The 55,048-nt window shown below is 61.7% G+C and carries 61 protein-coding genes (1 of these 61 cut by a window edge); 20 read left to right on the plus strand and 41 right to left on the minus strand.

Translation table 11 applies throughout. The features are described 5' to 3' along the window. The 10 genes from KBB36_RS02870 to KBB36_RS02915 all read right to left on the minus strand — a co-directional run. A partial coding sequence (locus KBB36_RS02870; protein WP_290976611.1) for a sigma 54-interacting transcriptional regulator occupies positions 1-466 on the minus strand: 466 nt, incomplete at its 3' end. Positions 467-494: 28 nt separating this feature from the next. Continuing rightward, positions 495-830 (minus strand): flagellar motor switch protein FliN, encoded by a 336-nt coding sequence (gene fliN, locus KBB36_RS02875; protein WP_290976614.1) that lies wholly within the window; start codon positions 828-830, stop codon positions 495-497. 6 nt (positions 831-836) lie between these two features. Beyond that, on the minus strand, positions 837-1,493 hold the full coding sequence (locus KBB36_RS02880) for a FliH/SctL family protein (RefSeq protein ID WP_290976617.1): 657 nt from the start codon (positions 1,491-1,493) through the stop codon (positions 837-839). A gap of 29 nt (positions 1,494-1,522) precedes the next feature. After that, positions 1,523-2,536, minus strand: coding sequence for a flagellar motor switch protein FliG (gene fliG, locus KBB36_RS02885; RefSeq protein ID WP_290976620.1), 1,014 nt, complete (start codon positions 2,534-2,536; stop codon positions 1,523-1,525). 19 nt (positions 2,537-2,555) lie between these two features. Further along, a complete protein-coding gene (fliF, locus tag KBB36_RS02890; protein ID WP_290976623.1) occupies positions 2,556-4,214 on the minus strand; it encodes a flagellar basal-body MS-ring/collar protein FliF in 1,659 nt (552 codons plus the stop codon). Between the two features lie 159 nt (positions 4,215-4,373). Then, positions 4,374-4,688, minus strand: a complete 315-nt coding sequence (locus KBB36_RS02895; protein ID WP_290976627.1) for a DUF1153 domain-containing protein — start codon at positions 4,686-4,688, stop codon at positions 4,374-4,376. Between the two features lie 96 nt (positions 4,689-4,784). Further along, positions 4,785-5,486, minus strand: coding sequence for a flagellar hook assembly protein FlgD (locus KBB36_RS02900; RefSeq protein WP_290976630.1), 702 nt, complete (start codon positions 5,484-5,486; stop codon positions 4,785-4,787). Between the two features lie 21 nt (positions 5,487-5,507). Continuing rightward, positions 5,508-7,028: a flagellar hook-length control protein FliK gene (locus KBB36_RS02905; protein WP_290976632.1), complete on the minus strand. Its 1,521-nt coding sequence runs from the start codon at positions 7,026-7,028 to the stop codon at positions 5,508-5,510. 178 nt (positions 7,029-7,206) lie between these two features. Further along, a complete protein-coding gene (locus KBB36_RS02910) occupies positions 7,207-10,005 on the minus strand; it encodes a [protein-PII] uridylyltransferase (RefSeq protein WP_290976635.1) in 2,799 nt (932 codons plus the stop codon). A gap of 29 nt (positions 10,006-10,034) precedes the next feature. Next, positions 10,035-10,814, minus strand: a complete 780-nt coding sequence (locus KBB36_RS02915; RefSeq protein ID WP_290976638.1) for a glucose 1-dehydrogenase — start codon at positions 10,812-10,814, stop codon at positions 10,035-10,037. Here KBB36_RS02915 and KBB36_RS02920 point away from each other — a divergent pair. Continuing rightward, positions 10,813-11,373 (plus strand): hypothetical protein, encoded by a 561-nt coding sequence (locus KBB36_RS02920; protein WP_290976640.1) that lies wholly within the window; start codon positions 10,813-10,815, stop codon positions 11,371-11,373. The genes KBB36_RS02915 and KBB36_RS02920 overlap by 2 nt on opposite strands. Before the next feature lie 106 nt (positions 11,374-11,479). Further along, positions 11,480-11,944, plus strand: a complete 465-nt coding sequence (locus tag KBB36_RS02925) for a hypothetical protein (protein WP_290976643.1) — start codon at positions 11,480-11,482, stop codon at positions 11,942-11,944. Between the two features lie 3 nt (positions 11,945-11,947). On the opposite strand, the gene KBB36_RS02930 is transcribed toward KBB36_RS02925, so the two are convergent. From KBB36_RS02930 to KBB36_RS02940, 3 genes are read right to left on the minus strand one after another with little or no spacing between them, the layout of a single operon-like run. Beyond that, positions 11,948-12,577 (minus strand): LysE family translocator, encoded by a 630-nt coding sequence (locus tag KBB36_RS02930; protein WP_290976645.1) that lies wholly within the window; start codon positions 12,575-12,577, stop codon positions 11,948-11,950. A gap of 3 nt (positions 12,578-12,580) precedes the next feature. Beyond that, positions 12,581-13,210, minus strand: a complete 630-nt coding sequence (locus KBB36_RS02935) for a LysE family translocator (RefSeq protein ID WP_290976648.1) — start codon at positions 13,208-13,210, stop codon at positions 12,581-12,583. Between the two features lie 37 nt (positions 13,211-13,247). Then, entirely contained in the window at positions 13,248-13,805 is a 558-nt protein-coding gene (locus tag KBB36_RS02940) for an intradiol ring-cleavage dioxygenase (RefSeq protein WP_290976651.1), read from the minus strand. A gap of 103 nt (positions 13,806-13,908) precedes the next feature. On the opposite strand from KBB36_RS02940, the gene KBB36_RS02945 reads away from it, so the two are divergent. The 6 genes from KBB36_RS02945 to KBB36_RS02970 all read left to right on the plus strand — a co-directional run bounded on the left by KBB36_RS02945 (position 13,909) and on the right by KBB36_RS02970 (position 19,320). Then, the gene (locus KBB36_RS02945; RefSeq protein ID WP_290976653.1) at positions 13,909-14,532 is read left to right on the plus strand and encodes a TetR/AcrR family transcriptional regulator; all 624 of its coding nucleotides are present in this window, start codon (positions 13,909-13,911) and stop codon (positions 14,530-14,532) included. A gap of 49 nt (positions 14,533-14,581) precedes the next feature. Next, the gene (locus KBB36_RS02950; protein WP_290976655.1) at positions 14,582-14,923 is read left to right on the plus strand and encodes a DUF1127 domain-containing protein; all 342 of its coding nucleotides are present in this window, start codon (positions 14,582-14,584) and stop codon (positions 14,921-14,923) included. Positions 14,924-15,019: 96 nt separating this feature from the next. Beyond that, on the plus strand, positions 15,020-17,065 hold the full coding sequence (locus KBB36_RS02955) for a TRAP transporter fused permease subunit (protein ID WP_290976658.1): 2,046 nt from the start codon (positions 15,020-15,022) through the stop codon (positions 17,063-17,065). 30 nt (positions 17,066-17,095) lie between these two features. After that, positions 17,096-18,262 carry a TAXI family TRAP transporter solute-binding subunit gene (locus KBB36_RS02960; protein WP_290976660.1) on the plus strand — a complete coding sequence of 389 codons (1,167 nt, stop codon included), beginning with the start codon at positions 17,096-17,098 and terminating at the stop codon, positions 18,260-18,262. Between the two features lie 80 nt (positions 18,263-18,342). Continuing rightward, complete coding sequence (locus KBB36_RS02965) at positions 18,343-18,732, plus strand: VOC family protein (protein ID WP_290976663.1); 390 nt, start codon at positions 18,343-18,345, stop codon at positions 18,730-18,732. A gap of 69 nt (positions 18,733-18,801) precedes the next feature. Then, a complete protein-coding gene (locus KBB36_RS02970) occupies positions 18,802-19,320 on the plus strand; it encodes a DinB family protein (protein WP_290976666.1) in 519 nt (172 codons plus the stop codon). 3 nt (positions 19,321-19,323) lie between these two features. Here KBB36_RS02970 and KBB36_RS02975 read toward each other — a convergent pair whose 3' ends face one another. The 4 genes from KBB36_RS02975 to KBB36_RS02990 are packed head-to-tail and all read right to left on the minus strand — an operon-like array spanning position 19,324 to position 23,298. Beyond that, complete coding sequence (locus KBB36_RS02975) at positions 19,324-19,869, minus strand: PAS domain-containing protein (RefSeq protein ID WP_290976669.1); 546 nt, start codon at positions 19,867-19,869, stop codon at positions 19,324-19,326. A gap of 51 nt (positions 19,870-19,920) precedes the next feature. Beyond that, on the minus strand, positions 19,921-21,150 hold the full coding sequence (locus KBB36_RS02980) for a threonine synthase (RefSeq protein ID WP_290976672.1): 1,230 nt from the start codon (positions 21,148-21,150) through the stop codon (positions 19,921-19,923). An 11-nt stretch (positions 21,151-21,161) separates the two neighbouring features. Then, on the minus strand, positions 21,162-22,193 hold the full coding sequence (locus KBB36_RS02985) for a WD40 repeat domain-containing protein (protein ID WP_290976675.1): 1,032 nt from the start codon (positions 22,191-22,193) through the stop codon (positions 21,162-21,164). Next, positions 22,186-23,298: a GTP-binding protein gene (locus KBB36_RS02990; RefSeq protein WP_290976678.1), complete on the minus strand. Its 1,113-nt coding sequence runs from the start codon at positions 23,296-23,298 to the stop codon at positions 22,186-22,188. The genes KBB36_RS02985 and KBB36_RS02990 overlap by 8 nt, the downstream gene beginning before the upstream one ends. 129 nt (positions 23,299-23,427) lie before the next feature. On the opposite strand from KBB36_RS02990, the gene KBB36_RS02995 reads away from it, so the two are divergent. From KBB36_RS02995 to KBB36_RS03030, 8 genes are all read left to right on the plus strand, one after another. Continuing rightward, a complete protein-coding gene (locus KBB36_RS02995) occupies positions 23,428-23,658 on the plus strand; it encodes an AbrB/MazE/SpoVT family DNA-binding domain-containing protein (protein ID WP_290976681.1) in 231 nt (76 codons plus the stop codon). Beyond that, positions 23,648-24,052 (plus strand): PIN domain-containing protein, encoded by a 405-nt coding sequence (locus tag KBB36_RS03000; RefSeq protein ID WP_290976684.1) that lies wholly within the window; start codon positions 23,648-23,650, stop codon positions 24,050-24,052. Before KBB36_RS02995 ends, KBB36_RS03000 begins: the two co-directional genes overlap by 11 nt. A 59-nt stretch (positions 24,053-24,111) precedes the next feature. Continuing rightward, positions 24,112-24,639 (plus strand): methylated-DNA--[protein]-cysteine S-methyltransferase, encoded by a 528-nt coding sequence (locus tag KBB36_RS03005; RefSeq protein WP_290976686.1) that lies wholly within the window; start codon positions 24,112-24,114, stop codon positions 24,637-24,639. 76 nt (positions 24,640-24,715) lie between these two features. Next, complete coding sequence (locus tag KBB36_RS03010; RefSeq protein WP_290976688.1) at positions 24,716-25,414, plus strand: dienelactone hydrolase family protein; 699 nt, start codon at positions 24,716-24,718, stop codon at positions 25,412-25,414. Between the two features lie 76 nt (positions 25,415-25,490). Next, complete coding sequence (locus tag KBB36_RS03015) at positions 25,491-26,462, plus strand: quinone oxidoreductase (protein ID WP_290976690.1); 972 nt, start codon at positions 25,491-25,493, stop codon at positions 26,460-26,462. 124 nt (positions 26,463-26,586) lie between these two features. Further along, complete coding sequence (locus tag KBB36_RS03020) at positions 26,587-27,573, plus strand: sodium-dependent bicarbonate transport family permease (protein ID WP_290976692.1); 987 nt, start codon at positions 26,587-26,589, stop codon at positions 27,571-27,573. Between the two features lies 1 nt (position 27,574). Beyond that, a complete protein-coding gene (locus KBB36_RS03025) occupies positions 27,575-27,889 on the plus strand; it encodes a hypothetical protein (protein WP_290976693.1) in 315 nt (104 codons plus the stop codon). A 129-nt stretch (positions 27,890-28,018) separates the two neighbouring features. Then, a complete protein-coding gene (locus tag KBB36_RS03030; protein WP_290976695.1) occupies positions 28,019-28,768 on the plus strand; it encodes a DUF2470 domain-containing protein in 750 nt (249 codons plus the stop codon). 48 nt (positions 28,769-28,816) lie between these two features. On the opposite strand, the gene KBB36_RS03035 is transcribed toward KBB36_RS03030, so the two are convergent. From KBB36_RS03035 to KBB36_RS03050, 4 genes are all read right to left on the minus strand, one after another. After that, complete coding sequence (locus tag KBB36_RS03035) at positions 28,817-29,608, minus strand: MetQ/NlpA family ABC transporter substrate-binding protein (protein ID WP_290976696.1); 792 nt, start codon at positions 29,606-29,608, stop codon at positions 28,817-28,819. Positions 29,609-29,668: 60 nt separating this feature from the next. Next, entirely contained in the window at positions 29,669-30,322 is a 654-nt protein-coding gene (locus KBB36_RS03040) for a methionine ABC transporter permease (protein ID WP_290976698.1), read from the minus strand. Continuing rightward, positions 30,291-31,376, minus strand: coding sequence for a methionine ABC transporter ATP-binding protein (locus KBB36_RS03045; RefSeq protein ID WP_290976700.1), 1,086 nt, complete (start codon positions 31,374-31,376; stop codon positions 30,291-30,293). The genes KBB36_RS03040 and KBB36_RS03045 overlap by 32 nt, the downstream gene beginning before the upstream one ends. 76 nt (positions 31,377-31,452) lie before the next feature. Continuing rightward, on the minus strand, positions 31,453-31,776 hold the full coding sequence (locus KBB36_RS03050) for a hypothetical protein (RefSeq protein WP_290976702.1): 324 nt from the start codon (positions 31,774-31,776) through the stop codon (positions 31,453-31,455). 792 nt (positions 31,777-32,568) lie between these two features. Between KBB36_RS03050 and KBB36_RS03055 the strand changes: the two genes are divergently transcribed. Both KBB36_RS03055 and KBB36_RS03060 read left to right on the plus strand, forming a co-directional pair. Next, a complete protein-coding gene (locus KBB36_RS03055; protein WP_290976705.1) occupies positions 32,569-33,888 on the plus strand; it encodes an adenylate/guanylate cyclase domain-containing protein in 1,320 nt (439 codons plus the stop codon). 103 nt (positions 33,889-33,991) lie between these two features. Further along, positions 33,992-34,672 (plus strand): 4'-phosphopantetheinyl transferase superfamily protein, encoded by a 681-nt coding sequence (locus KBB36_RS03060; RefSeq protein WP_290976708.1) that lies wholly within the window; start codon positions 33,992-33,994, stop codon positions 34,670-34,672. Here the strand turns inward: KBB36_RS03060 and KBB36_RS03065 are convergent. The 17 genes from KBB36_RS03065 to KBB36_RS03145 all read right to left on the minus strand — a co-directional run bounded on the left by KBB36_RS03065 (position 34,635) and on the right by KBB36_RS03145 (position 48,846). Continuing rightward, positions 34,635-35,864: a beta-ketoacyl-ACP synthase gene (locus KBB36_RS03065; protein ID WP_290976711.1), complete on the minus strand. Its 1,230-nt coding sequence runs from the start codon at positions 35,862-35,864 to the stop codon at positions 34,635-34,637. The two genes, KBB36_RS03060 and KBB36_RS03065, sit on opposite strands and share 38 nt — an antisense overlap. Next, a complete protein-coding gene (locus KBB36_RS03070; RefSeq protein ID WP_290976713.1) occupies positions 35,864-36,589 on the minus strand; it encodes a 3-ketoacyl-ACP reductase FabG2 in 726 nt (241 codons plus the stop codon). Before KBB36_RS03070 ends, KBB36_RS03065 begins: the two co-directional genes overlap by 1 nt. A 3-nt stretch (positions 36,590-36,592) precedes the next feature. After that, positions 36,593-37,066: a hypothetical protein gene (locus tag KBB36_RS03075; RefSeq protein ID WP_290976716.1), complete on the minus strand. Its 474-nt coding sequence runs from the start codon at positions 37,064-37,066 to the stop codon at positions 36,593-36,595. Further along, the gene (locus KBB36_RS03080; protein WP_290976719.1) at positions 37,063-38,247 is read right to left on the minus strand and encodes a beta-ketoacyl-[acyl-carrier-protein] synthase family protein; all 1,185 of its coding nucleotides are present in this window, start codon (positions 38,245-38,247) and stop codon (positions 37,063-37,065) included. The genes KBB36_RS03075 and KBB36_RS03080 overlap by 4 nt, the downstream gene beginning before the upstream one ends. Positions 38,248-38,261: 14 nt before the next feature. Further along, positions 38,262-38,852: a DUF3261 domain-containing protein gene (locus KBB36_RS03085; RefSeq protein ID WP_290976722.1), complete on the minus strand. Its 591-nt coding sequence runs from the start codon at positions 38,850-38,852 to the stop codon at positions 38,262-38,264. Beyond that, a complete protein-coding gene (locus KBB36_RS03090) occupies positions 38,849-41,152 on the minus strand; it encodes a hypothetical protein (protein WP_290976724.1) in 2,304 nt (767 codons plus the stop codon). Before KBB36_RS03090 ends, KBB36_RS03085 begins: the two co-directional genes overlap by 4 nt. 2 nt (positions 41,153-41,154) lie before the next feature. Continuing rightward, a complete protein-coding gene (locus KBB36_RS03095; RefSeq protein WP_290976727.1) occupies positions 41,155-41,760 on the minus strand; it encodes an outer membrane lipoprotein carrier protein LolA in 606 nt (201 codons plus the stop codon). Further along, on the minus strand, positions 41,760-42,167 hold the full coding sequence (locus tag KBB36_RS03100) for a thioesterase family protein (RefSeq protein WP_290976730.1): 408 nt from the start codon (positions 42,165-42,167) through the stop codon (positions 41,760-41,762). The genes KBB36_RS03095 and KBB36_RS03100 overlap by 1 nt, the downstream gene beginning before the upstream one ends. Beyond that, positions 42,149-43,846, minus strand: a complete 1,698-nt coding sequence (locus tag KBB36_RS03105; RefSeq protein WP_290976734.1) for a glycosyltransferase family 2 protein — start codon at positions 43,844-43,846, stop codon at positions 42,149-42,151. Before KBB36_RS03105 ends, KBB36_RS03100 begins: the two co-directional genes overlap by 19 nt. After that, the gene (locus KBB36_RS03110) at positions 43,843-45,405 is read right to left on the minus strand and encodes an AMP-binding protein (RefSeq protein ID WP_290976738.1); all 1,563 of its coding nucleotides are present in this window, start codon (positions 45,403-45,405) and stop codon (positions 43,843-43,845) included. The genes KBB36_RS03105 and KBB36_RS03110 overlap by 4 nt, the downstream gene beginning before the upstream one ends. Before the next feature lie 92 nt (positions 45,406-45,497). Next, positions 45,498-46,022, minus strand: coding sequence for a hypothetical protein (locus KBB36_RS03115; RefSeq protein WP_290976742.1), 525 nt, complete (start codon positions 46,020-46,022; stop codon positions 45,498-45,500). 34 nt (positions 46,023-46,056) lie between these two features. Beyond that, positions 46,057-46,305: an acyl carrier protein gene (locus tag KBB36_RS03120; RefSeq protein ID WP_290976744.1), complete on the minus strand. Its 249-nt coding sequence runs from the start codon at positions 46,303-46,305 to the stop codon at positions 46,057-46,059. A gap of 10 nt (positions 46,306-46,315) precedes the next feature. Beyond that, entirely contained in the window at positions 46,316-46,576 is a 261-nt protein-coding gene (locus KBB36_RS03125; protein WP_290976747.1) for a phosphopantetheine-binding protein, read from the minus strand. Then, positions 46,569-47,342: a 1-acyl-sn-glycerol-3-phosphate acyltransferase gene (locus tag KBB36_RS03130; RefSeq protein WP_290976749.1), complete on the minus strand. Its 774-nt coding sequence runs from the start codon at positions 47,340-47,342 to the stop codon at positions 46,569-46,571. The genes KBB36_RS03125 and KBB36_RS03130 overlap by 8 nt, the downstream gene beginning before the upstream one ends. Next, the gene (locus KBB36_RS03135; protein ID WP_366933164.1) at positions 47,335-48,009 is read right to left on the minus strand and encodes a beta-ketoacyl synthase chain length factor; all 675 of its coding nucleotides are present in this window, start codon (positions 48,007-48,009) and stop codon (positions 47,335-47,337) included. Before KBB36_RS03135 ends, KBB36_RS03130 begins: the two co-directional genes overlap by 8 nt. Positions 48,010-48,018: 9 nt before the next feature. Further along, positions 48,019-48,408 (minus strand): hypothetical protein, encoded by a 390-nt coding sequence (locus KBB36_RS03140; RefSeq protein ID WP_290976751.1) that lies wholly within the window; start codon positions 48,406-48,408, stop codon positions 48,019-48,021. 48 nt (positions 48,409-48,456) lie between these two features. Further along, positions 48,457-48,846: a hypothetical protein gene (locus KBB36_RS03145; RefSeq protein WP_290976754.1), complete on the minus strand. Its 390-nt coding sequence runs from the start codon at positions 48,844-48,846 to the stop codon at positions 48,457-48,459. A 652-nt stretch (positions 48,847-49,498) separates the two neighbouring features. Between KBB36_RS03145 and KBB36_RS03150 the strand changes: the two genes are divergently transcribed. Further along, the gene (locus tag KBB36_RS03150; RefSeq protein WP_290976757.1) at positions 49,499-50,611 is read left to right on the plus strand and encodes an S-(hydroxymethyl)glutathione dehydrogenase/class III alcohol dehydrogenase; all 1,113 of its coding nucleotides are present in this window, start codon (positions 49,499-49,501) and stop codon (positions 50,609-50,611) included. Beyond that, positions 50,611-51,462, plus strand: a complete 852-nt coding sequence (fghA, locus tag KBB36_RS03155; RefSeq protein WP_290976760.1) for an S-formylglutathione hydrolase — start codon at positions 50,611-50,613, stop codon at positions 51,460-51,462. The genes KBB36_RS03150 and fghA overlap by 1 nt, the downstream gene beginning before the upstream one ends. Before the next feature lie 185 nt (positions 51,463-51,647). Here fghA and KBB36_RS03160 read toward each other — a convergent pair whose 3' ends face one another. The 3 genes from KBB36_RS03160 to KBB36_RS03170 form a co-directional block, all read right to left on the minus strand. Beyond that, positions 51,648-53,126, minus strand: coding sequence for a catalase (locus KBB36_RS03160; RefSeq protein ID WP_290976763.1), 1,479 nt, complete (start codon positions 53,124-53,126; stop codon positions 51,648-51,650). A gap of 117 nt (positions 53,127-53,243) precedes the next feature. Then, positions 53,244-54,080 carry an alpha/beta hydrolase gene (locus KBB36_RS03165; protein ID WP_290977157.1) on the minus strand — a complete coding sequence of 279 codons (837 nt, stop codon included), beginning with the start codon at positions 54,078-54,080 and terminating at the stop codon, positions 53,244-53,246. A gap of 805 nt (positions 54,081-54,885) precedes the next feature. Beyond that, positions 54,886-55,048, minus strand: partial view of a tetratricopeptide repeat protein gene (locus KBB36_RS03170; protein ID WP_290976766.1) — the end only. Its footprint extends 791 nt past the window's final position; 163 of the gene's 954 nt are visible here — the last part of the coding sequence; the start codon falls outside the window, past its right edge; the stop codon is at positions 54,886-54,888.

The following is a 55,048-nucleotide window of genomic DNA, read 5'->3' on the forward strand; positions in this document are numbered from 1 at the left end:
CTTCCTTGCCGGTGCCGCTTTCGCCGGTGATCAGCACACTGGCGGAAGACGGCGCAATCTGCTCGGCCAGCTTCACCACGCCACCCATCGCCGGGTCGCGGAACAGCATCTGGTAGCTTTCCTCCGCCACCGCTTCCAGCACGGCGGCAATCAGATCGGCATCCGGCGGCAGCGGCAGATATTCCTTGGCGCCGGCGCGGATCGCTGCCACGGCGGCACGCGCATCATTGCCGATGCCGCAGGCCACCACGGGCAGATTGATACGCTCGTTTTTCAGCGCATCCACCAGTCGCTTCACATCCAGTGCCACATCCACCATGGCAAGTTCGGCGCCACGGCCGCCACGCAGCAGGGTGAGGGCCGCGTCGATATCCTCCACCTGCGACACCTTGGCCCCGCGCTGCAACGCGATGCGCGTGGCGGCGCCGATCTGTCCGTTCAATGTGCCGATGATGATCAACCGCATCTATCTGGTCCTCGTCTCGTCCGCCGCCTCAACCGCCGCGACCGCCCTTGATGATTTCCGTCATGGTCACGCCCAGCCGGTCTTCCACAACCACGACCTCGCCGCGCGCCACCAGGCGGTTATTCACATAGATGTCGATGGCCTCGCCCACCTTGCGATCCAGTTCAATCACCGCACCGCGGCCAAGCTTGAGCAGCTGGCTGACCTGCATATTTGCCTTGCCCAGCACGGCCGAGACATGCACCGGGATGTCAAACACCGCCTGTAGGTCGGCAGCGGTGCGGGCTGCATTGGGATCATCTTCCTCGGGCAGCCCGCTGCCACTGATATCCTTCAGTTCAAGATCGTCGCCGGTATCAGCCATGATCGATCATCCTTCCGTCGCGATTGCTTCAGACCGCAGCGCGGCGAGATAACGCTGCACCGCTTGGTCCACATCCTGCTCGATCTGTGCCTGGTTGCGCTCGGCCGAGCCATCGGCCCAATCGACGCGGCAATCGGTGGCAGCCAGGCTGTTATCCGGCACCAGCATCACCTTGCCGCCAAAACCGGATTGCGCCACCAGAATATCGATCCGGTCATCCAGCAGCCGGATCACCGGATCAGCCGCGCGCAACACCAGGCGCGGTTCGTCACGCATATCATCCATGCAGCGCAGCACCAGCGCCTCGATCTCGCGCAACGGCTCGCGCGCCATCAGTTGCGATGCTAGTTTGCGCGCGATGGCGGCAGCCAGGGTCACAGCTTCAGACCGCGCCCGTGCCTCGCTCTGGTTCAGATTCTCGCCCAGCTGCGCCATGCGCGCCTCGATGGCGGCCAGACCATGCTCGATGGCGGCCTGCTGCTCGGCTTCGGCGGCCGCGCGGCCCGCCTGCTCGCCGGCGGCAAAAGCCTGTGCCTTGGCCGCCTCCATCTCATCGAGATTGAATTTCGGCGGCGGCGCCTTGGAACGGAACATCGGCGCATCCGTGCGCGGCTTGGAGCCATCGAACGGCTGGTCGAACAGGAATTTGGCCTTACCCGCCATGAAAAACGATCATCCCCCGTGTTATCGGATCAATAGATAAGCTCGTCGTCGCCCTTGTTGTCGGCCAGCATGATATCACCCTTGGCCGCCAGTTCCTTGGCCATGTTGACCATCGCCATCTGCGCCTCGTCGACATCCTTGAGCCGCACCGGGCCCATGCTTTCCATTTCCTCACGCAGCAGCTTGGATGCGCGTTCGGACATGTTGGAGAAAAACAGGTCGCGCAGGGTTTCGGAGGCGCCCTTCAGCGCCAGCCCGAGCTTGTCCTTGTCGACCGACTTCATCAATGTCTGCACACCGCTCGGATCGAGCTTGATAAGGTCTTCGAAGGTGAACATCAGCGCCTTGATACGCTCGGCGGCATCGCGGCTGCGCTCTTCCAGCGCGGCAAGGAAACGCGCCTCGGTGTTGCGATCCAGGCTGTTGAAGATTTCCGCCATCATCTCGTGGCTGTCGCGGCGATTGGTGCGCGCCAGATTCGACATGAATTCGGTGCGCAACGTCTGCTCCACCTTGTCGAGCACTTCCTTCTGCACCGATTCCATACGCAGCATGCGCATGACCACTTCCATCGAGAATTCCTCGGGCAGCGCAGCCAGCACGCGCGCAGCATGTTCGGGGCGGATTTTCGATAGCACCACGGCCACGGTCTGCGGATACTCGTTCTTGAGATAGTTGGCCAGCACCGACTCATTCACATTGGCCAGCTTGTCCCACATGGTACGACCCGCCGGGCCGCGGATTTCCTCCATGATCTGGGTGACACGATCCGCCGGCAGTGCCTTCATCAGCAACCGTTCGGTGCTGTCGAAGGTACCGGAGAGCGAACCGGTGGAAGAGAAATTATTGACGAATTCTAGGAACAGCTTTTCCACCGTCTCGGAATTCACCGAGCCGAGATTAGCCATGTTCTGCGAGATTTCCTTGATCTCTTCGTCGTCGAGCAACGGCCAGATTTTGGACGAATGCTCCTCGCCGAGCGCCAGCATCAGAATGGCGGCCTTGTCTGGCCCCTTGAGCTGGCGGAAATCCTTCTCTGCCATGGTCCTTGCTCCTGCCGGCTTAGCTGGTCTGGTAGAGCCAGTTGCGGATGATCGAAATTGCTTCTTCCGGATGCTTGTCGACGATCTCGCCGATCTTCTTCAAGCTGGATGCCTTCACCTGGCCCTCGATGCGCGCAATGTCGATCATCGATTCGATGCCGGGCGTCGCCATCGGCGCCATGCCATCGGGCGCGGCGGGCAATTCAGCAATCGGCGCCGAGCCTACCACGACCGGCACACCCATGCCGCTCGGGGTCAACATGCCCGGGGGCACGTCATCCGGATTCTGTGACGCCTCGATAATGCGCTTGACGATCGGGCGCACCACCAGCAGCAAGGCCAGCAGGGCAGCCAGCAGATAGCCGGCCAGTTCACCAATGCGGAACAGGTCGCGCTTGTTCAGGCCAAGGAAAATCGGCACGCTGTCGGGATCAACTTCCTCGGGGATGTCGCCCGGCTCGGCGAAGCGCATCGACACCACTTCGACATTATCGCCGCGCTGCTGGTCGAAGCCGATGGCGTTGCGCACCAGGGCATTGAGCTGCTGCAATTCCTCCGGGCTGCGCGGCTGGTAGCCGCGCTGGCCTTCGGCATTCACCGTGGTGATCTGGTTCACCAGCACGGCGGCGGAAACCCGCTTGACGATGCCGCCTTCGCGCACCTGGGTGCGGATGGTCTTGGAAATCTCGTAATTGATCACTTCTTCCGAGCGCTGACCGCGCGCCGTGGCCTGATTGGCGCCCTGGCCCTGGGCTTCCGGCAGGTTGTTCTGCACGGTGACGGCCTGCTGGCCTTCCTGGCTCTGATTCTGCTCGTTGATGGTCTGGGTCGAGCGGATCACCTGCTGATCCGGATCAAACAATTCCTGATTGGTGGTGACCCGATCAAAATCCATATCAACGGCCACTTCGGCGCGCACATTGCCAACACCCACCGAGCGTTCCAGCAAGGCCTCAATCGACTTGCGCAGCTTGTCCTCGGCCTGGCGCCGCATCTCGGTCATCTTGCTGGCGGTGGCTGCGAGCGGATCGGCCTTCTCGTCGCTGGTGCCCGCCAGCAGGTTGCCGCGATCATCCACCACGGCGATACGGCTCGGTTTCAGGTCGGGCACGGCAGCGGCAACGATATTCTGGATGGCGCGGACCTGCGGCTGGTCGATGCGGCCGCCGCGCGTCTTGATCACGATGGAAGCGGATGGCTCGCGTTGTTCGCGGCTGAACACTTCGCGCCGCGGCAGCACCAGATGCACCCGCGCCGACTGCACCTGGTCAATGGCGCGGATGGTGCGCGCCAATTCGCCTTCCAGCGCCCGCAGATGGTTCAGATTCTGCATGAAATTGGTCGCCGACAGGGCATTGGCCTTGTCAAACAATTCATAGCCCATCGAGCCGCCGCCCGAAGGCACGCCGCTTTCGGCCAGTTGCATGCGCAGCCGCAGCACACGATCCTCAGGCACCAGCACCTGGGCGCCGTTGGCGGCGATCTGGTACGGCACCTTTTGCTGCTCCAGCCGCGTCACGATGGCGGCCGAGTCGGTGAGGTCGAGGTTGCCGTAGAGCAACGCCATTTTCGGCTGTGTCACCTTCATACCGATGAAGATGAAAAAACCGATCAGGGCAGCCGCCGTCATGCCTAGCATGGCCAGGCGGGCAGGCCCCAGATTACGCAACATTTGCATCAGACCATTCACGGCATCACCCCATGCGCTTCCACGCACCCGGACATTATGGTGTCAGGGTAGGCAGCTGGGATGAAGAAGAGGTTAACACCCCGGCAAATTTTGCCTAGCGGTTTGTTAACCTTTATGGCCGGAAACGGCGGTCTGTCTGTGGCAAGCTCAGGCCCGGGCGCCGGATTTGGCCGGCAGCGGCTTCAGGCTGCCGGGGCGGTATTCCTGCAACCGGGTGGTGCGCAGGCCGGGCAGGCCATGCTGCTCGATGGCGCGCTGCCAGGAGAGGAATTCCTCCACCGTCAGACTATAGCGCTCACAGGCTTCATCCAGGGTCAGCAAACCGCCACGCACCGCCGCCACAACCTCGGCTTTGCGCCGGATCACCCAGCGCTTGGTGCCGGGCGCAGGCAGGCTGTCGCGGGTCAGCAACTGGCCCTCGGGTCCGACAATACTGGCGATGGGGCTCTCGCGGCTGAACATTCGCGTTTCTGGCTTCACAATCTGGCTGCGATACATGCTAGACCTCGCCATTTAACAAAGGACTAAACGCGCTGGTTAATGCGCGGTGAATCGGGCTTAGCTGCCGCTGCTGGTGCTGGTATTGGTCGGCATGCGGACGGCCACCACATCGGCGGCATCCATGCGCATGCCATTGACCACCAGGAATTGCGCGCCTTCCTCAAATTCGACGCTTTGCACCACACCGGAGGTATAGGTCTTGGGCGAGGTCATCGCCGCGCCATTGGCATCCTTGGCCACCACTTCCAGGGTGTAGTTGCCAGGCTTCGATATGGTGCCAACATCGGTGGTGCCGTCCCAGTTCACCGTGGTGCGGCCGGCCGTCTTGTCCAGATTCTGGCTCGCCACCAATTTGCCGGTGGAATCGTAGATATTGGCCTTCACCACGGCAGCACCGGCGGGAATATCTGTCAGCCAGTTGATTTCGCCATCCTTGGCCAACGCCGCCTTGTTGCCTTCCACCACCACTTCCTTGCCGATATAGCCAACATTGGTGTTGGTGGTCTGGGCTTCAAACAGGCCGATCAGCGTTTCGAGATTCTTGTTCTGATTGATCTGCTGCTCAACCTGCGAGAATTGCACCAGCTGATTGGTGAATTCCTTGGTATCCATCGGCGAGGTCGGGTCCTGATTGCGCAACTGCGTCGTCAGCAGTTTCAGAAAGGTGTCAAAATTCTTTGCCAGCGAAACGCCGGCGGTGCCGGCAGCCGTGGTGCTGGTAGTGGTGGTATTGGTGGTCGTGCCAACTGAGGTAACCATGGCTTGGGCTCCTTCCCAGGCTTAAATTCGGATATCAAGGCCGCCGCGCGCTGCTGCGCGCTGCGCATCGGCAGCAGCGGCCAGGCTGCGCATGTCGCCGCCTGTCACACCGGCATCGCCGTATTCATCGCCGCCCCGGCCATAGCCGCGCCGGCTGCCGCCTTCATTGCCGGCAAAGCCACGATTATCCTGGCCCTGGTCGCGCAACTGAAAACTCAGCGAATCCTGATTGGTCTTGAGGCCGCCATCGCGCAGCGATTGCTCCAAGGCTGCGGCATCCTTCTGCAACATTTGCAGGGTTTCCGGCTTGTCGGCGGCAATCACCGCCAGCAGGCGGCCATCCTGGCTCACTTCCAGCGTCACCTCGACGCGGCCGAGATTGCCGGGATCAAGCTTGATCGAAATTGTGTCGCTGCCCTCGGCAATGGCCTTTTTGACATGCACCGCCACCTGCTCGCCCGGCGGCACCAAAGCCGAGGCATGGCGCGCTGCCTGGGCCTGCGCGTGGTTGACCGCCTGGCCCTGCTGGCTGGCCTGGCTCTGACCAAGACCGGCCACGGCGCCGAGGCCGTTCTTGGCCGCATCGGCGGCCGGGCTGGCAGCCGGTGGGGTTTCAAGGCTGAAGACGACCTGCGCGGTGTTGAGCTGCGCCAGCGCATCCTGCTTGAGCAATTGCTGCTCGGCGCCCGGCAGACCCTGGCCATCCAGTGTCTCGCCCTCGGCGCCCTGCTGCGCCAGCATGTCGGCAAACAGCGCTGCCGGATCAATCAGCGGCTTCGGCGCCACGCCGTCGGCACTGGTCTGCACCTCGATCTTGCCCTTGCCGCTGCCGCCCTGCGCCTGGCGCATCGCATCAACGATCTGGGATTGCGCTTCGGGTGATAAAACCGAAGCCTGAATCTGCTGTAGGGCCGCATCCACCGGATTGGCCGCACCCTGATTTGCATCCACCGCAACGCCAGCTTGGGCGCCAGTCTGTGTCCCGTTCTGGGACGCGGTGCCGGCCTGCGCCGACACGGCCGCCTGGGCGGCGGGGATGAACAGGTTGAGGATCAGGTTCGGATCAATCGCCGCTTCTGCGGCCTGCTTGTCCTTGCCCTCGGCCTCGTCTTGTGCCGGTTCTTCACCGGCCTGCGCAGCCGCTTCTGCGGCCTGGCTTTCTGCCGGTGCCGCGCTTTGTGCGGCACCTTCCTCCTTGGGAGCGGCATCCGACGCCTGCTGCGCCGCATTGTCGCTCTTGTGGATTTCCTTCTGCCTCGGCTTGTCGGCAGGCTGTTTCTCGCCCACATCGGCCGCTTGGCGTTCCGGGCGGTTTTCCGCCCGGCTGTCATAATCCTGCTTCGGTTCCGGCTGACGGCTGCGCTCAACGGCGCTGGCAGCTTCCGGACCCTTCATCTCGGGGCGCTGCTTGGCGCCGCCGCTGAAGGCATTGGCCAGCACATTGGCAAAGGCGGTGGCGGCCTTGAATTCGTCGGACGCGGCTCCGCTCTCGGCCTGGCCGGCGGTGTAGGAAGACGAAGTGGAAACCGAACCGATCTGCATGGCGAAACCCCTGAAGGCTGGCTGGCCCTTTCTGGGCCGGACTTGCGCTAGTAGATAGCAAGCCCGATGCCAACTCGGATTTTCGCCTTAAGTCATTGATTTATAATAATGCGGGGCCGTGGCCCTGCCCGGCAGGATTGTCCACCCGGAATCTTTTGCCGGGGTCGGCCAGGCTGATTCAGGCTGCATCCTTGCGGGCGGCCGGCTTGGCTGCGGCGGCCTTGGCCGGTTTTTCCTCGGCCTGGGTCAACAATTTGAGCAGGTGCTGTTCGATCTGCTTGAGGCGCGTGGCATCCACAATCTTCTGCCCGGTCAGGTCCTGCACATAGAAAACGTCCACCGCGCGCTCGCCATAGGTGGCGATATGGGCCGAACGGATCGACAGGTTGAGATCATAAAGCCCGCGCGTCACCTCATAGAGGAAGCCGGGCCGATCACGGCCATTCACTTCCACCACGGTATGGCGGTTGGAGGCATTGTTGTCGATCAGCACCACCGGCGCCACCTTGAACACCCGGGTGCGGCTGGGCAGGCCGGGCTTGTCGCCGGCCAGCACCAGGCGCGGCCGCAGATCGCCCGACAATGTGCGCTGGATGGTGGTGGAAAGCCGCGCCAGCTTGTCCGGCCGGTCAAACGCCTTGCCCTCCATGTCCTGCACAAAGAAGGTGTCCAGCGCCATGCCGTCGGTGGTGGTGAAGATCTTGGCATCGACAATATTGCCGCCGGTGGCGGCAATGGCGCCGGCAACACGGGCGAACAGGCCGGGATGATCCGGCGCATAGAGTGTGATTTCGGTGACGGCGCGGAAACCATCCACCCGGGTTTCCAGGGTCAGGCCGCGCTTTTCCTTGTCCGCCACACGCATCAGCCGGGCATGGCGCAGGATGGTTTCGGCATCATTGGAGAACCAGTAATTCTCATACTGGCGCTTGAGCAAGGCTTCCTGCTCCTTGACCGGCCAATCCGGCAACCGGGCGCGCACCGCCGCCTTGGTTTCGGCAATACGCTGCTCGCGGCCCCGGGTGGCGAAGCCGCCGGAGAGATATTCCTCGCCGCGATAATACAGCTCGCGCAATAACTGGCCCTTCCAGCCATTCCACACATTCGGCCCCACGGCGCGGATATCGGCCACCGTGAGCACCAGCAACAGCCGCAGGCGTTCCGGGCTTTGCACATGCTTGGCAAAATCCACCACGGTCTTGGGATCGGCAATATCGCGTTTGAAGGCGGTGGCCGACATGGCGAGATGCCAGCGTACCAGCCAGGCCACGGTTTCGGTTTCCGCCGGTGTGAGGCCGAAGCGCGGCCCCAGCTTGAGCGCCACCTTCTCGCCGAGCACGGAATGGTCGCCACCGCGCCCCTTGGCGATATCATGCAGCAGCAGCGCAACATAAAGCGCGCGGCGCGACACAATCTGCTGGATAACCTGCACCGCCAGCGGATGCTCCTCGGCCAGCGCGCCGTTTTCAATACGCGACAGCAGTCCGATGGCACGGATGGTATGCTCGTCGACGGTATAGACGTGATACATGTCATGCTGCATCTGCGCCACAACACGGCCAAAATCCGGCACAAAACGCCCCAGCACGCCGGCTTCATTCAGCCGCCGCAGGGTGGTTTCCGGATCGTGTTTCGAGGTCAGCATCTCGATGAACAGGCGATTGGCCTCGGCATCGCCACGCAGCTCGGCGCCGATCAGCTTGAGATGCTGCCGCACCAGGCGCAAGGCATCAGGATGGATATCCAGCCCATGCTCCTGCGCCAGATGGAACAGCCGCAAAAGCTTCACCGGCTCACGCTCAAACAGCTGCGGGTCACGCAGATTGAGCCGGCCACCTTCGTTATCGAAGCCATCCAGAGTCTTCGGCCGGCGGATTTTTGATTTCAGCACCGCCAGCGGCTTCTTTTTCTTGTGCCGCTCTTCCAATGCTGCCGCGAAGATACGGGTCAGGTCGCCCACTTCCTTGGCCGCCAGATAGTAGCGTTTCATGAAACGCTCCACATCCTTGCGGCCCGGCCGGTCGGCATAACCCATCGCCTTGGCGATTTCGGTCTGCATGTCGAAGGTCAGCCGCTCCTCGGGCCGGCCGGCCAGGTAATGCAGGTGGCAGCGCACGGTCCAGAGGAATTCATTGGCCTGGGCGTAGCGCTTGTATTCATCGGCAGCCAGCAGGCCGCGTTCGATCAGGCCATCCAGGTCATCCACCTGGTAAACATATTTGGCGATCCACAGCAGGGTGTGCAGATCACGCAGGCCGCCCTTGCCTTCCTTGATATTGGGTTCCACCAGATAGCGTGAATCACCCATACGCTGGTGCCGGTCGTCGCGCTCGGCAAGCTTCTTCTCGATGAAATCCGGCCCGGTCTTGGCCATCACTTCGTTGGCGAAACGCTGCCGCAGGGTCTTGGCCAGATCCTGCTCGCCCCAGATCCAGCGCATTTCCAGCAAGGCGGTGCGGATCGTCAGGTCGCCCATGGAAAGCCTGAGGCATTCCTCCACCGAGCGGGTGGAATGCCCCACCTTCAGGCCCATATCCCAGAACAGGTAGAGCATGAATTCCACCACCTGCTCACCCCAGGGGGTTTGCTTGTAGGGAAACAGGAACAGCAGATCGACATCCGAAAATGGCGCCATCTCGCCGCGGCCATAGCCGCCCACGGCAACGATGGAAAGTTTTTCGGCCGCCGTGGGATTGGGCAGCCGGTAGACCTTCTGCGTGGTGAAATCAAAGGTCAGGCGGATGATCTGGTCGGTCAGGAAAGCGATGGCGCGCCGCGTTACCAGCGCGGTATCCCCGGCCTCAAAACGGCTGCGGATTGCTGCGCGGCCCTGGTTCAGCGCCGCTTTCAGCAGGGTAAGCGCCTGGTTGCGCTGCTCCTGCGCACCATTCTTGCCCTCGGCCTGCAAAGCTTCAAGCTGCAAGGTCAGGCTCTTGCGGTCGATAATGGCGCGGCGGTCGGGAATCGCGTTCAACATGGGGTGACTATATAATGCCTGGGCCGGGTTTATACACTCTGCATGTTGATCATGCCGCCGCCATCCACCACCAGGGTCTGGCCGGTGAGGAAACTGCCGGCATCGGACGCCAGCATCACCACCACGCCGGCAATTTCATCCGGCTCGCCGATCCGCTTCAGCGCATAGCCCTTGGTGGCCTGTTTGGCGATATCGGGGTTTTCCCACAAGGCGCGGGCAAAATCGGTCTTGATCAGGCCGGGCGCGATGCAGTTGGCGCGAATCTGGCTTTCACCCCATTCCACCGCCAGATTGCGCGCCAGCGCCATATCCGCCGCCTTGGAAATGCCATAGGCGCCCAGCATGCTGGAACCGATCAGGCCGCCAACGGAGGAAATGATGATGATCGAACCGCCCGCGCCACGCGCGCTCATGCCCGGCGCCACCATGTTGCAGAGCCAGTGATTGCTCTTGATGTTGCACTGCATGATCTTGTCGAAGGCGTCATCCGGGATGCCGGCAGAGGGGCCGAAATAGGGATTGACCGCCGCATTGCAGACCAGGATGTCGATACGGCCAAAGGCTTGCTGCGTGGCATCCACCAGCGCCTGGAGCTGCGCCTTGTCGGAAATATTGCACGGCACCACCAGGGCTTCGCCGCCATTTTCCCGGATTTCGGCTGCCACCTTTTCGCAGGCTTCGGCCTTGCGGCTGGAAACCACCACCTTGGCGCCATGCTGGGCCAGGCGCAGGGCGATGGCGCGGCCGATGCCACGGCTGGAACCGGTGACAAGCGCAACCTTGCCCGACAGATCAAAGAGGTTTTGCATGGCGTTTTCTCCCGTGATTTTGCCGCATAGTTTAGACGCCGGCAGGCCGCGCGCCTATAGTGCTGCGATGATGAAAACATCGGCCTTGCTGTCTCTGCTGCTGCCCCTGTTGCTGGCTGGCTGCGCCGCACCGCCACCACCACCGGTGAGCGCAGCAGCGCGGCAGATTGATGCCACGCGGCTGGAAATCCGCGTCAGTGCGCCGGCACCGCTGGACGCCGCAGAATTGACCGCACCGGATGGCCGGGTTTTTGCCGCCGGGCGCATCACCACGCCGGGCCAGAGCCAGGAAGCGCCGCTGGTCGGGCGGCCCAGCGTGGTGCTGGGCGGTTCGGGCGGCTCATCCAGCGGGCTGGATGCCGGCATCGGCCTCAGCCTGCCGATCCGCAACCCGTTCAGCAGCGGCGAACGGGCACGCGCCTATGCCAGCCAGGCCGAATTCAGCTTGCCGGCCGAGGCACTGGCGCGCTACCGCGACCAGCGGGCGTTGGGCTGGAGCCTGTATCTGCTCTACGGCAATTCCAGCCGCAGCCTGGCTGCTCCAGCCCCGGAGCAATAGGCAGCTTCTGCCGAGTTAACCAATTCGAATCCTGGAAAACAGGCAAAAATACTTCTGGCACGGCGCCTGCATTTACCCTGCTTGACTGATTTCAAGGAGGATGACCATGGCCATTGCTTTGCTCTCACTGCGTCAGGCCCAGCGGGCCGAGCCGCAATTGAAGGCAGCGCTCAACCTGGATGGCGACCGGCTGGAACCGGGCCTGACGGCGCGCGAGCGTATGGAAAAACGCGAAGGCATCACGCCTGGGCCGATGACGGCGCGGCAATATGTGCAGAAACTGTCGAACCGGCTGCGTGAGCAGAGCCGCGAACAGATGGCCTGGGCTTTGGGCCGGGTGGAAACCCAGGAACTGGACCGGCTGGTGCATCAGATGGCCAAGCTGAAAGGCCGCTATGCCACGCTGCTGCTGGAATATGCCCAGGGCGACCGGCCGATGCGGCCCAACGCCGTGGCGGAATTGAAGGGCCTGCGCGAACAGATCGCCGAAATGGAGCATGGCTTCGAGATGCTGAAGGAAGCCATTCTGGAAGGTACCGCCGAAGTGATCGGGGTGCGGGCGGCCGACTGACGGTCAGCGCCGGATATCAAAGGCCAGGCGCAGCGCCAGACCGGCCATGATGGTGGCCATGGCGCGCTGCTGCCACAGGATTACCCGCGGATGGCGTGCCAGCCATTCGCCGATACGGCCGGCAGCCTGCACCAGAAGGAGCAGGATGCCGGCCGCTATGATGCTGTAGATGGTGGCCAGCAGCAGAATCTGCGCCATCACATTGCCCTGTTCCGGGGCAACGAATTGCGGCAGCAAGGCCAGGAAAAACAGTGCGGTCTTCGGATTGGTCAGATTGGTGATCAGGGCATCGAAGCCGATGCGCCACAGCTTGGCGCCGCCCTGGCGCGACGGATCAAGCGCAAAGGCGCCATTGCCGCGCCAGGCCTGCCAAGCCAGCCAGAGCAGATAGGCGGCACCGATGCCGCGCACCACGTCGTAGCTCCATGGCACCTCGCGCACCAGCGTTGCCAGGCCGATGGCAGTGGCGAAAGCATGCGCATACCAGCCCAGGATCAGCCCCAGCACCGAGGCCACGCCTGCCCGGCGCCCCTGCGCCACCGCGCGCGACAGCACAAACAGCACATTCGGGCCGGGGGTGACGGCAAAAACCGCCACAGCAGCGGCGAAGGTGAGCAGCGCGGCCAGGCTCATGGCCTATTTGCGCGCATCAAAGGCCAGCCGCAATGCAAAGCCGGCGAATACCAGGCCAAGCAGGCGGTTCTGCCATTTCAGGAAGCCCGGCCGGTGCCGCAGCCAGTCGCCAAAACGCCCGGCCAGCAAAGCCACCGGCACCAGAACCAGGCTGCCGGCCACATTCAGCACGCTGGCCAGCACAATAGCCTGGGCCAAGGCGGTATCCGGATTGGGCTCCATGAATTGCGGAAACAGCGCCAGGAAAAACAATGCCACTTTCGGGTTCAGCACATTGCACAAAAACCCCTGGCGCAAAACCGCCCAGAGCGCGATGCGCGGCGCGGCCTGATCGCCAAGCTGCAAGCCGCCGCTGCCGCGCAGGGCCTGCCAGCCGAGCCAGAGCAGATAGGCGGCGCCGATCCAGCGGATGGCCTCGAAGGCATAAGGCGCCAGGATCAGCACGCCGCTGAGCGACAGGCCGGCAATGGCGGCATGCACATAACAGCCCAAGGAGATGCCCAGGGTGGCAACCAGCCCGGCCAAGCGGCCCTGCGCCACCGAACGGGTCAGCACCATCAGCATGTCCGGCCCCGGCGTGACGGCCAAGGCCAGCGCCGCGGCGGCGAAGGTAAGCAAGGTGGTGGTTTCCATGATGGCAAACTTGCCGGGACCACCCCGCTGCGGTCAATCAGCCCGGCAGCACAAAATTGTAGCGGCCCAATGTGCCATCGGGGGTCTGCTCCAGGGCCAGCAGCAGGCGTGGATCAAAGATGCCGTCGCGGCCATTGCCGGCTTCATCCGGAAAATAGAGTTGCGTGGTCAGGGGCCGTGCCTGGGGGGCGGCATAAACCTTCACATGAATATGCCGCGTGCGACCCGGATACAGGCCGGGCCGGATGGTGTCGATACGCCAGGCGCCATCGGCATTGGCCATGATATGGCCGCGCAGCCGGAAGCCGACATTATCATAGGCGCCAGCCGCATCGGCCTGCCAGAATTCCAGCTTGGCGCCGGCCAGCGGGCGGCATTGTTTATCCAGCACAACGCCCTGCAAGCGCAGCACATCGCCGGCCATGCCGGCCTCGCGCAGGTCGCGCTTCAAGGGCGATTGCGGGCTGAAATACGGCCCCTCGGTCTGGCGCGGGGTGGGCATTCCGCAGGCCGGCGTAGGCTCGGCGCAGACCAGATCGCCAAAACCCAGCAAGGGCAGGCCGGCAGCGGCAAACAGGAAATGGCGACGACGCATTGGTGGAATCCCCCGGTGATGGTTGTCACACGCGGCATTGTCAACATTCCTGCGGCGGTTTTTCATTCTTGACAATAAGAACGATCGTTCGTATCTTCTGGCCATGAGCAAAGGCGCACGCACCAAGGAAACGATCGTCGCAGCCGCCATGAAGGCGGCCAGCGTGGAGGGATTCAACGGCCTCTCGATTGGCAATCTGGCCACCCGGCTGGGCATGTCAAAAAGCGGGCTGTTTGCGCATTTCGGTTCCAAGGAAGAATTGCAGAAGGCGGTGATGGATGCCTCCTCGCAGCTTTTCCTGGAAGCGGTGTGGAAGCCGGCCCGGGCCACGCCGCGCGGCCTGCCGCGCCTGCGTAAGCTGTTTGACCTGTGGCTGGCCTGGATGGACAGCAACCCGGACCTGCCGGGCGGCTGCATCCTGACCGCCGCCGCCACCGAGATGGACGACAAGCCCGGCCCGGTGCGCGACAAGCTGGTGGCGATGCAGAATGAGTGGATGGCCACCCTGGCGCGTGGTGCCGAACTGGCGGTGAATGAAGGCCATTTCCGCGCCGATCTGGATTGCCAGCAATTTGCCTTTGAGCTGAGCGGCATTGTGTTCAGCCTGTCTTTCTACACCCGGCTGCTGCGCGATCCGCAGGCCCGGTTCCGGGCCGAGGCGGCGTTTGACGACCTGATCCGCCGCGCCGCCCCAGCCCCAGCCATCCAACTGGCAAACGATCTTTAAGCCGCGTACCCCCAAACACTGACCCAAGAGTTCCACAAGGAGCCAAGCCATGACCTACCAGCCCACCCTGAAGCAGATTGCAGCCACAAAAAAGCACGAACGGTCGGTTTATGTTGATCGTAATGCACCTCTCGACCTGGCCTACCTGGCCGGAGCCGACCTGCCGGCCAGCAGCATGGCCGGCCTGGACCAGCCGCTCTGGCGGCTGCTGCCCGCCGCGCTGCTGGCACGGCTAAGCCTTTGGCGTGAAAGGAGCCAGGCACGGCAACGGCTGGCCGGCCTGAGCCGCCAGGCGCTGGCCGATCTGGGTATCGATCCGGGCCAGGCGGCTTTTGAGGCCGAGCGTCCATTCTGGCAGCCGCATGAATTGCAGCGCCGCGATATCGGCTGAATTTACTTCATCCGAAGCGGCAAGCCGTATTGGCGCCCCCGATGGCGGTGCTATGCTCCCCGGCAACAAACAGAATAAGTTGGGGGAGACGGGAGTATGGCCGATAGCGCCGCCAATCCGGGAGTACAGGCCAAGCCGAGCGTTGAGCATGGGCAGGAGCCGCGCCCGGATGAGCGTATGGTGGAGGATCTGGCTTATCGCCGGCAGCGCCCGATTGTGCAGGCCCTGTTTTGCGTCCTGACCATCCTGGCGATCCTGCTGGTGCTGAACCAGCAATTTAATCTCGCCCTGTTCAGCGGCATCGTGTTTATCGACAATCTGTATCTGTTTTTGCTGGTGGCCTTCACCCTGCCGCTGGTTTTCCTGGCCTACCCGGCGGCACCCCGGCTGGAACGCTTTGGCCGCGTGCTGGGCCTGCCGGCGCATGACTGGCTGATCGCGATAGCGGTGCTGGCTGCCCTGCTGTGGTTTGCCACCAAGTCGAATGTCATCCTGGGCGAAGGCTGGGAATTTGCTGCGCCACCGCCGGCGCAATGGCTGGGCCTGCTGCTCTGGCTGCTGATCCTGGAAAGCCTGCGCCGCACCGGCGGTACGCCGATCACCTTGATCGTGCTGGCAATTTCGCTTTATCCGGTGGTGGCCGACATTATGCCCGGGCCGATCAAGGGGGTGCAGACCAGCTTCCTCGACACCATGGCCTATCATATCGTTTCAGCCGAAAGCGCCTTCGGCATCCCGATGCGGGCCTTTGGCGAGATTGTGATCGGCTTTATCGTTTTCGGCGTCGCGCTGAACCATACCGGCGGCGGCAAGTTCTTCAATGATGTTGCCTTCGCCCTGGTCGGGCGCTGGCGCGGCGGCGCCGCCCAGGTCGGCGTGATTTCCTCGGCGCTGCAAGGCTCGATCTCGGGCAGTGTGATCTCGAATGTGATTTCTTCTGGCGTCGTCACCATCCCAGCGATGAAACGCACCGGCTTCCGCGGCGATTATGCCGGCGGTGTGGAAGCCGTGGCCAGCACCGGCGCGGTGCTGATGCCGCCGGTGATGGGCTCCACCGCCTTTGTGATGGCCAGTTTTCTCGGCATCAGCTACACCGAAATCGCCCTGGCCGCCGCCATTCCGGCCCTGTTGTTTTACTTTGGCCTTTCGGTGCAGATCGATGCCTATGCGGCGCGGCTTGGCCTGCGCGGCATGCGGCCCGATGAATTGCCGCGCCTGGGCGAAACCCTGCGCCAGGGCTGGCTCTATATCCTGGTTTTTGTGGTGCTAGTTTTCCTGATGGTGAACGAGCAGCGCGAGGCCACGGCGCCTTTCGCCGCCACGGCTTTGCTGCTGGTGATCAACCAGCTACTGCCGCGCAACCGGCTGACCTGGGCCTCGCTGGTTGAATTGCTGGCCGCTATCGGCCGCGCGCTGGCCGAATTGGTGGCGATCCTGGCCGGTGTCGGCTTCATCATCGGCGCCTTCTCGATGACCGGCCTGGCCGGCACACTGGCCAATGACCTGGTTTATCTGGCCGGCGACAATGCCCTGATCCTGCTGCTGATGGGGGCGATCACCAGCTTCATCTTCGGCATGGGGATGACGGTGACGGCCTGCTACATCTTCCTGGCCATCGTGCTGGCGCCGCCGCTGGTCAAGGCCGGGCTGGACCCATTGGCCGTGCATCTGTTCATCATGTATTGGGGCATGATCTCGTTCATCACGCCGCCGGTGGCCCTGGCTGCCTTTGCCGCCGCGCCGCTGGCCCGCACCTCGCCGTTTGCCATCGGCTTCCAGGCGGTGCGGCTCGGCGCCATCATCTACATTGTGCCATTCTTCTTTGTGCTCAACCCGGCGCTGATCCTGAAAGGCACGCCCTGGGAAGTGGCCGAAGTGTTGATCACCGCCTTTCCCGGCGTGGCGCTGATCGCCTCGGCTTTGCAAGGTTATGTGCTGTGGGGTGGCCGGCTGGATGGCAGCGCCCAGCGTGTGCTGGCGCGTGTGCTGCTGCTGGTGGGCGGTTTTGCCCTGGCGGCACCGGGCGGCCGCCTGATCCCGGTTGATAACATCCTGCTGGCCGCCATTGGCGTGGCCTGCGCCGCCGCTGCCTTTCTATTGCTGCGACTGGCCGGCAAGACTGAATTACAAACTGCCGCGTAATCACAAGAAACCACCAAGGAGGAACCAAGCATGCGTCATTATTCATTCAAAAGCCTGGCTGCCGGTGCGGCCCTGGCCGTTTTGGCTGCCGCCCCCGGCGCGCAAGCCCAGGGCAAATTGCCCGACCAGTTGACCTGGACCGCCTATGATGTCGGCTCCGGCGGCTACAATCAGGCCGTTGCCGTGGGCAATGCGCTGAAGAACAAGCTGAACGTGACCCTGCGTGTGCTGCCCGGCAAGAATGACGTGTCGCGCACCGTGCCGCTGCGCGAAGGCAAGGTGCCGTTCTCGGCCAATGGTGTTGGCGGCACCTATATGGCGCAGGAAGCGGTGTATGAATTCGGCGGCAAGGATTGGGGTCCGCAGCCGGTGCGGTCGCTGCTGCTGAACAATTCCGATGCGCTGCTTACCGTGGTCACGGCCAAGGATGCCAATATCAAGACCATGGCCGACATGAAGGGCAAGCGGGTTGCCTGGGTGGTGGGCGCCCCATCGCTGAATCAGAATATCACCGCCCTGCTGGCCTATGCCAACCTGACCTGGGCTGATGTGCAGAAGGTGGAATTCGGCGGCTTCGGCCCGGCGATGCAGGGTATCATCAACAATCAGGTGGATGCAGCCTTTGCCTCCACCATCTCGGGCCAGGCCTATCAGCTGGCCTCCAGCCCGCGCGGCATCGCCTATCCCACCGTGCCGCATGGCGACAAGGAAGGCTGGAAGCGGCTGAAGGCCAAGGCGCCGTTCTATGTGCCGTTCTATGGCGCCGAAGGCCCGGAAATGAGCGCCAGCAACAAGGTTGAAGGCGCCACCTATCCCTATCCGGTGCTGATGACCTATGCCGCAGTGGATAAGGGTCAGGTCTATGCCATGACCAAGGCGATGGTGGAATTGTATAACGAGTACAAGGACGCCGCGCCGGGCAATGTCGGCTGGGATATCAAGCGCCAGGTATTCGACTGGGTGGTGCCGGTGCATGAAGGCGCCGTGCAATACTTCAAGGAAATCGGCGTCTGGAAGCCGGAATATGACAAGAACAATGCCGCGCTGATCGAGCGCCAGAAGACCATGAACGATGCCTGGGAAGCCTATAAGAAGACCGCGCCTGCCGATGACGCCGCCTTTGCCAAAGGCTGGATGAAGGCGCGTGCCGATGCGCTGGCGGCGAAGAAAATGGATGTGTTCCTCGCCGAATGGTAAGGCCGCCGCCATTGCTCTAGTATGGGCCCGCCGGCGCAATCCGGCGGGCCTTTTTCTTTTCACTTTTCGCCGGAATTCTTATGATCGATACGATCCGTGGCAGTGCGATCCCGATGCTGCCCTCAACCAACCTGGATATTACCGAACGCTTTTATGGCGTGCTGGGTTTTGAACGCGCCGCACGCCACCCGGATTACATGGTGCTGCTGCTCGGCGAGCTGGAATTACATTTCGCCTGGCTCGGCGACGATCCGGAAATGACGCTCGACCCGCACGCCAATTTTGCCGGCTGCTATCTGCGGGTGGAGAATGCCGATCTGCTGCATGAAGCCTGGAGCCAGACCCCCGCCGCCGAACGGATGGATGAGATCGAGGACAAACCCTGGGGCCTGCGTGAATTCCATCTGGTTGATCCCGATGGCAACCTGCTGCGCATCGGCCATCTGCTCGGCGAGCCGAATGTAGCCTGACAATTCAACGATTCCGTATCCCTGCCGCGACGATTTAAGATCACGGCAAATCGATTCGGAGCCGCCCCCATGCCTTCGCTTTTGCTACAGCAGACACAGCAATTCGCCCGCTACAACCAATGGGCCAACCAGCGCATCTATGCCGCCACCGAAAAACTGCCGCCGGCAATCTATCATGCCGAACGGCCGAGTTTCTTCGGCAGCCTGCATGCCACGCTCAATCATATCCTGGTGGGTGACAGCGTGTGGTTCGGCCGCTTCACCGCCACGGCCACGCCGCATATCCAGAAGCTGAACCAGATCCTGCATGCCGATTTTGCCCCACTCTGGGCAGCGCGACAGGCCATGGATGCGCGTATCGTCAGCTTTGCCGATGCGCTGGATGATGACCGCCTCGCCGCTGAACTGGACTACACCAATATGAGCGGCAAGCCATTCCGCCAGCCGCTGGCACCGCTGCTGGCGCATTTTTTCAACCACCAGGCCCATCATCGCGGCCAGGCGCACCAGCTGCTCAGCATGTGTGCGCCGGATCGTGAACCGCCGGAACTGGACCTGATCTATTTCCTGCGCGAAGCAATAAGCTGATTTTCAGCCTGTCGCCGCCAGCGCCTCGGCATCGATCTGCGCACTGGCATCAATGCCATAAGGGCAGAGCGGGGCGTTATCGGGATAAAGTTGAGCGGCAATAAGGCGCTCAACCTGCTTGCCGCCCATTGGTAGCACCAGGAATTCCACCGGATAATAACGGCCGAGCAGCCGGCGTGAGATGCCGGCATAAACCGGCTGGCGCTGCTCTGCCACCAGATTGCAGACCTTGAGCGCGGCAGCGGCGAAATCGCTTTCGCCATGGCGATCCAGCCAGGTGCCGGTGCGATCCTTGCCCTGGCGATCTACAATATTGGTGCCGACCAGGCGATAGCGGAAACGCCGCCGGCCCAGCCCGTCGCGCACCACATCGATCAGCACCAGCGAACCAAGCAGATAGCGCAAATGCAGTGGATCGGCAAAGCTGGTACCGGGCAGCCCGCGCCACAAAGCCGCCCGCTGCCAATCCTCAAACAATCGGCTGAGGCGCGGCTCGGCCAATTGCTCATTGGCGGTCAGGAGGCGAAAGGCGGCGTTGCGGTTTGGCATCACCGCTACTAAACGCCAGAAACATTGCCGGGTGATTAACGAGGTGGGTTTTTACAACTGTGAATAATTGATGGCGCCATGGCGATCCAGCGGCTGGCCGCCCTCGGGCATCGGGTATTTCAGCCCGGCGGCGCAGTTGAACAGCACCACACGGTCGCCCTTGCCGATACGGCCCTCGGCCAGCGCCTGCTTGTAGGCGGCATAGGTGGCGGCGCCTTCCGGGCAGAGCAGGAAACCCTCATGCTTGGCCACATCATGCAGCGCCTGGGTGATGGCGGCATCCTCCACTGCTATGGCGAAGCCGTTGGAATTGCGCACCGCATCCAGGATCAGGAAATCGCCGATGGCGGCCGGCACGCGGATGCCGGCGGCAACCGTGTGGGCATTTTCCCACAAAGCCGCATGGCGCTGGTTGCCCTGCCAGGCGCGCACGATGGGGGCGCAGCCAGCGGCCTGCACGGCAATCATCTTTGGCCGCTTGCTGCCGATAAAGCCGATCGCCTCCAATTCATCAAATGCCTTCCACATGCCGATCAGGCCGGTGCCGCCGCCGGTGGGATAAAAAATCGCATCAGGCAATTCCCAGCCAAGCTGCTCGGCCAGTTCCAGCCCCATGGTCTTTTTGCCTTCAATACGATACGGCTCCTTCAATGTGGAGGTATCAAACCAGCCGGCTTCCGCCTTGCCGGCGCCCACCAGCTTGCCGCAATCATTGATCAGGCCGTTGACCTTGTAGAGCCGCGCGCCCTGCAACGCGATTTCGTTCATGTTCACCGCCGGCGTGTCATCCGGGCAGAATACCACGGTCTCGATCCCGGCACGGCTGGCATAGGCGGCCAGGGCGGCGCCGGCATTGCCATTGGTCGGCATCGCCATCTTGCTGATGCCGAGTTCCTTGGCCATGCACACCGCCAGCGCCAGGCCGCGCGCCTTGAACGAACCGGTGGGAAGCCGGCCTTCATCCTTCACCAGCAAATCGCCGCTGGCGCCCAGTTCGCGCGCCAGCCTGGGCAGCGGGATCAGCGGCGTCACCACTTCGCCCAGCGACACGATATTCTCGGCCTTACGCACCGGCAGCATTTCGCGATAGCGCCACCAGCTCCAATCACGCTCGCGCAGCTTCTCCTTGGTGAACACCTTGCGGATACCATCAAGATCGTAGCGCACCAGGATCGGATAACCCTGCGGCGACAGATTGTGGATGGTATCAGCCGGCAGGCGCTCGCCGGTCATGCCGCATTCCAGATGGGTGACAAAACTCGGCAATTCAGGGAAGCGCATTGGCAGATTCCTCAGCTTTCAAAATCGATCAGCGCGGCGGCACCATCTTCGCAGCCAAGTGCCAGCCAGCGGCCATCGCGGCTCCAGCTCATGCAGGCAATCGGTGCCGGCCCGAGTTTTTCCAGCGGAATGCTGCGCTCATCGGAAATACGGCCCAGCGTCAGCCCGCCTTCGGCATCGCCGGAAGCCAGGATATTGAGTTTGGGATGAAAGGCCACGGCAGTGACCAGCAGGCCCTGGTTCATTTCCAGCGGCGTTGAACCCATCGGCCCCTTGCCGCCGCAATGCCAGCAGATCACCGCTTCGGCGCCGCTGCTGGCGAGCCATTTGCCATCGGCCGACCAGCTCAGGTTGCGCGGCTTGGCCGGATAGCCGCTCATGCGCATGTCGGCGAAATCCTCGGTGCGCCAGCCATGCAATTCGTTTTCCTGCGTTGCTGTGATGATGAAGCGGCCATTGGGGCTCCAGGTCAGCGCCACATGGCTGCCACGCCATTCCAGGCGTTTCGGCGTCTGGACACCCTCTTTGGCCCACCACAGCGTGACACCGTTGTAATGCGCCACCGCCAGCCGCTTGCCTTTCGGGTTGAAGGCCAGGCCGGCCACCGTGCTGGGATGATCGGTGATCGACGCATTGATCTTGCCGCGCAGGTCAACCAGGCCGGCTTCCTTGCCGGCGCCGAAGGCGATCAGCCCGCCTTCCGCCGCCACGGCAATCTGCTCGATCCATTTGCGCGGCCGTTCGGCAAGAATACGCGCTTCGCCGTCCAGCGGCGTATAGACCAGCTTGCCGTCATCACCGCCGGAAATGAAGCCACGATCATCCGGCGCGGCGGCAAAGCTGAGCAGGCCGGCGGCATGTGGCCGGCGCCGCTCGGTCTGCGGCTGGTCTGGCGCCGACAGGTCACGCAGGCCGATACTGCCATCGCCCAGGCCGAAGCCGGCAACACCATCCAGCAACACGGTGCCGATCACCGGCGCATCAAAATTCCACAGATAGGCTTTGTAGCCAAGCTTGGGTTGAGCGTCGGTATTGTCAGGCACGGCAAGCCTCGAAGCCGGCCTTCAGCTTGGCCGCATCCAGCTTGCGGCCGATGAACACCACGCGGCTGAAGCGCTTCTCATCCGGCTTCCACGGGCGCTGGAAATCACCATCGCGGATCATGTGCACGGCCTGGAAAACAAACCGCTGGCTCTCGCCGGCAAAATCCAGAATGCCTTTGGCGCGCAGGATATCCGGGCCCTGATTGGCCAGCAGATCACTGATCCAGGCATCGAATTTCTTCACATCAACCGGCTGATCCAGGGTGAAGGAATGGCTGATCACGGATAGATCATGCACATGGTCATGGCCATGATCGTGGTCGTGGTCGTGATGATGATGGTCGTGGCCGCAATGCGCGTCATGCACATGGTCGGGATCGTCGCAATGCGCATGATCGTGCCCATGGTCGTGGGCGTGGCCGTGCCCATGATCATGGCCGTGGTCATGACCAAGTTCCTTCGACAGGAAGCCCGGCTCGATGGCCAGGATACGTTGCAGGTCAAAGGCGCCGCGATCCAGGATCAGATCCAGCGGGATGGCGCATTTCTCGGTGCGGTGGATCGGCGCCAGGCTGTTGATGGCACGGATGCGGCGCTCCACCAGGGCCAGTTCGCCCGGCGTCACCAGATCGGTCTTGTTCAGCAGGATCACATCGGCGAAGGCGATCTGCTCCTGCGCCTCGCGGCTATCGGCCAGGCGCAGCAGCAGGTGGCGCGCATCCACCACGGTGACGATGGAATCGAGTTTGGTGCGGCGCGACACGTCGTCGTCAACAAAAAAGGTCTGCGCCACCGGGCCGGGATCGGCCAGGCCGGTGGTTTCCACGATGATGCCGTCGAAACGGTCCTTACGCTTCCACAGCCCTTCAATGATGCGGATCAGGTCGCCGCGCACGGTGCAGCAGATGCAGCCGTTATTCATCTCGAAGACTTCCTCGTCGGCATCCACCACCAGGTCGTTATCGATGCCCACTTCGCCGAATTCATTGATGATGACGGCATATTTTTTGCCGTGCGGCTCGGTCAGGATGCGATTGAGCAGGGTGGTCTTGCCGGCGCCAAGATAGCCGGTGAGCACGGTGACGGGGGTTTGTTGATCGGACATGGGAAAGCCTCTGAAAACCGGTGGCCCTTATATAAGCCCCTGCCCGGCTTGAGGAAAGCCGCCCTTGCAGATGCTTTGGCCGATGCTTAGGATATACATTGTCTGAAACGTATATCCTGGAGCTTGGCAATGCGTGTGGCGAAATGGGGCAACAGCCTGGCCATCAGGCTGCCGAGTGCGGTGGTGCAGGCGCTGGATCTCAAGCCCGGCGACGATATCAATATCCATGTCCATGGCCGAAACGATGTCGCGCTGGGGCGCAAGATGACCCGCGAAGAGGCATTGGAGATCATGCACAAGTTGCGCAAGCCGCTACCGCCCGGCTTCAAATTTAACCGTGAAGAGGCCAATGAGCGCTGAACGCGCCTTCTTCGACACCAACATCCTGATCTATGCCTACACTGACGATCCACGTCGCACTGGCATAGCGGAAGATTTGGTGGTGGCCGGCGGATTGGTCAGCGTGCAGGTATTGAACGAATTCTGCGCTGTGACTCGCAGTAAGCTGAATATGCCTTGGGACCGTATCGAAACGGCACTGACCAGCATCAGACTGTTCTGTGGCGAACCACTGCCACTCAACAGCGAGACCCAGCAACGCGCCTTTTCCTTGGCTTGGGCGCATAACCTGCATATCTATGATGCCAATATCGTTGCTGCGGCCCAACTTGCCGGCTGCGCCCTGCTCTATACCGAGGATTTGCAGCATGGCCGGCATTTTGACGGGCTGAGCGTGGTCAATCCCTTCGGCTGACCGGCCCAGACATATTTATCCCCTGGCTTTTTTCCTAGGCGGGGGCCAGAATCGGGACCATGGAACCTTCGATTCGCCGTTTGGTGACGCAATCGCCCTTCGGCCCGCTGACCCTGACCGAACGTGATGCCGCCTTGGTGGCGCTGGATTGGGGTCGGCTGCCCGAAAGCGACGGCCCCAGCCCGTTGCTCTCTGCCGCCGCCGAGCAGCTTGAGGATTATTTTGACGGCCGGCTGAAACGCTTCGATCTGGCGGCGATGCCGCGCGGCACCGATTTCCAGATCCGCGTCTGGCGCGCCTTGCAAGCCATTCCCTATGGCGAGACGATGACCTATGGCGAAATCGCCCGGGCACTGAAAAGCTCGGCCCGCGCAGTGGGCATGGCCTGCGGCGCCAATCCGCTGCCGATCATCGTGCCATGCCATCGTGTATTGGCGGAAAACGGCCTGGGCGGCTTTTCCGGCCTGGGCGGCATTGCCACCAAGCGCCGCCTGCTGGCCCTGGAAAACGACGCCGCCATGCCGCGCCGCCAGCCCAGCCTGTTTGATCTGCCGCTGTTTTCCTATTCCGGCGCCACGGCTGTTTGACCACCCTGCCTTGCCGTCTCTGCCCGCCAGACTATAAGCTTGGCAACAATCGCAATGACACTTCAGGGAGGTTTCCATGCCACGCATGATCAGTATCGCCGCGCAAGACGGCGGCAATTTTAACGCCTATCTGGCCGAGCCGGCCAGCCGCCAAGGCCCCGGCGTGCTGGTGATCCAGGAAATCTTCGGCATCAACACGGTGATGCGCGGCATCTGCGACGATCTGGCCCGCCAGGGTTATTATGCGCTCTGCCCAGACCTGTTCTGGCGCATTGAGCCGGGCCTGATGCTGGATGACCGGATCGAGCCGGATTTGCAGCGCGCCTTCCAGCTTTTTGGCCAGTTTGATCTGGACAAAGGCGTGGCAGACCTCAAGGCCGCCCTGCCGGTTTTGCGCGGCCTGCCCGGCGCCACCGGCAAGGTCGGCGCCGTGGGCTACTGTCTGGGCGGCCGCCTGGCCTATCTGATGGCAACACGCAGCGACGTGGATTGCAGCACCGGTTTCTATGGCGTGTATCTGCAAAATCACCTGGATGAAGCCGCGCAGATCAAGAAGCCGCTGCTGCTGCATTGCGCCACCGAGGACAAGTTTGTGCCCAAGGATGCCCAAGCCCTGATCGCCGAGGGGCTGAAGGGGTATCCGCTGGTGACCCGGCATGATTATGTCGGCCAGGACCATGCCTTTGCCCGTATTGGCGGCGAACATTACGACAAGGCCTCGGCCGATCTGGCCAACCAGCGCACCAGCGCTTTCTTCAAGCAGCATCTGGCCTGAGGCCACTTGTCGGTTCTGGCGCGGCGCCCTATCTGGGCGCCGCAAACTTTTTGAGCGCTTAAGGGGGACTTCTATCATGGTGAAAGCAATCCGCTTCCATAAGACCGGCGGGCCGGATGTGATGCAGTGGGAAGACGTGGAAGTGGGCGCGCCCGGCCCGGGCCAGGTGCGGCTCAAAGCCACCGCCATCGGCCTGAATTATCTCGACACCTATCACCGCACCGGGCTTTATCCGCTGCCGCTGCCCTCCGGCATCGGCATGGAAGGCGCCGGCGTGATCACGGCTCTGGGCGAGGGCGTCAGCGGCTTTGCCGTCGGCGACCGCGTGGCCTATGCCTCGATCCTGGGTTCCTATGCCGAGGAGCGCCTCGCCCCGGCCGACAAGCTGGTGAAGCTGCCCGATAGCGTCAGCGACAATGTAGCCGCCGCCATCATGCTCAAGGGCATGACTGCCGAATACCTGCTGCTGCGCACCTTCAAGGTGAAGCCAGGCGACACCATCCTGTGGCATGCCGCCGCCGGCGGCGTCGGCCTGATCGCCTGCCAATGGGCCAAGCATCTCGGCGCCACCGTGATCGGCACTGTGGGCAGCGATGAAAAGGCCGAACTGGCTAAGGCGCATGGCTGCGACCATGTGATCAATTATTCGACGGAAAACTTCGTTGAGCGGGTCAAGGAAATCACCGGCGGCAAGGGCGTGCCGGTGGTGTATGACTCGGTTGGCAAGAGCACCTGGCCGGCGTCGCTGGATTGCCTGCAACCGCTTGGCATGATGGTCAGCTTCGGCAACGCTTCCGGCCCGATCCCGCCGGTGGAAGCCGGCATGCTGTCGGCCAAGGGCAGCCTGTTCTTCACCCGCCCGACCCTGATGACCTATGTCGCCCGGCGCGACTGGCTGGAAGCTTCGGCCGCCGCCCTGTTCGATGTGGTGGGCAAGGGCATCGTCAAGATCGAGATCAACCAGACCTATGCGCTGAAGGATGCCGTGCAGGCGCATATCGACCTGGAAGCGCGCAAGACCACCGGCAGCACCATTCTGCTGCCCTAACGCCATGGAGGTATCGCGTTACCAAGGCAGGTAACGCGATACCTCGTTTGCCTCGCTCCAACCCGGAGACGTGGGTAAAAGAATACGCCTATCGCTTCATCGCGCCTTGAGTATGGTGCGCGCCATGACCGACTTCCTCTCGCTTGCTGCCGGCAACCTGCTGTCACCGATGATCCTGTGCTTCGCGCTGGGAGCCATCGCCGCCTTGCTGCGTTCCGATCTGGAAATCCCCGAAGGCGCGGCCCGCGCCCTGGCGATTTACCTGATGTTTGCCATCGGCTTCAAAGGCGGCACAGCGATGCAGGGCGCGGCCGGCGGTACGGTGGCGCTGGGCATGTTCGCAGCACTTGCTCTCAGCTTTGCCCAGCCGTTGCTCGCTTTCCTGCTGCTGCGTGGATTATGGCGGCTTGACCGGCTGAATGCCGGTGCCATCGCGGCGCATTATGGCTCGGTCAGCGTTGTCACTTTCGTTACGGCGGCGGAATTCCTGCGCAGCCGCGATATCGCCTTTGAGGGCCATCTCGTGGCGATGCTGGCGCTGATGGAGACACCGGCGATTATCAGCGGCCTGCTGCTGGCTGGCGCGGCCCGCAGCCAGCATGGCAGCGCATCACAGCATGAGCGCGGCAGTTTCCTGCGTGAAGTGCTGGTGAACGGTTCGGTGATGCTGCTGCTCGGCGGCTTCGCCATCGGCTGGATCACTGGCGATGCCGGCATGGTAAAAGTGAAGCCATTCGTGCAGGATCTGTTCAATGGCGCGCTCTGTCTGTTTCTGCTGGATATGGGCCTTGTAGCCGTGCGTCAGGGCCGTGCAGCGCGCGGCTTGAAACCGGCCCTGCTGCTTTTTGGCATCGTCATGCCGTTGCTCGGCGCCATGCTCGGCCTGGGCCTCGGCAAGCTTCTTGGCCTCAGCCTCGGCGGCATCACGCTGCTTTCGGTGCTGGCGGCCTCGGCTTCCTACATAGCCGTGCCGGCAGCTTTGCGCCTGGCATTGCCGGCGGCCAATCCGGCCCTGTCAGTTACACTTTCGCTGGCAGTGACCTTCCCGTTTAATGTGGCAATCGGCCTGCCGCTTTATTTGAGCGCGGCGCGGCTTGTGGCGGGAGATTGACATGAGCACGGAAATCCATCGCCGGCGCAAGATCGAGGTGATTGTCGAAGCGCCCCTGGCACGGGCGGTGATCGACTGGCTGGGCGAAAAAGGGGTGCGCGGCTATAGCCTGATCCCGCGTGTCTCCGGCGGCGGGCATCGCGGCGAACGTCTGACCGATGACGTGACCAAAGTGTTCGAGAATGTGCTGATCATCGCCATCGCGCCGGAAAATCTGGCACAGCAAATCCTGCTTGGCTTCCACACCCGCTTCCCAAACGTGACCGGCATCGTCTACCTGTCCGATGTTGACGTGGCACGTTCCGAGCATTTTTAACGCCGACTGCATCCATCCGCGCTTTTTTGTCGCGTATCGCTGAGCCCCTCAGCCTTTGCCGAAGCCGTGCGGCTAAGCTATCCTCTTGGCGTTGTTGCGATTGAAACTCAAACAAAACAAGCCGGACAAATGACTGATCCAGCCCAAGCCGCCGCCAAGCCCAGCCCCGCCCAACAGGCCCGCGCCCTGGCCCGCGCCTGCCGCAAGGCGGTGCTGGCGACAATGCTTCAGCCAGCCGAACCGGGTGGGCCTGCGCTGCCTTATGCCTCGCTGGTGCTGGTGGCGTTTGACCACGACGCGACGCCGCTCTTGTTGATTTCGCAACTGGCCGAGCATACCCGCAACATCCTGGCAGCGCCCGAGGTGAGCCTGCTTTGCGACGGCACCGAGGGCTATGCCGAGCCGCTGACCGGCCCGCGCGCCACCCTGCTGGCGCGGGCCGAACTGACCGAGGATCCGCGCCACCGCGCCCGTTTCCTGGCGCGCCATCCGGGCGCGGCCCTGTATGCCGATTTCAAGGATTTTGCTTTTTACAAACTGACTGTCAGCCGCGCCCATATCGTCGCCGGCTTTGGCCGCATCCACTGGTTCGACGATTACCGCTATACGGCAGACTGGGCGGCCTTGGCCGAAGCCGAGGCCGGCATCGTGGCGCATATGAATGACGATCATGCCGATGCGGTGCAGCTTTATGCCGGCAAGCTGCTCGGCCTTGGCGGCGAAGGCTGGCAGCTTTGTGGTGTCGACCCCGAAGGCGCCGACCTGATCAGCCCGGAGGGCCTATTGGCGCGCCTGGCCTTCGACAAGCCGGTGCGTGATGCCGAAGGCGCCCGCGTGGAGCTGGTGCGGCTGGTGAAACGGGCGCGGCAGGCGCCATAAGCTTTGCCCGCCATTCCTATCCAATCTGGGGAATGGCGGGCGTTTGGCTTACCAGGCGGTGGCAACCGCCTTCTGGAATTTGGTCTCGACAAAATCCTTCACTTCCGGCGAGCGATAGGCCTTCACCAGCTTGGCGACAAAGGGCTTGTCCTTGTCCTTTTCCTGCACCACCAGGATATTCATGTAAGGCGAGCGGGCATCCTCGATGGCGATGGCATCGCGGGTCGGCTGCAAACCGGCGGGAATGGCGTAATTGGTGTTCACTGCCGCCGCATCCAGCTCGTCGAGCGCGCGCGGCAATTGCGCCGCATCCAGTTCGACAATGCGATACTTCTTCAGGTTCTCCGTCACATCCAGCGGCGAGGCCTTCAGTCCGGCGGCCGGATTGAGCTTGATGGCACCGGCGCTTTGCAGCAGCAGCAGGGCGCGGCCGCCATTGGTGGGATCGTTCGGGATGCCGATGCGGGCGCCGTTCGGCAGGTCGGCCAGGCTCTTCACCTTCTTGGAATAGACGCCCATCGGGAACACCACGGTCTGCGCCACGGTGAGCAGCTTGTAGCCGCGATCCTTGATCTGGTTATCCAGATAGGGCTGGTGCTGGAAGGAATTGGCATCCAGGTCGCCGACATTCAGCGCGGCATTGGGCTGCACATAATCGCTGAATTCGATGATCTGGATTTGCAGCCCGTCACGCGCCGCGACCTGCTTCACCACATCAAGAATCTGGGCATGCGGGCCGGGGGTGACGCCAACCTTGATCGGCTTGTCCTGGGCTTGGCCCAGGGTGGGAATAAGCAGCGCGGCCAAGCCGGCAGCGAGCAGGAAACGACGGGTGGACATGGGAAGCACCTTTCTTGGTCTTTGTTTGCGAGACATTGTTACTCTGGAAATGAACTGCGGTTAGCGATGCGCCAGGCGGCGCACCAAGCGGTCGCCGAGCGACTGCACACCCTGCACAAAGACGATCAGCACGATCACCACGGCGGCCATCACTTCAGGCTGGAAACGCTGGTAGCCATAGCGGATACCGAGATCGCCAAGGCCGCCGCCGCCAACTGCGCCGGCCATCGCCGAATAACCGATCAGGCTGACCAGGGTGATGGTGAAGCCGGCAACAATACCGGGCAGCGCCTCGGGCACCAGCACTTTGCGCACGATCTGCCAGGGCGTGGCGCCCATTGCTTCGGCGGCTTCGATCAGGCCACGCGGCACTTCGCGGAGGGCGGTTTCCACCAACCGGGCGATGAACGGAACCGCCGCAATGGTGAGCGGCACGATCGCCGCCAGCGTGCCGATCGACGTGCCAACCACTAGGCGGGTGAACGGGATCACCGCCACCATCAGGATGATGAAGGGCGTGGAGCGCGCCGCATTGACCAAGGCGCCCAGCACACGGTTGAGCGGCAGGTTTTGCAGGATATGGCCACGATCCGTCACCACCAGCACAACACCCAGCGGCAGGCCGAGTAGGGCCGCGATCAGGCCGGACACGCCAACCATCAGCGCGGTTTCAATCAGCGCATCAACCAGCAGCGCGAGCAAGGCGGACGACATCGCCGATCTCCTTTTCCGAGAGGGTTTCTACACCAAGCTGCTGCCCGGCCAGATACTGGGTGGCGGCATCAAGCTGTGCCGGCGCGCCGCGCAATTCCACCACCAGATTGCCGAAGGGCCGGCCCTGGATTTCATCCAGGCGGCCATGCAGCAGGTTGAAATCCAGATCGAAGCGGCGGATCAGCGCCGACAGAACCGGGCTTTCGGCATTGCCGCCAGTGAAGCGCATGCGCAGCACGCGGCGCTGCTGACCATTGCCGAGGCCTGCCGGTGCCGCATCGGCGATCAGGCGTTGCAGGCTTGGCGGCAGGTCGCCGCCCACCAGTTCAGCCACAAAACGCTGCGTGGTCGGCGCCTGCGGCGCGGTGAACACATCATAGACCGGGCCTTGCTCGATGATGCGGCCCTGCTCCAGCACGGCCACCCGATCAGCCACTTCCTTGATCACACTCATCTCATGCGTGATCAGCACGATGGTGAGGCCAAGCCGCGCATTGATATCCTTGAGCAAACCCAGGATCGAGCGGGTTGTCTCGGGATCAAGCGCCGAAGTCGCCTCGTCCGAAAGCAGCACACGCGGCTGGTTGGCCAGGGCGCGGGCGATGCCGACACGCTGCTTCTGCCCGCCCGATAATTCCGCCGGAAACCGTTCGCGCTTGTCGGCCAGGCCAACCAGATCAAGCAACGGCTCGACAATGGCCTGGATGCCCTTGCGGCTTTCGCCGCGCAATTCCAGCGGCAAGGCCACATTGTCATACACACTGCGTGTCGAGAGCAGGTTGAAATGCTGGAAGATCATGCCGATCTCGTGCCGGGCGCGGCGCAAAGATGCCGGCGGCAAAGCCGTCAGGTCACGGCCGCCGACCCGGACATTGCCGCGGTCCGGCCGCTCCAGCAGATTGATCAGGCGGATCAGCGTGGATTTGCCAGCGCCGCTTTTGCCGATGATGCCGAAGATTTCGCCTTCGCGGATGCTCAGGTCGATATCGCTCAGCGCCACAACCGGGCCTTGCGGCGTGACATAACTCTTGGTGATGTTTTGAAGCTGGATCATGGAAAATAAACCTCGCGCCCGGTGCCGCCGTTAAGCCAATGCTTTGGCGGCACCGGGCTGATATTGCTACAGCTATTCAGCGATCAAAAGGCAGCAGGCTGAGCGACAGCAGGCTGGGCGCGACCTGCCAATCCGGCGGCAGGGCCAGCGGGTCGGCCAGCGATGCGGCATCGCGCCCGCCTGCCGGGCTGCTCTTTTCCTCGCGGGCCGATGCCTGCGCCAGCAATTGCGCCGCCGCGCGCTCGGCCTCGGCCGGGCGCCGGAACAGCCGGTTTTCAATGGCGGCAAACAATGCATGGGCGGCAAAGAAACGGAAGCCGCCACGCTCGCGCAGCACCAGGCCGGCATCAACCTGGCGCTGGAATGGATCGGTGGCTTCGATGAGATAGGCTTCAGACATGGGGGAACCTCTATATCGGGATGTTGGCTTTGATCTGGCGAAGGGCGAGCGGGATCAGGCGCAACAACAACAGAGGCGGAGGGGGCTGGCGAAAAAACCAATCATGGCGGCACCTCAGACATCAGAACGGGGACCACGATCCGGGTTTCTGCCGGCGTGACGCTTTAGCGGATCAGACACGGCGCAAGCTGCCCCTCAAATTCCCGCAGGAGAAAAGCCCAGGCTGGATCGCCATGGATGGGCTCGCCCCTACCGGGCAGCCAGCAGCATGATCAGGATGCAGCTTACGGCCCGGTGTCTGGCGCTTATTTCACGCTGTCCGGCCGAATAGTCAAGGGTAATAAAATTAATTTACTGTGGTATTTTTTATTTAACATTTAATAAGGGTTATTTATTGCTCACTATAGCTCCAGACACAAAAAAACCGGGGCGATGCCGCCCCACGACATCGCCCCGGACCTCGTCGCCCAGACCAGCAGCTCGGCGACGCACTCTCTATGAAGGGGATAATAATGAGAGTGAATTGCAAAAGCAAGAGGGGTTTTAACCCAATGTGATTTTTTTCTGCGGCATTGCAGGCTCATTGTTGGGCATCATATATAATATCAGGATAAATATTTGATTAGAATGATATATTTCCAAAATCCAAATTTCATATCCACCAGGCAAAAAAGGCTGTGGTGATCGTTGCCTTGAGAAATTAAGCTTGCTGGCAGCCGGCGCCGTTGCACCATCCGGGCTGAAGCGGCGCCGGTACAGTGGTTTTTAGGCCAGGCGGGAGATTGAGTGCCGATGCAGCCCAGCACAAGCACACCCGCTCTTTCTGCCGTGGACGAAGCCCTGGCCATAGCCGAGCGGCAGGGCTTCCGGCTGGCGCTGCTGGGGCGCACCACGGCGGTGCTGCCGATCGCCATTTATTGCTTCAGCGTTTTTTATCCGCCGATCAATTTCTATACCGGCGGCGTGGTGCTGCTGCTTGCCCTGATCGGCCTGGCGCCTCTGGCCCTGGTTGGCACGCGCCATGAACTGGCGGCGCGCTACGCCTTCTTTGCCTTCGATATGTGTCTCATCAGCCTGTCGATCGTCTATATACCGCTCAGCACCGGTGATGACATCCCGCAGAATTTTGTCTTCATCACCAGCCGCGCCCAGTATTACAGCGTGGCCGTGGCGGTTTCGGTACTGACCCTCTCACCGGTCTTGGTGATCTGGACCGGGCTATGGGCCGTTGCCGGCCTGACAGGAGCGACGCTTGCCATCATGGCCGGTATGGATCACATCTCCAGCTTCGCCGATCTGCCGGCCACGCCGTCGCGCGCTGCCTTTTATGGCGTGGTATTCAACCCGAATTTCCTCGGCATTTCTGTTCGGGTTACAGAAGCCGTGCAGATCATCCTGCTGACCGGCATTGCCGCCCTGGCAGTATATCGTGCCCGAGGCGTGGTGCTGGCGCGCGCGCAAGCCGATATGGAACGCGGCCGCATTCAGCAGCTATTCGGCCGCTATGTGCCGCCCCAGATTGCCGAGCAGCTCATCGGCAGCGGCCAACTCGCACCGCAGACCCGGGAGGCCAGCCTGCTATTTGCCGATATCGAGGGCTTTACCCGCCTGTCAGAATCGCTGCCGCCGGCGGAGGTTATAACGCTGCTGAACGAATTCTTTGCTGCTACCACTAACATTACCGACCAGAATGGCGGCGTGGTGATCAGCTATGTCGGCGATGCCGTGATCGCCGCCTTCAACGCGCCGCTGCCTTTGCAGCATTATGCCGATTGTGCCGTCGCAGCCGCCAAGGCCATGATGCGGTTGGTCGTGACGCGAGATTTCAACGGCCACAGGCTGCGGCTGCGCATCGGCATTGCCACCGGGCCGGTGGCGGCTGGCACTGTTGGCGGTGCCGAGCGGCAGAGCTATACCGTCTATGGCGATGCCGTGAACCTGGCTCAGCGCCTGGAGCGGCTGAACAAGGAATACGGCACCACCTGCCTGATCTGCGGCAACACCTATGACATGGCGGCTTCTGCCCGGGCCGGCGCCATTGACAGAGGGCCGACCCAGGTGCGCGGCCGTGATCAGACGGTGCAGGTGTATTCACTTGCCGCCGCCGGATAGAAAAAATGACGGCAGCAATTCCGGAAGCTATCTATGCCGCGTCGCTGCAATCACGCGGATAAAATAAATGTCAGTGTTCCAGCTTCACATACTTATACTGCCGGTGAGCGCGGAGCCCGATCAAAGCTGGCTTGTGCTGCTGGATGATGTGGAACGGATGCGCTGCGCCAGGATGTTCCGCCCGGCGGACCGCCAGGCCTATGCGGCGGCCCATGCCCTGCGCCGCCTGGCTTTGGCCAGCGCCATGGGCGTGGCGCCAAACGCCCTGCATTTCCAAGTGTCGGCACAAGGCGCGCCGCAATTGTTGCCGCATGCTGACATGACATTGCCATCGTTCAGCTTGTCGCACACACATAATGCCGTGGCGGTAGCCGTGGGGCCGCCAGGCACTATAGGTGTCGACATCGAGGAGAACGACCGCACGGAAATATCTGACGCGATGCTGCGCCATGGTTTGGGTGAAACAGACGCGGCGGCATTATCGCCCCTGCCGATGCCTGAGCGGGTGGAGCGTTTTTTTGATCTCTGGACTGTGAAGGAGGCGGTGTCCAAAGCCGAGGGTCTGGGCCGTAGCCTCGGCTTCGGCCGCATTCACTTGGCGCAACCGGATCATGCCGTGGTATCCGGCGCAACCGTTCGACACTGGAAGATATGGAGAATGCGGCCGGATCAGCGCCATTTTCTGGCACTCGCCGCGGCACTCGGTACGGTGGAACCTGAAATACAGCGCCTGGACGTGGCCCGCCTCAGCGCATGGTGCGCCGAAAAATCAGCGATGTATTGATGCCGCCGAAGGCGAAATTGTTGGACATCAGAAACTCGATCTCAAGGGCGCGCGGCGCACCCATAATATAATCCAGTTCGGCACAACGCGGATCGACATTTTCCAGGTTGGCGGTTGGCAGGAAGCAACCATCCTGCATCATCTCGATGCCAAGCCACGCCTCAATGGCGCCGCAAGCACCCAGGCTGTGGCCAAAATGACCTTTGAGGGAATGCAGCGGAACGGAACCGCCCAGCACTGCCTGCGTGGCCTCTGTCTCCGCAATGTCGCCCCATTCCGTAGCGGTGCCGTGTCCGCTCACGCAGCCAATGGCCTGTGGCGCAAGCCCGGCATCGGCCAAAGCCTCACGCAATGCTATCGCCATGGTGCTGGCCTGAGGCTGCGTGACATGATGGCCGTCGGAATTGCTGGCGAAGCCGACAATTTCCGCATGGACGCGGGCGCCGCGCGCCAACGCATGCTCACGCTCTTCGAGAATGAGCGTGGCGGCGCCTTCACCGATCACCAGCCCGTCGCGATCACGATCATAGGGCCGCGGCGTGGTTTCGGGCCGGTCGTTGCGGGTTGAGGTGGCGAACAGTGTGTCGAATACCGCCGCCTCAGTCACATCCAATTCTTCCGCGCCGCCAGCAACCATCACATCGGCTTTGCCCCAGCGGATCGCTTCTGCTGCATAGCCGATACCCTGGCTGCCCGAGGTGCAGGCGCTGGAAGTCGTGATGACGCGACCGGTGAGGCCGAAGAACAGGCCGATATTCACCGCGGCCGTATGGCTCATCATCTGGATGTAGCTGGTGGCGTTCAGCGTCTTAGAACTGCCTGTGGTCATCAATTCGCTGAAGCCGAGTACCGGCCCTGGACTGCCGAAGGAGGAACCATAGGCCACGCCGGTTCGTCCGTTTTGCAGAATCGGATCGTCAAGCAGGCCGGCATCACGCAAGGCCAGCTCAGTGGCATACACCGCCATGCGGGCTACCGGCCCCATGGTGCGGGTTTTCTTCCGCGGGTAGCGGTCTGCGCCGGTGAAGCTGATTGCCGGTGCCGCTAGTCGCGTATTGATGCCGGTATAGCGATCCCAATCCGCCATGCGGCGAATCCCCGTCTCACCCCGCAGCATCCGCGCGCGAATATCCTGCCACGTTTCTCCGAGGGCCGTGATCCCGCCCATACCGGTAACAACGACGCGCCGCATTATACCATGCCCCCATTCACCGAGATAACCTGGCGCGTAATGTAAGAGGCCGCGTCGGAACAGAGAAAAGCGACAGCAGCGGCGACCTCTTCCGGCCGGCCAATACGCTGCATCGGGATCAGCTTTAAGGCTTCCGCCACTGGGGCGCCATCAAGCATCGCCGTATCGATCAGGCCGGGCGCCACGCAATTCACCGTAATGGCGCGCTTGGCAAGCTCGATGGCCAAAGCTTTTGTGGCGCCGATGATCCCCGCTTTGGCGGCACTATAGTTCACCTGACCACGATTACCGGCAATGCCGGAAACCGATGAAAGCGTAACAATACGTCCACCGCGCCGGGCAGAAATCATCGCCATGCTGAGCGGCTTCAATACATTAAAGAAACCATCCAGGTTCGTGCCCAGCACACTGTCCCAATCACTTTCTGACAATGCCGGAAAAGCGGCATCGCGTACAATCCCGGCATTCAGCACCACACCATAATAGGCGCCATAGCGCTCAAGTTCGGCCTCCAGGATTTGTCGGCAGCCGGCGCGATCAGCCAGATCAAAGCTGAGCAGATGCCCCTGGCCACCGGCATTCGTGATGGCCGCCAGGGTTGCTTCGGCACCGGCCAGGTCACGGCCATAATGGACGGCGATATGAAAGCCATCGGCGCCGAGCCGTTGTGCGATGGCGCGCCCGATACCCTTGCTGGCCCCTGTAACCAAGATGATACGCTGCATGCCTTAAACCGGTCCGCTATCGTCGAGAGGCGGCTGATACACGGTAAGCCGGGCAGTCGCCAGGATTTCGGCCGGAACGTCCGCCGCCGCAATATCCGCCAGCCGTAATATGCAATCGAACACCCCCATGGCGCCATCACGAAAGATGAGCTGTGCCGAAATATCCAGGGCCACATCAGGGGCGAACCAGGGCATGCTACAGCGGAAATTCCGGCTGCCCAGCAAAAAGCCAATGCGCGGCTCGCCGCCAGCATCGACGGCTTCTGCGCCGATATAGGCACCGCAGCTCTGCGCCATCCATTCCAGCGCCGCATGCGCCGGCATACCCTGGCCGGCAACGAAGAAAGGCATTGCCGGATGTGGTGTCACGCGCGTGACGATGATCTCAGGCGCGCGCGCCACCACCGCTTGCAGCAGGAGCATTGCGCCGCGATGCGGAAGCAGATCGGCAACGGGATATAGGGCCAGTTCGCTCATGGCCGCCCCAGTATCAACGCAGCATTGCTGCCACCAAAAGCGTAGGAATTGCTGAGCATCGCCACCGGTCCCTGTGGCGCCGGCAAACGATCACCAGCATGCACGAACCGCAGCGGCGGCAAAGCAGGATCGGCCGCACCGTCCCATAGGTGCGGCGGCAACTGCCCGGCCGGATTGCTGGTTCGATCCAGGCTGAGCCAAAGAAAGGCTGCCTCACAGGCACCGGCGGCACCAAGCGTGTGGCCCGTCATCGCCTTGGTGGAGCTGCACGGAACCGGCGCGCCGAACACCGCCTGCATGGCCAGCGCCTCCATCGCATCGTTCAAATTGGTGCCGGTCCCGTGCAGGTTCACATAGGCAATCTGGTCCGGCCCCAGGCCCGCATCCAGCAACGCCGCCTGCATCACAGCCCGCGCCCCGGCACCGCTGGGGTCTGGCGCGCTGATATGATGCGCATCGGAGCCTTCGCCAACACCGAGCAGATTGATCGCCGCCGGTTCCTGCGTGAGCAAGAAAGCGGCCGCAGCTTCTCCGATATTGATGCCATCACGATGGCGGCTGAAAGGATTGCACAAACCGCGCGAGAGGGCGCCGAGAGCGTCGAAGCCGCCCAGGGTCATGCGGCAGAGTGTATCGGCGCCACCAACGATGGCAGCATCGCAGAAGCCAGCCTCGATCAGCCGGCGCGCCGAGGCAAAGACCTTGGCGCTGGATGAGCAGGCCGTGGTGACAACATAGACCGGACCGGCCAGATCGAATGCTGCCGCGATGAAGGTGGCAAGGCTGCCCGCTTCCTGCTGGCGGTAGTCGAAGCCGGATGGCCAAGCCCCCTCACCCTGGCGCGCGGCGAAAGCGGCTTCGGCTTCGGCGATGCCGCTGGTGCTGGTGCCGAGCACCACGGCGACACGGCTGCGGCCATAGCGCCGCGCCGCGCGCCGCACTGCGTCGCCGATTTGCAGGGTGGCGGCAAGCATCAGGCGGTTGTTGCGGCAATCGAAGGCGCGCATGTCATCCGGCAACAGCGGCAATGGCTCGCTGCACGCACCGACATAAACCATGCGGCCAGGCAACAGATCGTCGCGAGCCACAAGGCCACTGCGATCACCGCCAAAGAGCCGTGCCGCAACGGCGCTATGGCTGCTGCCCAATGGCGTTGCAAGCCCCATGGCGGGCAATCCCATGCCGGCACCCCGACTCACACCCCGATCTCCTTCGACTCGATCCTGAGACTGTAGCCCCAGGCCTGGTTCGCATACTGCGCCGTTCCGGTCCAGCGCTGTGCCGGCGCAAAATCATAGCGCGCCTCTGCGATCACACGACCCGCCAAAATGACTTGGCGCTGCCCCGGCAGATCGATCAGCGCGGCGCCACTCGCAGCGAGGGCGCGACGCAAGCTAGCCTCTGGCCAGTGCAGTGCCACGATATCCGCCAACATGCTGCCGGGCCGCAAGATGTCTGGCAGCCAGGCAGCAGGCTGGGCGATTACATCCATGCCAGTCCAATCCAACTGCAATGCCCGACGCCCCAGTGTATCGACAATCAGCAGAATGAAACGGTTGTCGACGATCTGGATATGGCTTTCAAACACGAAACTGGTGTCGCCGTAGCGCAGCGTGACCAGTTGATAGGCCCGCAGGTCACGCCCGATTTCGCCGGGTTGCGGCAGTGCAAGAAGCAAACCCGGCGCCAACAGCGGCGCAGTCGGCGGCAATTCACTGCGGCTGACAGCACAGCCGGCAACAAAGGGCAATGACAACAACCAGGGCAGATCGCGCCGACGCATCATGGCCGTCGCCGCCCTGGCCGCGCCTTACCAGCCAGCGGCGCCAGCAGGCAGGCCGCGGTGATACCGATCAGCATGGTGAGGCCGAATCCGGCCACGGCCGGCGCACTGCTAAAGGCCAGCAGGCCGAAGGCGAGCTGCGTCGTCAGCGTCGCCAGCACCGTCCCCAACAGGGCCACCGGGCGTTCAGCCGGCTCGCTTTCGGCAAAGAAGATCGCATAGTCGATGCCGATGGAAAGGATCAGCACCAGGGCCATGGCATGGAAGACAGTGAAGGCAAAGCCAAGCAAGGCGAGCAGGGCCGGCGTCAGCGCCATGGCCAGGGCCGGCGGCAATGCCATCCAGATGGCGCCTTGCCAGCCATACCGCCATGCCAGCACCGGCAGCAGCAGCAAACAGGAAAGGCCAAGCAGCCACTGCACCCGCTCTCGGTAGCGCCCCAGCAGCTGGCTCACATCGGCAGCAGGGTCGATCAGGGTGACACCATTGTTGCCACTGATCGCCTGGCGCAATGCCGCCGGATCGCGCAGGCCTTGAAGCAACACCACATGGCCGCCAGGCCAAAGCGCCATCGCCTCCAGGAAAGGCAGGGCGCCCGATTGCCGGGCCGTATTCCAGGTAAGCGGCGCTGTTGCGGCTGGCAGTTCAGCGCCAAGGCCCAATTGGGTGCGCTGGCTCTCGCCATGGGCTGATTCCAGCACCTTCTCTATCAACTCTGCATTCTCCGCCTGCCGTGCCAGGGAGGGCACAAAACCGGCTGGCATCAGATAACCGAGCAGGCTGCCATCGCCGAGCAGCTTATCCAGCAGCGGCCGCAACGATTCCTGACGTTGCAATGCGGCTTCGTCATCACCCGCTCGGATCAACAGAAACTGCGTTTCCGTCACGCCTCCCAGAAGCGCCTGCGCCTGCTGCTGCTGCTGCAACAGATCTGGAGCCAGAGACTGTAGACGGCGGACATCATCGTTGGGATGGAGCGTGAGCAGGCCATAGCCCGCCAGCAAAGCCAGGATGATGAGAGCGGGGAAGCGGCGGCGGCTATTGGCCAGCCCCGCTAGGCGCGGCCAGTGCTGCGTGGCAAGACGAAAGGCCCAGCCTTCGGCTGGCTGGGCCTGCTGGCGATCCAGCAGCGGCAGCCAGAGCACAACGCAAAGAAATGCCGCGATCAGGCCGATCCCCGAGAAAACAGCAATCTGGCGCAAGCCGGGCAGTGGCGCGATTGCCAGCGCGATATAACCGATCAGCGTGGTGCCAAGGCCGAGCCACAAGGCCGGGCCGATGCGGCGCAAACGCTCTGCCGGCGTGCCGCCGGCAGGATCAAAGGCGGTGGCGGAATAATGCAGGCTGTAATCCACCACCACGCCGATAAGGCTGGTGCCAAACAGCAGCGTACCGATATGCAGATCGCCGAACAGCCACAGGCTTGCTGCCAAGCCAACCAGGACGCCAACGGCGGCGGTCAGCATATTTTGCAGCAAGGGCCGTGCATTGCGAAACACTACCAGCAACAGCACCGCCGTGCCGATGAGTGACAGGCTGCCAAGCCAGGAAGCTTCGCGCAGGCCGCTGCGGGCGCCCGCTTCGGCGAAGAAGACCGTGCCAAGGCGCAAGGTGTGGAGGCTAGGCTGCTGCCTTTGCGCGGCGGCCAGCGCCGCCGCCACACTGTTTACGGCTCGGCTCTGCACGTCCAGATCCGTGGGACTGCCATTGAGGCGCAGGTCCACCAGGAACCAGGTAATGCCATTATCCACCACCGCCAAACGGCCCGCATCCGGCAAGGCGCGGCCACTGGGGCGTGGCAGATCAGCAATGAATGCCGGCAATAGCAGGAACGGATCCTGCCGCAGCCAGGCGGCATTCAGTGGCATGACCGGGCTGAATACTTGCGCCATGGCACGCGCCGCGACACGGTCCGGCTCACCGCGCAGAAGGGCCTGACGATCCTCGGCGGCCAGCAGATGGCCGCGATGCGCGGCGTAGAGTTCACCGATGGCGCGCAGAGCTTCGCTCCCGGCTGCCGTACCCGGCAAGAATGCGCCTCCTGCCAGTAAAGCTTGTTCAATGCGATCAGCCTCCCGGCGGGCCATGGCCTTGTCGGCGTCTCCAACCATCAGCAGCACGCGGCGGCTCAAAGCCTCGGTCATCATTTCATGTGTAAGCTGCAATTCGGGATCGTGATCCTCACGCGGCAGCAGGGCCAGCAGATCGGAGCGGAAATTCAATCCATCCTGTAGGCGAAAACCAAGATAACCGGCGGCAAGCAGCACTACCGCGATCCAGATGAAAGCGAGCGATCGTTTCATCTTCATCGAGGCGACAATTGATCCAGCAGGGCCGCATCAATGGCGGCCAGGGGTTGCGGCGACAGGGTATGATCGAAGAATACCAGCCGGTCCCGGTCTCCACCCTGCTTTTCCATTTCCAGGGTTTCAACGAAACGCCGGCCATGCGCCACGATACGCCGGAAGCCCGTGGCGTCCAGGGTGCCGCCGCGTGGCGTCAGCTCGGCACGCCACACCTCTCCCTCGGCGCTGCGGGCAATATCGAAGTTCAATGTCTCGAATTGTTGCCAGTCACCGTTTAATGCCGCGCCCAGCAAGGCATGGATTTGCCCTAGCAAGGGCATACGGTCGGCGGGCAGGCGCATCGTTTCGCGCCCGTTCACCTGTTGCACCAGACCTGCCGGGCCAATCAGCGTTACCATTGTGAAAGGCTGTTCGATGCGCCAGATCAAGCCGCGGCCAGGCGCGAGCACAAACCCTCCCTCGCTGCGCAGGGGCGCGTTGAAGCCCTGCAAATAGCGTTCCTGGCTGAAACGTCCGGTCAGATTCGCGGCGGCCTGCTGCGCCCAGGCATCGCCGGCAAAGACAAGGCACACCATCATCGCCATGAAGATGCAGTGACGCAGCATCACAGCAAGGCCCTCACCTTGTCGAGTAATTCCTGTGGGGACGCGAACATCAATTCACCATCGCTGATCCGTACCGCCAATTGCGTGGTGCGGGCCTTGGTCAGGATTTCGCCGCCGGCTTCATCGCGCAAACGATAATCGAAGCGCAAGCGGTGTTCATACTCCACCAGCGTGGCCGTCACGCGGATGCGCTGGCCATAGCGAATAGGCCGGATATATTTCAATTGCATGTCGACAATCGGCCAAGCTAGGCCCGAGGCCACCATCTCGGGATAGTTATAGCCGATGCGATCAAGCAAGGCAGCGCGGGCTTCTTCAAGATAACGCGCGTAATTGCCATGCCAGACCACCTGCATCGGGTCGAAATCATGGAATTGCGGTTTGATCGTCACCTCGGCGGTGAGCATGGTCGGCTTCCGTTAGTATCAGCCCAGAAATCGAAGAAATTATACCACTGATAAGGGGTGGCAATCACCTCCTGTTCAAGCAATGCAACGAAGCGGCGAACATATATGTCCAGCGCCTGTTGCCGCGCACCGCGCGGCAGCACAACTTCTTCGGCAAGGGTCACCGCGTTCAGGCGGTAGCCGGCACCCAGCTTACGACAGAACAGAGCATGCACTGGGCAACGCAACAGGGCGCCGAGAATGAAAGGGCCTTGGGGAAAGGCCGCAGCATGCCCCAGGAAGGGTACCCAAGAAACGCGCTGGCCGGACAGCGGCACACGGTCGCCGGCGATCAGCACCCAGCCGCCGCTTTCCACATGTTCGGCCAGCTGCAGTGCGGTGTCAGGGCTGATCTCGCTGACCTGGAGTGTATTCAGCGCGGCTTCCGGATTGAATTCAGACAGCAGGCGATTGAAATTCTCGGCATGCCGGGTATGCACCAGAACCAACAGGCGGCGCTGCAACGCTGGCGGCAATGCGCTGCGGGCCACCTCCACATTGCCGACATGAGCGACCACGATCACCGCACCGCGCGGCTTGTCGCCGGTGGCCAGCAGATCGCGCAGATCGCCCTGCTCCACCGGCGGGCCCTGCCCAGCCCATCCGCTGAAGACATCCAAGCCGCGTTGAGCAAAATTGCGGAAGAGACGATAGCCGTCTGCAAAGCCGGGTTGGCGAGCCTGGCCGGCGGCGGCGAATACGCGCGCAAGATACTCCTTTGCCGTCTGCCGGCGCTGGCTGGCGGTGAGATAGAAGTACAGCGCCACCAGGTTCAGCAGCGGCCCGGCGAATTTTGGCCCCAACAGGCGCAAGACCATGGCGCAAAAGCGCATGCCAAACAGAATGCCTCGCTCGGGCAATGCCGCCCAATGCAACCGCGTTTCACTCCGCGTCGCGCGCCAATGCCGGGCCAGCAAGGCAGGCAGCCGCAGCGGCATGGTCAAAGCCAGACGGGTATGCATGGCTATGATCCGCAGGTTGTCGCGCAGTAAATCAAAGTTGGATGTATTCTCCGGCGGGTATATCACCTTCACGGGGGCGCCGCGCACCGACGTGCCAGACCAGAACAGCCGCACCATGATTTCAGTATCGAAATCCATCCGACGGCCTATATGCTCGCCGCGATCCAACAGGGCTTGTACGGCCGCCAATGGATAGACACGGAAACCGCACATGGAATCGCTGATTTCCAACGACAGGGTTTCGATCCAGACCCAAACATGGGTTATCCAGCGGCCGATGGCGCGGCCGCGCGGAATCGTGTGGTCGTATTGCGGCAGGCCGGTGACAAGCGCCCGAGGCTCTTGACGGGCCAGTGCCAACAGCGACGGCAGGGCAGCCATATCATGCTGGCCATCGGCATCGATCTGCACAACATGCGTGAAACCTGCCGCACCAGCCAGCGCGAAACCGGTTAGAACTGCAGCCCCCTTCCCCTGGTTATAGTCAAGCCGATGCACGGTCACGCCAGCCGCCGGATCATGCAGGAGGGCCAGTTCCGCACGCTGCGGCCCAGTATTGCCATCGTCAATGACAAAAACCGGTAGCTGCTGCCGACGCGCAGCCGCAATCACACCGGCAATACGATTGGTGTGATTATAACTCGGAATCACGGCGCAGAAACGCGGCTCGCCGTTCATGGCGGATCCAGGGCAATGCTGCCGCTGGAGAATATCGTGTCGCCGGCGCGATATTCGAAATGCAGGCGCCGGGCTTCGGTGCGATGGCGCAATTGCAACGTCACAAGAGTATCCGGCCGCAGCAGATTGCTGAACTTAACTTGAAATTGCTGTGCGCTGCGGATCGCCACACCCATATGCCGCATGGCCAGCGCCATGGCCCAATCGAGCTGCGCCACGCCGGGCACAACCGGCATAGTGGGAAAATGCCCCGCCAGCACTGGCAGGTCGTCGGTGACCATCAGATCAAGTTCCAAGCTGTCGTCCTGGTCTCGGATGGCGATCAATTCCGGCAGGCCCGGCATGTGGTTTTCAAACAAGGCTCGCAAAGCCGCCAAACGGCGCTTACCCAGGGCATCTTCGGGCAGGTTGGCAACAAAACGCCAGCGCCGCGGCAGGCTGGCAGGTTCGAGTTGCACGGCCAAGCGATGGCGCAGCAGGCGGCCGAAACGAAATCCACCCAAAGCTGTGTATTCCCGCTCGCCTTCCGGTGTCAGCTTTGCCGCTGCGGCCAATTGCTCATCGAGCATGAACACGGCAGCCTCGGCGACCAGCCCGGTGGCGCTCAAGGCTTGCTCCACCTGGGGCGGGCTCACTCTCTTGCCCTCAATCTTCAGAACGTTATCGGCACGACCGATCAACTCGAAAGCCTGCGAAATTGCATCCACCATACGGATGCGATCAGCGGACGCGGCAGCCAGATCCGCAGCGTGGCCAGAGACGAGCTGCATGCCGCCATCCGCTGCCGCCGCAACCTGCACGCCGGGCAAGGGCTGCCATGCCAGACGATGCGCGGCAGGCTGCCGTGAGGCGATGGCGCCGGCCTCGGTGCTGCCGAGGATTTCAACAAGCGGACAGCCGAGAATTGCAGCCGCGGCAATAGCGGAGTCTTCCGCCAGCGGCCCGCCGGCGGATAGTGCCAGACTGGGGCGCCGCTCGGGCGGCAATGGCGGCAGGCATTGCATGCGCCGCAGATGTGCCGGTCCGGTTACCAGCACATCACCTGATCCCAGAGCAGCGAAAGCACTCTCCCATATCTCATTCAATGTGCCAACGATGCGCCGTCCCGTAGCCAGGGGCCAGGCGATATGGAAAGCCAGGCCATAAGCATGCAGCGGCGGCACCATGCCGTGCACAGCAGCGTCCGCCGGCACCAGATCGCGCAACAAGGCTTCGATCGCAGCGGCTTCGCGGTCGAGATGGCCCAAAGTTTTACGCACTGCCTTGGCTTTGCCAGTTGAGCCAGAGGTGAAGAGTGTGATCGGCGCAGCGGCATCGAGCCATGGCAACGCCGCCTTGTCTGCCGCTGGCAGCCCGGACAGGATCAGGCTCTGCACAAGGCCCGGACGCAGTTGATCCGCCAGAATTACGGTGCAGTCCGTGGCTGCGCCTTGCAGCGCTTCAGCCTGTAGATTAGCCGGCAGCCGCACTTCGCAACCCGCAGCCAGCAGCGCGAACAGTCCCACAGCGCTCCAATAGGCATCCTGCGCCGCCAGCAGGCCGATACCACCGCGCGGCAATCGCGCCAGGACGGCTGCGACATCATCTTGAAAAGGCGACAACCCGACAGACCGGCTGACGAGCAATCCTTGCAGGGCATGCACCGGAGGCGTCATGGCCGGGTAGTGACTTGAGCGTGGAACTGGCGTCGAAAAATCCATTCTCCCGCCAACAATATCCCGCCGATGACATAGGCGACTATGCCGGTCCAAAGCGCCCAAGCAGCATCCATCCCAGCCAATGCCAGGGTGGCGGCGATAACGGCATTCAGCAGCAGCCAGATCGTCCATATCCAGGTGACGGCACGGCAATAGCTAATGGCCTGATCGGGCAGATCAGCATCCTTTAGACGCGCCAGGCGTTCGATCAGGCTGGGTGGATTTAGCAACGTAACGCCAAACACGGTAGCTGCTGCCAAGCTCATGACCACCGGGTAGAAGCGCGCACCAAGTTCAGCATCCAGCAAGGCGATTACCAACATCAGGGCCAATGCGAGAAGCAGCGGGACGCGCCAGGACCGCAAGCGCACATCATGCGCAAGGCCGGCGCGCAACAGAACGAGTGAGATACCGGCAATGACAAAAGCCAGCGGCGGCAGCTGATCACGGGTAAAATACAGCACGATGGGATATGCCATACCGGCAAGGCCTAGAACGGCGATAGGGGCAACGTTACTCCGCCACGAGCGCATGGACACGATCAAGCACATCGCCGACTGTTCGCACCGTCTTGAACTCTTCCGGCTTGAATTTTCGGCCGGTCAGCTCCTGCAACTTCACCACCAGATCGACCGCGTCGATGCTGTCAAGGTCAAGATCCTCATAGAGCAGCGCGGCTTCAGTGATGCGTTCACGTGGCACCTCGAACATATCTTCGAGGTAACCTGTCAATTTTTCCAAAATCATCTCACGCGAAAACATGGCCCTGCCCTCAAGTCGCACGTTTGCTCGTGATGAAGCGCCCCAAGCTACGCACAGAGGCGAAATGACTTTTGAGATCCTCCGCTTCGCTGTCGAACTGGATGCCGAAGGTTTTACGTAGGGCAACGCCGAGTTCGAGAGCGTCGATCGAATCCAAACCAAGACCATCGACAAAAAGGGCTTCCTCGCTGGCAATATCTGCCGGGGTAATGCCTTCGAGCCGTAGGGTCTCGATGATCAAGACCTTCAGTTGAACTTCAAGCTCATCCATGCACACTGCTTTCCGCGAAATACCCTTCCAATTTCCGGTTCAATTGCCGGGTTGCAAGAGAGTGATATTCATACTCCAGGTGGCTGCCCACCTCAACATATGGGCCTGCCTTGATGGTAAAGAGCGGTTTTTGGGGCGGTATTTTCCACCAGGCATCACCTTTCAGCAGCGCCGGCGGCGTGCATTCTATCTTGACCAGCTGCATGTTGGCCTGCAGGAACAAGGCGATCCGTGCCGAACCGCGCTTGAACCTAACCGGCGCGCCGGGCGATGTGCGCGTGCCCTCCGGGAACACAATCAGGTCGCTGCCGGCGGCCAAGGAAGCGCGGCAGGCAGTCAACATTTCTTCGAAAGCCAGGTCATTTCGGATATAGCCAGCGTACCGCATCACCCCCCCGAGATAGGGGCTGGACCACAGTTCCTTTTTCACAATGCATTGGGCGCGGGGGAGAATTGCCATAAGCAGAACCACGTCAATCAGCGTGGGATGGTTTGCAATGATGATACGGCCACCACCATTCGCCAGTATCGCCCGGTTCTCAACAGTGATCGACAGGACGCCCAACGCCCTCAGGAGGAGCACATAAAATTTGAAGATGTAATGAATAACGCGCTGATTCAGCGCCGCCTGTTCCACAGCAGGTGTCCGCTTGAGCGCCAGCAACGGAAAGAAACATATCGCCAATACTGCACCGCCGCCAAACAGAAGCGCGAAGCCAAGGCCCGTGCCGAACAAACGCCAGCAATAACTGATCCGTTCACGCATCTGCCAAGGCCGCCTCAGCTTTGAGAAAAGCGTGCAGGAACTCAAGTGCTGACATGCTGCCGGTTTTGCTTATCAGTGAGGCGATTTCCGTGCCCTGCCGCTTGGTCAGCAGCAGGGCGAGGGCCAGCGGCGTCTCTTTCGCCGCATCTGGGAATACCTCGTCGTAGGGGGGAGGTAGCGCTTCCTCTGCAAAAAGCAGCAGCACCGGCTCTTCGGGCACGGCATGCAGGCATGCCGATGCTTCCAGCAAACCACAAACGAAACTGTCGCCACCCGCCGAAATCGCAGCATGAGCATGACGATTGCCGGTATGGATCGACAGCAGGCCAAGCAGACTGTGGTGTACAGATAGGCTGAAATCCGCCGGTGATGGCGGCGTGGCATCGGACAGAGCCTGCAATATATTGACCGTGCGAGCCAATTCGCCATGGCGGGTGGCAAGAATGAGTCGCGCCCGGCAGGCCGCATCGCCACAGGCCAAGGCAGCAGCAAGCAGGGCCTGACCTAGTGGCGAAAGGCGCCGGCGTAGCAGCATCGGTAAAACGATGGCAGCAGCCGGATCGGCCATTGCCATCTGTTGTGTTCCCGCCCAAGCACGCCAAGCCTGTCGGTCGCTACGGCCCGGCGACCAAGCAAACCAATCGGCGACGCGCATTGAGGTCTGCATCACGCCCTCTTAATTCGAGGCATTGAACAGGCGGCGTTCCAGTTCGGCTTCGAGTGCGCGAACATTGTTGTTGTAGGCGCGGTGAATATGGCCTTCGGCTTCCTTGAGATTGGTCGACGAGACCAGATTGACACTGTAGCCGCGTGCAGCGATCACCAATTGGGCTTCCGCACTATGGGTCCGCCATCTCTGAATCAGCCTAAACTGACCCGGTGCCGTGCGCTCGACCATCCAGCCGCGCGCTACCGCCGCTTCCCGGGCGATAGTATCCAATTGTTCCTGGCTCAGCGCCGCTGCCGCTTTGGGCAAGGGATGGTCTTGAACCACATAAACCGGCTGCACCCGGGGGGTGCAGGCCGCCACCAGCACAACAATGGCGATGGCAAGAAAAAATCTCATGGCGCCCCCCCAAGTCTCTTCGCCCAAACCGCTGCCGTTTATTCGCAGCTAAGCGCGAAGCTGGGCCAGTTTAAGCTGGATATCCTCATCCAGATTATTGACCCACCGATTGTAGTTGTAGTGGATTGAATCACCATTCTTTTTCAAATTAACGCTGTTGTTGTAGGTGATGCGGTAGGTTTTCTGATTGAACAAGATATTGACTGTTGCACTCCAGTTATTTCTCGCATAAGTTGCAAGTAGGTGGCCTTCAGCGGCCTTCGTGAAAACCCAGCCCCGCGGCGCACCGGCTTCGATGATGGCTTTTTCCAGGTTGGCAAGCGATTGGGTCTGCGCCTGGAGTGGCACCGGACGCTCATCGGTATTATGAATCTGGCGCGGCGAACAGGCGGCAAGCAGGGCAAAAACAACAACAGCAAGCGGGAGGCGAAGATTCATAGTTTGACCTCAGAAACAGCCATTGATTGGGTGAAAAAGGGGGTTAAAGCACGGGTAGATTTACTATAGCGATAATACAATCGCTTATTAACTTTGTGCTGATACGCAACCGCGTCAGATTCTATGCATTGAGTTCATATTTTTCAACCAAGAGCACATCCAGCCGACTTTTTTCTCACATACTCTGGATTGCGGGCCGTGCTGTCAGGATAAACAGCCTGCACTGACAGGGCGTTACCGTCACGGTTGCCACTGACCAATCCTGCTTAGGCAGCATATCGGCCTGCATTGATAGTACGCTCGGCAGGCCAAGTTTCCGCCAGAAATTACCTTGCAGGACGATAAAGAATCGTTCGTTTGCAGAGATTTTTCTTAGGGTCCAACCTCTAATCTAGCCAGCCTCTAATATAGATTGCGTCAACGAGTGGCTGATCGCGGACTGGATCGGCTACGGCGCAGAGGCTGGAAGCGACGCCAGCTTGGTTTGAGCTTGGCCTGATATGGCCAGCCCTGATGCCGGGAATCTGTCGTAAGCGTACCCAAACCGATAGGATGGTTGATACACTGGCGACCGATACCGCAATCCTGTACCGGCACCAAAGCCGAAGGGCGCCGGTAATTTCTAGCCCCCCGTATTTCTGGAGAAGTGACCATGGATGTCCGCGCCGCCGTTGCCTTTGAGGCCAAGCAGCCGCTCAGCATCGAGACCGTGACGCTGGAAGGCCCGAAAGCCGGCGAAGTGCTGATCGAAATCAAGGCCACCGGCATTTGCCATACCGATGCCTATACCCTGTCGGGCCTTGATTCGGAGGGCAAGTTTCCCTGCATTCTGGGCCATGAAGGCGCCGGCGTGGTGGTGGATATCGGCCCCGGCGTCACCAGCGTGAAGAAGGGCGACCATGTCATTCCGCTCTACACGCCAGAATGCCGGCAATGCGACTATTGCCTGAGCCGCAAGACCAATCTCTGCCAGTCGATCCGCATCACCCAGGGCGCCGGCCAGATGCCCGATGGCACCAGCCGCTTCAAATGCCGCGGCCAGACGGTGTGGCATTACATGGGTACGTCCACCTTTGCCAATTACACCGTGCTGCCGGAAATCGCGGTGGCCAAAATCCGGCCCGACGCGCCCTTCGAGAAGGTCTGTTACATCGGCTGCGGCGTCACCACCGGCATCGGCGCCGTGGTCTACACCGCCAAGGTGCAGGCCGGCGCCAATGTGGTGGTGTTCGGCCTGGGTGGCATCGGGCTGAATGTGATCCAGGGCGCGCGCATGGTCGGTGCAGACCGCATTATCGGCGTGGATATCAATCCGGCCCGCAAAGCCATGGCCGAAAAATTCGGCATGACGCATTTCGTTAATCCGAAAGACATGAAGGATGACGAACTGGTGCCGCATCTGGTGGAACTGACCAAGGGCGGCGCCGATTACAGCTTTGAATGCATCGGCAACACCAAGACCATGCGCCAGGCACTGGAATGCTGCCACAAAGGCTGGGGCGAAAGCATCATTATCGGCGTTGCCCCGTCGGGTGCCGAAATCTCCACCCGGCCATTTCAGCTTGTCACCGGCCGGGTCTGGAAGGGCTCGGCCTTTGGCGGCGCCCGTGGCCGTTCCGATGTGCCGCAGATTGTTGATTGGTACATGGATGGCAAGATCAATATCGACGACCTGATCACCCATGTCATGCCGCTAGAACAGATCAACGATGCCTTTGAACTGATGCATCGCGGTGAATCGATCCGTTCGGTGGTGACCTTCTGATGCAGCGCCTGAAGCATTGGGCCTGCTTTGGCGGCGAGCAGCAGGTCTGGCAGCATCACGCGGCAACGCTGAATTGCGCCATGGAAGTGGCGGTCTATCTGCCGCCCCAGGCTGCGGCGGCGGCGGCCAGCGGTGCCGCCCTGCCGGTGCTGTATTATCTCTCCGGCCTGACCTGCACCTGGGAGAACATGATCACCAAGGCTGGCGCGCAGCGTTATGCTGCGGCGCATGGCCTGGTGCTGGTGGCGCCGGATACATCGCCGCGCGGCGTGGATATTCCGGGCCAGCATGATGCCTATGATTTTGGCGCCGGCGCCGGCTTTTATGTCGATGCCACCGAGGCGCCATGGGCGTCGCATTACCGGATGTATAGTTACATAACCGAGGAATTGCCGGCGCTGATCCGGAACAACTTTCCGGTTGATGCTGCGCGCAGCAGCATCATGGGCCATTCCATGGGCGGGCATGGTGCGTTGATCACGGCGTTGCGCGCGCCGGATCGTTATCGTTCGGTCTCGGCCTTCTCGCCGATCGTCGCGCCGGCCCAAGTGCCGTGGGGCCGCAAAGCCTTTACAGGATATCTGGGCGCTGATGTGGCGGCCTGGCAGCAGTATGACGCCACCGCATTGGCGGCGCAGACGGCATGGCGCAAGCCGATCCTGATCGACCAGGGCACGGCGGACGAGTTTCTGGAAAACCAGCTCAAACCGCAGCTCTTTGCCACGGCCTGCGCCCAGGCCGGCATCCCGATCACCCTGCGTTTTCAGCCGGGCTATGACCACAGCTACTATTTCATCCAGAGCTTCATCGGCGACCAAATCGAATGGCATGCCGAGGCTTTGCGTGCATAAATGTGAGCCCTGGACATGTCAGGGCGGCATTCAGCTTAGGGTGCGGACCCATTAATAACGGGTCCGCACCCTAATCCCGACACAACGATATCGTATCAGAGCCAGGTATTCCGGATCACATCGGCCACCGGCTCAGGCTCCATGCATGATGTGCTTTTCATTATCCGCCCCCCCTTCGATTGCTTCTAGTCGGCTTCAGCCAGTTCTCGCGGTGAGAGTGCCATACCGAGCGCCTTTGCCACGCCAGCGCCATAGGATGGGTCTGCCCTGGTGCAGTTATCAATATGGCGTTGCTTGATTTCTGTGGCAGCAGCGCCGATGGCACGCGCGGTATTCTCGAACAGCACCTGCTGCTGGGCAGCCGTCATCAACCGAAACAGATCACCGGGCTGGGAAAAATAGTCCTCGTCCAGACGATGGTCCCAATGCCCGGCAGCGCCCTGAAGTTCCAGCGGCGGTTCGTTCAGTGTGGGTTGATCCTGCCATTCGCCGTAGCTGTTTGGCACATAGGCCAGACGGGCGCCGTGGTTGCCATCGGTGCGCATGGCGCCATCGCGATGGTAACTGTGGAAGGGGCATTTTGGTGCATTGACCGGAATGGTGTTGAAATTGACGCCCAGGCGATACCGTTGCGCGTCGCCATAGGAAAACAGACGGGCTTGCAGCATCTTGTCAGGCGAGAAGCCGATCCCCGGTACGATATTTGCCGGAGAGAATGCTGCCTGTTCCACGTCGGCGAAGACATTCTCCGGATTTCGGTTCAACTCCAATTCACCTACTTCGATCAGCGGATAATCCTTGTGCGGCCACACCTTGGTCAGGTCAAAGGGATTGAGCTGATATTTGCCGGCATCGGCTTCCGGCATGATCTGGACATAAAGCGTCCAGCGCGGGAAATTACCGTGTTCGATCGCGTCAAAAAGATCACGCTGATGGCTTTCACGATCCGCGCCAATCAATGCGGCGGCTTCGCTATCGCTCAAATTCTCAATACCCTGCTGGGTCTTGAGCGTGAATTTGACCCAGAAACGCTGATTCTCGGCATTGATGAAACTGAAGGTGTGGCTGCCGAAGCCATGCATGTGGCGATAGCTTTTCGGGATGCCACGGTCGCTCATCACAATGGTGACCTGATGCAAGGCTTCCGGCAACAGGGTCCAGAAATCCCAATTGTTGTTGGCACTGCGCATGCCGGTGCGCGGGTCGCGCTTCACCGCGTGGTTCAGGTCGGGGAACCGCAGCGGGTCACGCAGAAAAAAAACCGGCGTGTTATTGCCAACCAGATCCCAATTGCCTTCCTCGGTGTAAAATTTGATGGCGAAACCACGAATGTCGCGTTCGGCATCGGCGGCGCCGCGTTCACCGGCCACGGTGGAAAAGCGCACGAACAGGTCGGTCTGTTTACCCAGCCCGGAAAAAATCTTCGCCTTGGTGAAGCGTGTGATATCGCCGGTCACTGTGAACCGGCCATAAGCACCGGAGCCCTTGGCATGCATGCGCCGCTCAGGGATCACCTCGCGGTCGAAATGCGCCAGCTTCTCGATCAACCAGATATCCTGCAGCAAAGCCGGGCCGCGCGGGCCGGCTGTCTGGATATTGAAATTGTCGGTCACCGGCGCGCCATTGGCATGGGTCATCGGCTTGGGCTTGGCATTGTCGGTCATGCGGCAGGTCCTTGCAGCTCAGTTGCAAAAAGGTTGGCCGCCACCTTTGGGGGAGGGATTGGGTGGCGGCCATGGCCGGAAAGCCCAGGGGGAAAGGCTTCCGAGCTAAGCGGGGGTTCAGACTGCCGCCTTGAAGAAGGTCAGCAGATCGGCGTTGATCAGATCAGCATTGATGGTCGCCATGCCATGGCCAAGGCCCGGATAGACCTTGAGACGGCCATTCTTGACCAATTTGCTGGCAAGCAGCGCCGAATCCGCGATCGGCACAATCTGATCGTCATCGCCATGCATGATGAATACCGGCACGTCAATCTGCTTCAGATCTTCGGTGAAGTCGGTTTCAGAGAAAGCCTTGATGCAATCATATTGGGCCTTGGTGCCGCCCATCATGCCCTGGCGCCACCAATTCTCGATGATACCCTGGGAAACCTTGGCGCCTGGGCGATTGAAGCCGTAGAACGGGCCGGAGGCGACATCGAGGAAAAACTGCGCCCGGTCGGCGATATGGGCGGCGCGGAAGCCATCAAAGACCTCGATCGGCAAGCCACCCGGATTCTTTTCGGACTTCACCATGATCGGCGGCACCGCGCCGATCAGCACGGCCTTGGCAACCCGGCCCTTCTCGGCCCGGGCGACATAACGCGCCACCTCGCCGCCGCCGGTGGAATGGCCAACATGAATGGCGTTTTTCAGGTCCAGCGCCCTGGCCAGCTCGATCACATCGGCGGCATAGGTATCCATCTCGTTGCCGCTGTAGGTCTGGGTCGAGCGGCCATGGCCGCGGCGGTCATGGGCGATAACCCGGTAGCCCTTGGCATAAAAATAGAGCATCTGGTTGTCCCAATCATCGGCACTCAGCGGCCAGCCATGATGGAAAACGATGGGCTGCGCATCGCGCGAACCCCAATCCTTGAAAAAGATGCTGGTGCCGTCCTTGGTGGTGATCGTGTCCATGATGCGGATATCCTTGGCTGCGGGAGTGGGTGCGCCGGGCGAAGCCTGGGCAACAGCAGCAGCAGGCAGCACAGCCAAAGCGGCAATGCCCATGCCGCCCTTCAGAACCATACGGCGCGACGCACTGATTGTTTGGCTGTTATTGGTCATCTGACTGCCCCGTCTGTTGCCCGCCGGCTCGGCGGCTTGGTTTCAACACGATCAGGGTGCCGGATTCTGCCCCGGCTTCACATCAGACAAACAGTATGCGGCATCATATCTTGGTATAGGGTCTGTAACGCCCGGCCTGCTCTGGTCATTTCCGCATGAGGTCTATGGCCGATACAGGAATGGCGCAACAAAGACAGCCAGGCTCAGCCCTCCACTGCTGTCACAGCCAATAATTATTCTGGCGCCCAATACCAATCCTGCTTCCGGCTTCCAGGCAATGCCACAACGACATCACTATTTGCTGCGGCACAGACCCGCATCCGCAATGGTCGTTCACCGCCGGGCAGGCACATGTCGCGCATGGCACAGCCAGCGATAGGCGCCGCATCAGGCGGCGGCAACATAGCCTGGCAGCTCGACTTCACACGCTGGTCCAGCCCGGCCAGGGGATCGCGGGTGGGCGCCGCCTCGCTTGGGCGGCTATTCTGCACCGCAGACGGACCACCTGCAAATGGACCTCGCGCCAGTGATGTCCCGCCTCCACCATCCAGTGCACCAAGTGCCGCGCTCACCAATGGCAGCAGAGGGGTGCAGCCACTGCTGAGCAGCAGCAGAAAAGCGCCGGTGACAAGACGGATATTGCCGACGCTAATTTTCATAAGCTGGCTTTTAACAACGAAGCCTGCTTGCGCTGCTGCTGCCAGAGCAGTGCCGCTTCCGTTGCGCTGGCCACATCAACCGGCGATAATTGCGGCGCCAGTTCATTGATTGCCCTGGAAGCGGCTTGTTTGAGAATTGTATTCTGGCTTGTAGCTACA

The sequence above is a fragment of the Ferrovibrio sp. genome, assembly GCF_017994015.1.
Classification (GTDB): Bacteria; Pseudomonadota; Alphaproteobacteria; order Ferrovibrionales; family Ferrovibrionaceae; genus Ferrovibrio.

Coding starts and splice junctions, on each gene's coding strand:
- KBB36_RS03145 (WP_290976754.1), bottom strand. CDS start 48,846: ATGAATCTTCGCCTCCCGCTTGCTGTTGTTGTTTTTGCCCTGCTTGCC.
- KBB36_RS02945 (WP_290976653.1), top strand. CDS start 13,909: ATGAGCAAAGGCGCACGCACCAAGGAAACGATCGTCGCAGCCGCCATG.
- KBB36_RS03135 (WP_366933164.1), bottom strand. CDS start 48,009: ATGCAGACCTCAATGCGCGTCGCCGATTGGTTTGCTTGGTCGCCGGGC.
- KBB36_RS02940 (WP_290976651.1), bottom strand. CDS start 13,805: ATGCGTCGTCGCCATTTCCTGTTTGCCGCTGCCGGCCTGCCCTTGCTG.
- KBB36_RS02955 (WP_290976658.1), top strand. CDS start 15,020: ATGGCCGATAGCGCCGCCAATCCGGGAGTACAGGCCAAGCCGAGCGTT.
- fliN (WP_290976614.1), bottom strand. CDS start 830: ATGGCTGATACCGGCGACGATCTTGAACTGAAGGATATCAGTGGCAGC.
- KBB36_RS03065 (WP_290976711.1), bottom strand. CDS start 35,864: ATGCGGCGCGTCGTTGTTACCGGTATGGGCGGGATCACGGCCCTCGGA.
- KBB36_RS02950 (WP_290976655.1), top strand. CDS start 14,582: ATGACCTACCAGCCCACCCTGAAGCAGATTGCAGCCACAAAAAAGCAC.
- KBB36_RS03000 (WP_290976684.1), top strand. CDS start 23,648: ATGAGCGCTGAACGCGCCTTCTTCGACACCAACATCCTGATCTATGCC.
- KBB36_RS03130 (WP_290976749.1), bottom strand. CDS start 47,342: ATGCGTGAACGGATCAGTTATTGCTGGCGTTTGTTCGGCACGGGCCTT.
- KBB36_RS02965 (WP_290976663.1), top strand. CDS start 18,343: ATGATCGATACGATCCGTGGCAGTGCGATCCCGATGCTGCCCTCAACC.
- KBB36_RS02995 (WP_290976681.1), top strand. CDS start 23,428: ATGCGTGTGGCGAAATGGGGCAACAGCCTGGCCATCAGGCTGCCGAGT.
- KBB36_RS02990 (WP_290976678.1), bottom strand. CDS start 23,298: ATGTCCGATCAACAAACCCCCGTCACCGTGCTCACCGGCTATCTTGGC.
- KBB36_RS03115 (WP_290976742.1), bottom strand. CDS start 46,022: ATGGCATATCCCATCGTGCTGTATTTTACCCGTGATCAGCTGCCGCCG.
- KBB36_RS03020 (WP_290976692.1), top strand. CDS start 26,587: ATGACCGACTTCCTCTCGCTTGCTGCCGGCAACCTGCTGTCACCGATG.
- KBB36_RS03035 (WP_290976696.1), bottom strand. CDS start 29,608: ATGTCCACCCGTCGTTTCCTGCTCGCTGCCGGCTTGGCCGCGCTGCTT.
- KBB36_RS03030 (WP_290976695.1), top strand. CDS start 28,019: ATGACTGATCCAGCCCAAGCCGCCGCCAAGCCCAGCCCCGCCCAACAG.
- KBB36_RS02910 (WP_290976635.1), bottom strand. CDS start 10,005: ATGTTGAACGCGATTCCCGACCGCCGCGCCATTATCGACCGCAAGAGC.
- KBB36_RS03105 (WP_290976734.1), bottom strand. CDS start 43,846: ATGAACGGCGAGCCGCGTTTCTGCGCCGTGATTCCGAGTTATAATCAC.
- KBB36_RS03165 (WP_290977157.1), bottom strand. CDS start 54,080: ATGGACACGATCACCACCAAGGACGGCACCAGCATCTTTTTCAAGGAT.
- KBB36_RS03095 (WP_290976727.1), bottom strand. CDS start 41,760: ATGCTGCGTCACTGCATCTTCATGGCGATGATGGTGTGCCTTGTCTTT.
- KBB36_RS03015 (WP_290976690.1), top strand. CDS start 25,491: ATGGTGAAAGCAATCCGCTTCCATAAGACCGGCGGGCCGGATGTGATG.
- KBB36_RS03055 (WP_290976705.1), top strand. CDS start 32,569: ATGCAGCCCAGCACAAGCACACCCGCTCTTTCTGCCGTGGACGAAGCC.
- KBB36_RS02900 (WP_290976630.1), bottom strand. CDS start 5,486: ATGGTTACCTCAGTTGGCACGACCACCAATACCACCACTACCAGCACC.
- KBB36_RS02935 (WP_290976648.1), bottom strand. CDS start 13,210: ATGGAAACCACCACCTTGCTTACCTTCGCCGCCGCGGCGCTGGCCTTG.
- fghA (WP_290976760.1), top strand. CDS start 50,611: ATGCAGCGCCTGAAGCATTGGGCCTGCTTTGGCGGCGAGCAGCAGGTC.
- KBB36_RS02880 (WP_290976617.1), bottom strand. CDS start 1,493: ATGGCGGGTAAGGCCAAATTCCTGTTCGACCAGCCGTTCGATGGCTCC.
- KBB36_RS03150 (WP_290976757.1), top strand. CDS start 49,499: ATGGATGTCCGCGCCGCCGTTGCCTTTGAGGCCAAGCAGCCGCTCAGC.
- KBB36_RS03010 (WP_290976688.1), top strand. CDS start 24,716: ATGCCACGCATGATCAGTATCGCCGCGCAAGACGGCGGCAATTTTAAC.
- KBB36_RS03050 (WP_290976702.1), bottom strand. CDS start 31,776: ATGTCTGAAGCCTATCTCATCGAAGCCACCGATCCATTCCAGCGCCAG.
- KBB36_RS03080 (WP_290976719.1), bottom strand. CDS start 38,247: ATGGGATTGCCCGCCATGGGGCTTGCAACGCCATTGGGCAGCAGCCAT.
- KBB36_RS02960 (WP_290976660.1), top strand. CDS start 17,096: ATGCGTCATTATTCATTCAAAAGCCTGGCTGCCGGTGCGGCCCTGGCC.
- fliF (WP_290976623.1), bottom strand. CDS start 4,214: ATGCAAATGTTGCGTAATCTGGGGCCTGCCCGCCTGGCCATGCTAGGC.
- KBB36_RS02915 (WP_290976638.1), bottom strand. CDS start 10,814: ATGCAAAACCTCTTTGATCTGTCGGGCAAGGTTGCGCTTGTCACCGGT.
- KBB36_RS03140 (WP_290976751.1), bottom strand. CDS start 48,408: ATGAGATTTTTTCTTGCCATCGCCATTGTTGTGCTGGTGGCGGCCTGC.
- KBB36_RS03090 (WP_290976724.1), bottom strand. CDS start 41,152: ATGAAACGATCGCTCGCTTTCATCTGGATCGCGGTAGTGCTGCTTGCC.
- KBB36_RS02895 (WP_290976627.1), bottom strand. CDS start 4,688: ATGTTCAGCCGCGAGAGCCCCATCGCCAGTATTGTCGGACCCGAGGGC.
- KBB36_RS03045 (WP_290976700.1), bottom strand. CDS start 31,376: ATGATCCAGCTTCAAAACATCACCAAGAGTTATGTCACGCCGCAAGGC.
- KBB36_RS03040 (WP_290976698.1), bottom strand. CDS start 30,322: ATGTCGTCCGCCTTGCTCGCGCTGCTGGTTGATGCGCTGATTGAAACC.
- fliG (WP_290976620.1), bottom strand. CDS start 2,536: ATGGCAGAGAAGGATTTCCGCCAGCTCAAGGGGCCAGACAAGGCCGCC.
- KBB36_RS03100 (WP_290976730.1), bottom strand. CDS start 42,167: ATGCTCACCGCCGAGGTGACGATCAAACCGCAATTCCATGATTTCGAC.
- KBB36_RS03120 (WP_290976744.1), bottom strand. CDS start 46,305: ATGTTTTCGCGTGAGATGATTTTGGAAAAATTGACAGGTTACCTCGAA.
- KBB36_RS02970 (WP_290976666.1), top strand. CDS start 18,802: ATGCCTTCGCTTTTGCTACAGCAGACACAGCAATTCGCCCGCTACAAC.
- KBB36_RS02975 (WP_290976669.1), bottom strand. CDS start 19,869: ATGCCAAACCGCAACGCCGCCTTTCGCCTCCTGACCGCCAATGAGCAA.
- KBB36_RS03160 (WP_290976763.1), bottom strand. CDS start 53,126: ATGACCGACAATGCCAAGCCCAAGCCGATGACCCATGCCAATGGCGCG.
- KBB36_RS03025 (WP_290976693.1), top strand. CDS start 27,575: ATGAGCACGGAAATCCATCGCCGGCGCAAGATCGAGGTGATTGTCGAA.
- KBB36_RS02980 (WP_290976672.1), bottom strand. CDS start 21,150: ATGCGCTTCCCTGAATTGCCGAGTTTTGTCACCCATCTGGAATGCGGC.
- KBB36_RS03125 (WP_290976747.1), bottom strand. CDS start 46,576: ATGGATGAGCTTGAAGTTCAACTGAAGGTCTTGATCATCGAGACCCTA.
- KBB36_RS02905 (WP_290976632.1), bottom strand. CDS start 7,028: ATGCAGATCGGTTCGGTTTCCACTTCGTCTTCCTACACCGCCGGCCAG.
- KBB36_RS03005 (WP_290976686.1), top strand. CDS start 24,112: ATGGAACCTTCGATTCGCCGTTTGGTGACGCAATCGCCCTTCGGCCCG.
- KBB36_RS03085 (WP_290976722.1), bottom strand. CDS start 38,852: ATGATGCGTCGGCGCGATCTGCCCTGGTTGTTGTCATTGCCCTTTGTT.
- KBB36_RS02930 (WP_290976645.1), bottom strand. CDS start 12,577: ATGAGCCTGGCCGCGCTGCTCACCTTCGCCGCTGCTGTGGCGGTTTTT.
- KBB36_RS03070 (WP_290976713.1), bottom strand. CDS start 36,589: ATGCAGCGTATCATCTTGGTTACAGGGGCCAGCAAGGGTATCGGGCGC.
- KBB36_RS02920 (WP_290976640.1), top strand. CDS start 10,813: ATGGCGTTTTCTCCCGTGATTTTGCCGCATAGTTTAGACGCCGGCAGG.
- KBB36_RS02925 (WP_290976643.1), top strand. CDS start 11,480: ATGGCCATTGCTTTGCTCTCACTGCGTCAGGCCCAGCGGGCCGAGCCG.
- KBB36_RS03075 (WP_290976716.1), bottom strand. CDS start 37,066: ATGAGCGAACTGGCCCTATATCCCGTTGCCGATCTGCTTCCGCATCGC.